Raw genomic sequence first — 46106 nt, forward strand, 5'->3', positions numbered from 1 at the left:
CTTACACCTTACGAATACATCGCCAAGATCTGGACGTCAGAGCCAGACCGGTTCATCGTCGACCCGATCCACCAGATGCCGGGACTGAACACCTAAGCTCCTTGGGGCCGGTCCGCAGATCGGCCGTCGATGAGCGCTTGCGCCACTTCGCAACCGTCTTCTGGTTGACGCCGTAGCGCCTCGCCAGCGCCCTCAGGCTCTCCTTACTATGCTGTATCGCTCGACGGACGACCTCTGTCGTCGTGGCGCTCCCGTGTAGAACCTGGCCCAGAGCGCTTCCTTCCACTCGTTCGTGGTTGTTGCACCATCAATCGCCGGGACCAAACATCTAATGGAAGTCGCGCGACTTGATCGGCACTACCTGCACTGAATCCACGCCTTTGGCATGCGGCGGCCAATAGCTGTCGCGCGGGCCAGGTCGCCAGCCGGCGTCACCCCGGTCGGGCGACCCGGTATGGCGGGCACCGTCCCCCTGTCCTGTCGCATGGGGGAAGTCCATCTGGCCAACTTGTGCGAGTAGCCTGACATGGTCGATGATCCGGTCGCAGATGACGTGGATCACCAGCCCCTCGCGTCAGTGCGTGGTGCACCGAAGACCATCCGGGTCGACAACGGTCCGGAGTTCATTTCGAAGGCGCTCGACCGGTGGGCGTATGAGAACGGCATCACGCTTGATTCCTCGCGGCCGCGCAAGCTGACCGACAACGCCTTGGTCGAGAGCTTCAACGGCCGGCTTCGCGACGAGTGCCTGAACAGCCACTGGTTCCTGTCGCTGGCGGACGCACGGGCCAAGATCGAGGCTTGGCGACGGACTATAACGAGAGCCGTCCTCACACAGCCCTTGGCCGGCTGACGCCAGCCGAATATGCTGCATCCGCCGGGGTTAACCCCGGCGGATGCAGGCCGAAAACTCGCATCGTGCCCGGATGAGAAACCGGGGGACCGTCAGAACCCATCGGCAACATCCCGCCTGCTGAAGCCGAAGAACTGTTCTACGCTGCCGTCGACCAGATCGATATGGCAGCGTGACCCACAACCCAATGCATCCGGCGAACTCGGGACGGCTCACTACATCGCGCAACCGCAATTCGGCTTTGAACGCGAAAAAGGGCGGCCCCCAAAGGAAGCCGCCCCAGGCAGGGTTCGTAATGAACCCTAGGATTAGAAGTTCACGCCGAACTGGATACGCGCCGAACGGCCAGGATTGTACGAAGTCGGCAGCGAATAGACCGGCTGCGGCGCCCCCGCCGAAGTCGTGCCCGTTTCCTGCACACGCAGCACCGGCCTGGAGTTGAAGACGTTGAACACCGACAGACGAACAAAGCCGGTGAAGGCGTCGGTCGGTACCGCGACCGTCGCATCCAGATTAAGCAGCGCGAGCCAGTCCGACTTCATTTGCGACCCACGGTTCACGACTTGCAAAGTACTGGGCCGCGCACCGCCCGCCCGATTGAACGGATCGTTGATCACGGTGAAGCCATTGGGGTTGCGGACGACTGAACCGTTGACGACATTACAATAGGCCGCACTGGTCCGGTAATAAAGACCTGCGATACCACCCGGTGCCGTGGCGTCGTAATCGGCGCTCGCAGGCGGACGGCCATAGCAACCGAAGTGACGTGGCGCGCTGACCGAACCGTTGAAGCTCAGTGTCAGCCATTCAGCCGCCTTGTACGACCCCCAAGCCTTGAAATTGTGGCGGCGATCATTGGGCATATAGCCATAGGTGCCGTTGACTAGCACCGGCAAGTCGAACGCAGTGGTCAAACCGGAGTCGGTTTGCGCGTTATCCGAACGGACGCCGCCCTCGCTATTTCCGTAAAGCTTGGAATAGGTGTAATTGGCATTGAGAGACCACACGCCGTCCCATTCACGCTCGAATGTGAAGTTGACGCCACGATAAACGCGCTTCGCCTGCGGATATTGTAGCGAAGCCGCTGAAAGCACTACCTGACGTGCTGTCGTCTCGCCCGGCAGCGGATCGCTGAGTGTCACCGCGACGTCACGGCCCGGATTGATCAGCGCAAACTGATGCACACCGCTCCAGATCGCGCGACAATCCGCTGCAGCCTTACCCTGCGCGATGCAGTAGGGGACGATTGCCTGATCCAGGGCGGCGTCTTCGAGCGAGTTATTCAACTTCGTCTGCGTGAAGTTGAACCCGACCTTGATGCGGTTCCCCAAACGATGCTCGAGACCGAAGACAATCTCATCGACCGACTGCGGTTTCAAGTTGGAGGCCACGACCGATTCGGTGCTTGGCACCGTGCCGTCATTGCTGACCACGCAAGCGGTACCTGCCGGCGTACCACCCGGGCATGCCGTGAAGCCGGCACCGGTGGTGATCGGAGCGCCCAGGATCGGCGTATTGTTCGCCGTCAGACCAGCGAATTGATAGTAAGCGCTGGAGTCCAGTTCGCCGCCCGCCAGACGAACATTCGTATTGACCGCGACCGGCAGGAAGTAACGGCTGTACGAACCGAAGAATTTGGTACGACCATCACCCAGCGGATCGATGCTCGCCCCTAAGCGCGGTGCCCACTGATTCTTCGCCACGAAGAAAGTGCGGCCAGCGGCATTATCGTTCTGAAAGCGATCGTTGCGAATGCCGAGATTCAGGTTCAGGCGATCGTTGAGCAGATGCCAGTCGTCCTGAACATAGAACGCGGTGTTACGCGTCGCGAACTGGCCACCCGTGCGGAACGTACGGGCAGTGATGTAGGACGTACCGCCCGGCAAGCCGACGACCGGATCGATCGTCGTTGCGGCCCCCGATGCCGTCAGAAGCGTATATTGCGCGCCGCCATTGGCTTGCACGATTGAACTCAAGTCCAAATCTTCGCGGTCGTAGCCGCCACGGATATGGTGCGATCCGAACAGATCGAAGCGAACATCGGCATCCACTCGATAGAAGGTTCGCTTGTCAAAATTGAGTGTGGCATTGGAAAGCGTATTGCCAATGCTGCTGTTCGCGCCGTTCCGCTGGTCGACCACCGAAGGGAGACCGGGCAGGCTGGATTCCTGCGTGTCGCTGTTCTTGTTGACGCCATAGGCCGTCGACAGGGTCAGCCACTGCGTGAAGCTCCCCGTGTAGCGGAAAACATAATTCTCGCCGCCGGAACGATAGATGTTCGTTGCGACATAACCGCCAGGGTTATTGGTATTAAGGTTGTAGCGCTGTCCGCTGGCAAGCGAATATTGGCTGGTGCCGTAGACGTTCTCGATCAAGCGGCCCGTAGTGTTCCAGTAGGTCGCCTCAAGCCGCTGACCATCAACGACCACCGCGTCGATCTTGCCACCCCAAAACGGGCTGGTATTGCGGAATTGACTGTAGGACGTACCGACGATCTGCTGATTAAACGTATTCAGGTCCGCAAAATTTGCGCAAAGTGCAGGGTTGCTCGCGCAACCATTCGCACCGGTGCCGGTGGCCGATGCGACGCCGGTATAGCCCTGACCATAGCTAATATCACGGGAGTTATAGATGCCATAAAAGAACAGATGGTCCTTGATGATTGGACCGGAAAGCTGTGCAATGAACTCATGGCGATCGGAATAGGCCGAGTCATTGTCTGCCGCATAGGTATTGCGGGTCTTGGAATTTAGGCTGTTCGGCTGCCAGTTGAACGTAACCCCGCCGTGCCATTCGTTGGAACCGGACTTAGTAGTCGAGTTGATCATACCGCCGGTAAAGCGGCCGAATTCAGCCGGAATGCCGCCGATCTTGGTCTGCACTGTCTGATAGAATTCGAACGGCACCGCCACGGCGCCCAGACCATTGCGGAATTGCGTCGTGTTCAAGCCATTAATGTAATAGACGTTTTCCGACACCGACGCGCCGTTAATCGACGGGAAAGAGCCGAAGCGACCGTCACCGCCGACTGCACCCGGCGCCAGCAGTACGACCGAGGTCAGGTCGCGACCGACCGGGATGCGCGTGGCGACATCGGCCACGTCGATCGTCTGGCCAATCGTGTTGCTGCTGAAATCCACAACCTGCACGCGACCTGCGGTCACGACGATGTCGCCGCTGGTTTCCGCGTTCACCGGCTGAAGGTTGAACTGGTTCGCGGCGCGGCCTTGAATCAGGCGCACGGCCGGATCGCTGAAGCTGTCAAAGCCGTCCGCAGTGATCGTGAAGCTATAGGTTCCTTGGGGCAGCGCAGAAATTACATAAGAACCATCGGGCTGGGTTGTTGCGCTGCGGCTGAAGCCCTGCGCGGCGGACGTTACTGTTACCGTCGCACCGCCAATGGCCTTGCCATCCGTGCCGATGACGCGTCCAGTCGCGTTGACCTGCGTATAATCCTGCGCAGCCGCCGGGGCGGCCACCGCCATAGCACCAGCGCCCGCACCGATGATCGCCAGCGCATGAAGCGCGGCGCCGTGGCGCAGCACAGCCTTCGAGAAAAGCCAGTTTTTGGTCATAGTTTATTCCCCCTCGAACGGCACGCGGTCGGTGCCATTTCGTTACCCTGAAAGGGCGATGACCAACACATGTCAGGAAAATGACGCAACGACACAAAAGGTTTTTGAAACTTTATACGTTTTTATTTGAGAAATGTGTGCAAATTGCAACACAGCGCACTGGCGGAAGATATTTATGCGGAAGATTTGAGCAACTTTCGACAGCAATGCCAATTTCTTAAACAGATCAGTATTGCTGTATTATGAATGTATTACACTGATACGCCGATAACGTTTGGCATTGTCATTCTTCTGTGGAGAAAAGCTCATCTCAGCCAATGTCAGCGAATCACCACTGCTCGCAGCCATCGTCGCTTCTTCGAAGAAGGCGCGCATCTCGGTCTCCGCCGAGCAGGTCGAGGCGGGCGTGGCGCTGGTCAACGAGACCGGCAAGGCGCTCGGCCGGATCGTAACGCGCATCGCGGAGATCAATCAGCTGATCAACGATATCGCCGTCTCGGCGGAAAACCAGAGCACCGGGCTGCAGCAGGTCAATCTGGCGGTCGGCCAGATGGACATGGTGACGCAACAGAACGCCGCCATGGTCGAAGAGGCGACGGCGGCGGCGCGGAGCCTGGCGGGCGAGGCCGACGAGCTGTCCCGCCAGATGGCACGCTTTTCGATCGCGCGGACGATGGGGCGCAGCCCCAACCCGGTCGCCAGCCTCGACGATCATCGCTATCGGCGCGCGGCTGTCGGATAGGAGCGGATCGCCTGGGGGCGGTCCTCTACCGGGCGTCCTTCCGGCCCTTCATCGCCTCGGCGGCGGCATCCAGCTTGGCGCGGTCATTGCCGGTGCGGGCGATCAGGTCGCGGGCCTGCTCCTGTGTCAGCCCGTGCTTCGAGGCGAAATAGGCGACTTCATAGGTCTCGCCACCGGCAACGCGGCTGCGATCCTGTTGACCTTGCTTGGTTTTATCGTCGGGCATGATGCTCTCCTATGGTCAGGAGCGCAACGTATCGGCGCCGTGATCGCTCCCTCGCCCGCCTCCGGGGATCAGCCGATGGCGGGCGCGCGACCGGCCCGGCGCAGGATCGCATAGCCCAGCATCCCGGCCGCCAGCGATCCCGCCAGCACGCCGATCTTCGCCTCCGCCTGGAGCAACGGGCTGTCCGGGAAAGCGAGCAGCGTGATGAAGATGCTCATCGTGAACCCGATCCCGCACAGACAGGCCATGCCCAGCATCTGGAGCCTGCCCGCACCCGCGGGCATGGCCGCCAGCCCGAGGCGGACCGCGATGGTCGCAAAGCCGAAGACGCCCATGATCTTGCCGATCAACAGCCCGGCCGCGACGCCGAGCGTGACCGGCGCGGCCAGCGCGCCGGGCGGCAAGCCCAGGACCGGGACCGCCGCATTCGCCAGCGCGAAGATCGGCACGACGAGAAAGGCCACCGGCCGATCCAGCCGGTGTTCGAGCGTGCGGAGCGGACTGGTGCCGTCCCCATTCCCGTGCCCGTCGGATCGGCCGGGCGTGCGGTCCAGCGGAATGGTGAAGGCCAACATCACCCCGGCCAGCGTCGCATGGATGCCCGAACGCAGCATCAGCCCCCAAAGGACCAGCCCGACCAGCATATAGGGCGAAAGGTGCCGGACGCCGAGCCGGTTGAGGCCAATCAACGCGACCAGCGCGACGCCCGCTCCGGCGAGGTCGGGCAGGGACAGGTGGGTGGTATAGAACAGGGCGATGATTAGCACCGCGCCCAGATCGTCGATGATCGCCAGCGCCGCCAGGAAGATGCGCAGCGAGGCGGGCACCCGCCGACCCAGCAAAGCGGTGACGCCCAGCGCAAAGGCGATGTCGGTCGCCATGGGTATCGCCCATCCGGCCGCGGTCGGGCCGCGATTGAAGGCAAGATAGATCAGCGCGGGAACGATCATCCCGCCCGACGCCGCGATTCCGGGCAGGATGCGCCGCGGCCATGTCGAAAGCTCGCCCTCCAGCATCTCGCCCTTGATCTCCAGCCCGACGAGCAGGAAGAACAGGGTCATCAGGCCATCGTTGACCCATTGCTCCAGCGAGAGCGGGCCAAACCGGGCATGCAGCATCGTCGCATAGCCCGGTCCGATCGGCGAATTGGCGAGGACAAGCGCCCCGATGGCCGCCGCGATCAGGACGAGCCCGGCGGAGGATGGGGAGCCCAGGAAGCGCCGGATGATGTTGGGGCGGGGGCGGTCGGGGTTCGTCATGTCGTGTTCCTGACGCGGGTCGGCCTCGCTGGCGGCCCGACCAACGCGACACCCTGTCCGGGACGGCGCACCGACCGCAGACACCCACGGCCCCTATCGCATTGGCGGACGGGCGGGGCAACGCATGTGTGTACGGGCCTGTCGCCGGGAGGCTTCGGGCCGGTTGACACGGCATGCGACTGTCCGGTTCCGGTCATAATGTTCAAGGCCGGTTCGCCACGGCGTGGCTGCCGCCCCGAAAAACGCCCCATCACAGGGCATTGGCCTTTTCCGCCTTGGACAGTGACGCTCGGCCCATGACGATGAACCGCCCATCCGCGCGAAGCAGCGCACCGCCCACCGCCAGCGCGCGCATCGTCACCAGCCCGCCCTCGCCCGCGAAGGGCGACAACCTCAACATCCGGTGACAGGGACGCTATCCGTGATCCGTCTTCAGAACATCCAGCGCCGCTACGTCTCCGACGAGGTGGAGACGACCGCGCTGCACGATATCGACCTGCATGTGGCGGCGGGCGAGTTCCTGGCCATCATGGGCCCCTCGGGCTGCGGCAAGTCGACCTTGCTCAACACGCTGGGCACGGTCGACCGGCCGACGGGCGGGCGATATCTGTTCGGCGACCGCGATCTGGCGGCGATGGACGAAAAGGAGCTGGCGAAGTTCCGCGCCGAGACGCTGGGCTTCGTCTTTCAGAGCTTCAACCTGATCGACGAGCTGACCATCGAGGAGAATGTCGCGCTCGGCCTCGCCTATCGCCGCGATGCGGGGGATCGCCGCGGCCGGGTGGCGGCGGCGATGGACAAGGTCGGCATCGCCCACCGCGCGCGCCACTTCCCGCACCAATTGTCGGGCGGCCAGCAGCAGCGCACCGCCATCGCCCGCGCCATCGTCGGCGATCCCAAGCTGATCCTGGCGGACGAGCCGACCGGCAATCTCGACACCGCCAATGGCGAGCAGGTGATGAACATCCTGACCGGCCTCAATGATGCTGGCGCGACCATCGTGATGGTCACCCACTCGCCCAGCCATGCCGACCTCGCCAAGCGCCGCATCGACATGCTCGACGGCCGCATCGTCGCCAGCGCCATGCGCGCGATCTGAAAAGGAGCAGACCCGATGAACGGCCTTGCGCTCACCTCGCTCTACCGCTCGCTCACGCGCCACCCGCTCTATGCCGCGCTCAATATCGGTGGGCTGGCGGTCGGGATCGCGGTCTTTTTCGTCCTGGCGCTCTATGTGCGGTTCGAGACCAGCTTCGAGCGGTGGCTGCCGCACCATGACCAGGTCTATCTCGTCCAGACCGAGTGGAAACGCGCGGACGGTCCGTTCACCGGCACCTATCCGTACACCATGGGCGGCCTGCTCGACGCGCTGCGCCAGGATCTGCCCGGCATCGTCGGCACGCGGTTCATGGGCGGCACCGACATGGACGGCAAGGACGGCGGAAGCGTCGTGCGCAACGGTGTCGCGACCTTCGACGATATCGGCCAGGTGGATGCGAGCTTCCTGCGCGTGTTCGACCTGCCATGGGTGGCGGGTGACAAGGCGTCGGCGCTGGCCGATCCGACCAGCGTCATCCTCAGCCGATCGGCGGCCAGGAAATATTTCGGCGATGCCGATCCGATCGGGCAGACGATGACGCTCTCCCTCGACAAAGTCGCCCCTTATCGCGTGACGGGCGTGTTCGAGGATCTGCCGAGGACCAGCGACTTCAAATTCTCCATCCTCGCCCGCCTGCCCACCACCGATCTGGGCGACTGGTGGGACCATTGGGGCAGTACCTCGCTCAAGACCTATCTGCGTTTCCCCGACGAGGATGCGGCAAGGGCCTTTGAGCGGAAGATGCCGGGGTTCGTGGCCCGCCGCGGTGCCCGCGATCTGGGGAAGGATGCGGCGACGCGGATGGCGCTGCCGCTTCTTCCGCTGGTCAAGGCGCATCTGCAACCCGCCGGCCAGGCGAGCGCGACCCGGAAGATGACCATCGCCACGCTGGGGCTGGTCGGGGTGCTGACCCTCTTCATCGCGATCGTCAACTATGTGAATCTGGCGAGCGCTCGGGCGGGCCTGCGCGCCCGCGAAGTGGCGATGCGCAAGGTGCTGGGCGCGAGCCGTGGCATGCTGATCCGCCAGTTCATGGGCGAGGCGGTGCTCGCCGCCGCGCTGGCGGCGCTGTTGGGGTTGATGCTGGCGGAGATCGGCCTGCCGATGATCAATGCGGCCGGTGGACTGTCGCTGACCATGCCCTATGCCGTCATCGTCCCGGTTCTGCTGGTGCTGGCGATCGGCATCGGGGTTCTGGCCGGCTGCTACCCGGCGATGTTGCTGTCGCGCTTTCCTGCGGCGGCGGTGCTGGCCTCGGCGCGTACGCCGGGCGGCGGGCGTGCGGGGGCGAGGGTGCGCGAGGCGCTGGTGATGGCGCAGTTCGCGGTGGTGATCGCCTTTCTGATCGGCACGGCGGTCCTCGTGGCGCAGACCCGCCATGTCCGTAACGCCGACCTGGGCTTTCGGCGCGAAGGGCTGCTCGTCGCGCCCTGGCTCGGCTATGTGGACCAGGCCAAGCAGCCGGCGTTGATCGCGGCGTTCCGGACCGTGCCGGGGGTGTCGATGGTAACGACGTCGGATACCGGGGTCGGCAATGTCGGCAACAACAATGGCGACAATCTCCTGCTGCCCGGTCGCCCCGCTCCGGGACCGGCGGTCCGCCACATCCATGTCGGGTCCGACTTCTTCCGGCTGTTCGGGGTCCGGCCGGTCGCCGGGCGATTGCTGGACGATGTGCACCGGATGGACGACCGGGAGAACAGCGAAAAAGGCGTGCCCGGTAACATCGTGATCTCGCGCACGGCCGCCGCCGCGCTGGGGTTCCGCACGCCCGCCGAGGCGATCGGCAGGAGGGTGGTGGAGCCTCGGCCGATGACCATCGTCGGCGTCGTCGAGGATCTGCGCTTCTTCTCGCCGCGCCTGCCCGCAACGCCGGTCTATTACACCTATGCCCATGGTATCGTGCCCTATCCCGTCGCGACGATGCGTTTCACAGGCGACCCGCGCGCGGTGAAGGAGGCCGTCCGCGCGGCCTGGATCCGGATCGCCCCCGAAGCGCCCTTCCGCGCGGATACCGGCGACCGGCTGCTCCAGAATTTCTATGACGACGACGATCGCGCCACGCGTCTGTTCGGCATCGGCGCGGGCCTGGCGGTCCTGATCGGGTGCGTCGGCCTGTGGGGGCTCGCCTCGTTCAACACGCAGCGCCGGGTGAAGGAGATCGGCATCCGGAAGACGCTGGGCGCATCCTCGGTCGACATCATGCGGCTGCTGGTCGGTCAGTTCCTGCGGCCGGTGCTGCTGGCCAATCTGGTCGCGTGGCCGCTGGCGTTCGTGGCGATGCGGACATGGCTGGCGGGATTTGACGACCGGATCGCGCTGTCACCGCTTCATTTCCTCGGCGCGACCGCGCTGGCGCTCGGCATCGCGGTGTTGACCGTGGCGGGGCAGGCCGTTCGCGCCAGCCGAATGGAGCCGGCCTGGGCGCTTCGTCATGACTAGGCGTCCGGCCCCGGCGGCGTCGGGACCGGCCCGCGGGTCGCATGGCCCTCGCCGGGCGGAGCGACCCCCGCCGCCAGCGCGATCTGGATGAGTTCGGCCAGATTGCCCGCGTCCAGCCGGTTCATGACCTGGGCGCGGTGCAGCTCGACGGTGCGCGGGCTGATGCCCAGCTTCTTGCCGAGCAGCTTGTTGGTATTGCCCCCGACCAGCCCCAGCAGCACCTCGCGCTCGCGCGGGGTCAGCCGGGCGATGCGCGCGCTGGCGGTCTCGTCGCGGGAGACGGGGCGGACCGCCGCCAGACAGTCGGCGATCGCGTTCGACAGGCCGGGGTGCAGCGCCGCGTCGTCCTGCGCGACGATATAGTCGGTCGCCCCCGCCTTCATCGCGGCGACGGCGGACATCAGGTTCGTGCCCGGCCCGTTCAGCACGATGCTCGGCAAGGCGATCGACCGGGCCTTGAGCTCGCGGGCGACCGACAACCCTTCGGGCTTGGCATGGCGCAGGTCGACCAGCACGCAGCCGGGCGCCAGGACGGCGGCGATGTCGAGGAACGCCGCCGCGCTCTCGAACAGGCGCGCGCGATACCCCATCGCCCGCACCAGCGCGGCCAGGCGCCGGGCCTCGGTCGTCCTGGGGCTGACGATATAGACCTGGCCGCTATCCTCCTGCGTCAGATCCTCCGCGATGCCGCCGATGCGGGTGATCGCGCCCTGCGCGTCGGGAATGGGAAAGCTGGTGTCGCGCAGGCGGCGGACGGCCCCGTCGCCGGGGCGGACGATGCGATACGCATATTGGGTGACGTCCCCGGCCATGACGCTGGCCAGGGCATGTTCGACCTGGCGCCGGTCGTCGGGATGCACATCGTCCAGCCAGCACGCGATCGAAGGCGAGGCGCCGGCGCGCGAAATGCCCCAGATGCGATCGAAGGCGGCGCTTCGATAGAGTATGTCCCCGGTTCGCGGATCGGCGATCCAGAGAAGGTTGCTGCTATGCGCGGCAAAGCTGCTGAACTGCGCCTCGCTGGCGCGGATCGCGGCTTCGGCATGGCGCTGCTCGGTCATGTCGATCGCCGCGCCGATGAAGGCGATCGGATGGCCATGGGCGAATGTCGTCCGGCCCGACGTCGCGATGTGGCGGACGATGCCGTCGTCGCGGCCGATGACGCGATATTCGATCCGGTAGCGTCCATCGCCTGACGGATCGACACAGGCCGCGATCGCCGCGCGGACCCGTTCCCGGTCGTCGGGATGGATGCCCGCTTCGAACAGCTCCTCGTCGATCGCGGTGCCGGGCGGGATGCCCCACATCGCGCAGAGCCGCGCATCCCATTCGAGCGCGCCGGTGCGCGGGTCCCAGGCATAGATGCCGATGCCGACCAGCTCGGTCGCGGCGCGCAGGCGTGCTTCGCCCCTGTGCCACGCAGCCTCGGGCCCCCGGCGGAACACCGCGTTCCGGATGGACGTGTCGTGTGAAACTTCGTCCATCGGGCCGGCTCTCCTCAGGCTTTGCCGGTCCTACCGGCAAGCGTCCGCGACCGGGTAAGGTTCCCTAGGGATCGCCCGGATGGGCCTGGCGCCTTGCCGTCCATAACTGTGCCCCACGCAATCGAGGAGAGCGGCATGAAGGCCCTGGTCTGGCACGGCAAGGAGGACATCCGGTACGACACGGTGTCCGACCCTGCGATCGAACATCCGCGCGACGCCATAATCAAGGTTACGAGTTGTGCGATCTGCGGGTCGGACCTGCATCTCTTTCACAATCTGGTGCCCGCGATGCTGCCCGGCGACATCATGGGGCATGAGACGATGGGCGAAGTCGTCGAGGTCGGCAGCGCCGCCGGGGGGACGTTGAAGAAGGGCGACCGCGTCGTCATCCCCTTCACCATCCAGTGCGGCGAGTGCGACCAGTGCCGTCGCGGCAACTTCTCGGTGTGCGAGCGGACGAACCGCAAGAAGGAGCTGGGCGACAAGGCGTTCGGCCATGCGACGGCGGGTCTGTTCGGCTATACCCACCTGACCGGCGGCTATCCCGGCGGGCAGGCCGAATATCTGCGCGTGCCCTTTGCCGACACCACGCACATCAAAGTGCCGGACGGCATCGACGACGAGAAGCTGCTGTTCCTGTCCGATATCCTGCCGACCGGCTGGCAGGCGGCGGTCCAGGCGGACATCCAGCCCGGCGACACGGTCGCCATCTGGGGTTGTGGCCCGGTCGGCCAGATGGCGATCCGCGCGGCGATCCTGCTGGGCGCCGAACAGGTGGTCGCGATCGACCGGCTGCCCGAACGCCTGTCGATGGCGGCGGCGGCGGGCGCGATCACGATCGACTTCGAGCAGGAGAGCGTCGTCGAGCGGCTGAACGAACTCACCGACGGCAAGGGGCCCGAAAAGTGCATCGACGCGGTCGGCACCGAAAGCCATGTCCATTTCGCCCAGCCCGACACCGTGCTCGACCGCGCCAAGCAGATGCTGATGGCGGAGAATGACCGCCCGCATGTGCTGCGCGAGATGATCTATGTCTGTCGCCCCGGCGGCGTCATCTCGATCATCGGTGTCTATCTGGGGCTGGTCGACAAGATCCCGATGGGTCAGGCGATGAACAAGGGGCTGACCTTTCGCATGGCGCAGGCGCATGTCCCGCGCTGGACGGGCGATCTGCTCCGCCGGATCGAGGACGGGCAGATCGATCCCTCCTTCGTCATCACCCACAAGGTCGATCTGTCCAAGGGCCCCGAAATGTACGCCACCTTCCGCGACAAGGCGGACGGGTGCGTCAAGGTCATGCTCCAACCCTGAAGGAGGGCGTCATGCCACTCACCAACATCACCGGCATCGCCCGTTCGGAGGGCGACCCGCGCGTCGAGCATAAAGGGCCGAGTTCGCTGTCGGGTGCCGACCGGCTGGCGCGCGCGCTCGGCTGGTTCTCGGTCGGGCTGGGCATCGCCGAACTGGTCGCCCCCGGCCGCCTGGCCCGCACGCTGGGGCTCGAGGACAAGGAAGGGCTGATCCGTGCCTATGGTGCCCGCGAACTGGCCAGCGCCGTCCCGACGCTGTCGATCGACAAGCCGGTCGGGCTGGCCGCGCGGATCGCGGGCGACGCGCTCGATCTGGGCACGCTGGCGACCGGGCTGCACCGCGACAATCCCAAATGGCGCAACGCCGCGATCGCGACCGCGCTGGTCGCGGGGATCACGCTGCTCGACATCGCGGCGTTGAAGGGCGTGAAGGCCGCCCATCGGCGCGAACCCGGCGCCGGTCGGGACTATTCCGACCGGTCGGGACTGCCCAAGGGGAGGGAAGCCTCGCGCGGTCTGGCCCGCAAGGACTTCGACATTCCCCCCGACTATCGCGCCGAGGGCAGCGTGGCCGATGCGGTGCCGTTGCTGCCGTCCCAGGCCTGACCCCCGAAGCCGAAGCGGCACCATGGCGGTGCTGAATTGGTCAGACAAATCGTCTTTACAGCCCGCATCATCGGGGTAGACTGATCCCTCGACCATGGGGTGCGGGGGATGAAGCGGGCTGGGATCGGCGTCATGGGTGCGGGCCTTGCCTCGACAGGGGGCATGGCCTCACCGACCCGCGTCTCGACCATGCGCGATGCCTCCGCCCTCAGGCTTTTCACGATCATCAACGAAATGGCGGCGTGCCTGCGGGGCGCCGCCTTTTTTGATTCGCCCGTCCGACAGGACGCACGCCGTGCCGCCGGATGATGCCGCGCCGGGCATGGCCCGCGCCACCTTCCCGCCTAAGACCTTCCCCGCCGGAGACCGCCCGATGACCGTGACCCGTCGCACTCTCCTGGCCAGCGGACTGACAACGGGGCTTACCGCCCCGGCGCTCGGTGCGCCCGGCCTTGCGGCGGGCCTTCCGCCCGAACTCGACAGCGGCGATGCGCCCGCGCCGTTCGATGCGATGCCCGAGCCGCCCTTCATCGCCGATCCCAGCCTCCTCCGGCTCGATGACGGCTGGCTGTTCCACAAGGGCGATATCGTCGTGCCGCCGATCCTGGGGCATGAGGAAAGCTATCAGAACGCCAAGGCCGGGATCGCGCAGGGCGCGGCGGCGGTCGGCTATGACGATAGCGACTGGCGCACGGTCGAACTGCCGCATGATTGGGCGATGGAGGAGGTGGTCGACCCGAACGCCAATGTCGCGCAGGGCTATCGGCGGCGCGGCATCGGCTGGTATCGCCGCACGCTCAAGCTGCCCGTCGAATGGCGCGGCCGCTATCTGGAGGTGCAGCTCGGCGCGGCGGCGACCCATGCCAAGGTCTGGTTCAACGGCGTCCTCGTCGCGCACAGCTTCAGCGGCTACACCGCGATCCTGATCGACATCACCCCCTATGCCCGGTTCGGCGAGGAGCTGAACACGCTGGCCGTCCGCGTCGATGCCGAGACGATGGAGGGATGGTGGTATGAGGGCGCCGGGCTCTATCGCCACAACTGGCTGGCGGTGCGCGACGCGGTCAGCATCGTCACCGATGGGCTTCATGCCGATCCGCGCAAGGGGAATGGCGGCTGGACGGTGCCGGTCGCGCTGACCGTCTCCAACATCCAGAAGACGGCGGCAACCGTGCGGGCGGAGGCGGTGCTGATCGACCCGTCGGGCCGCACCATCGGCCGTGCCGAGACGGACGTAAGCGTCGATCCCCTGAAGACCGCCGAAGCGAACATAACGATCCCGGTCGCCGATCCACAGCGTTGGTCGGTGGACCATCCGACGCTCTATCGGGTGGAGACACGGCTGCTGCGCGACGGCAAGCCCATCGATGCCCGCGCCACCCGGATCGGTTTTCGCGAAATCCGCTTCGACGCCGCCACCGGCTTTTATCTCAACGGCGTGGCGACCAAGATCAAGGGCGTGTGCGTCCATCAGGATCATGCCGGGGTCGGCGTCGCCATGCCCGATGCGATGTGGGAATGGCGTATCCGGCGGCTGAAGGCGATGGGATGCAATGCGCTGCGCTGTTCGCACCATGCGCCCGCACCCGAATTGCTCGATGCGTGCGACCGGCTGGGAATGCTGGTCATGAATGAGAACCGCAACTTCAACCCGAGCCCGGACTATCTGCGCCAGTTGCAATGGCTGGTCCGCCGCGACCGCAACCGGCCGAGCGTCTTCCTGTGGTCCGTCTTCAACGAAGAGCCGATGCAGGGCACCGAACAGGGTTACGAGATGGTCCGCCGCATGGCCGAGGCGGTGAAGGAACTCGACACCGCGCGCCCCGTCACGGCGGCGATGAACGACGGGATGTTCTCCCCGCTCAACGTCTCCGACGCGGTCGACGTCATGGGCTTCAACTACCAGCATCGCCGCTACGACAAATTCCACGCCGCGCATCCGACCAAGCCGATGACCAGCTCGGAGGATACCAGCGCGTTCATGACGCGGGGCGTGTGGAAGACCGACATGGCGCGGCATGAGGTCAGTTCCTATGACACCGACGCCGCCGAATGGGGCCTGACCCATCATGAAAGCTGGCGGATGATCGACACGCGGCCGTTCGTCGCGGGGACGTTCGTGTGGACCGGCTTCGACTATCATGGCGAGCCGACGCCGTTCGAATGGCCGACGACCAGCAGCGTGTTCGGCATCATGGACCTGTGCGGTTTCGCCAAGATGGCCTTCCACCTGCGCCGGGCGCAATGGGTGGACGATGCCCCGGCCCTCGCCATCGCGCCGCACTGGACCTGGCCGGGGCGCGAGGGGGAGGCGATCCGGGTGATCGCGCTGACCAATGCCGAGACGGTGGAACTGCGCCTGAACGGCCGGAGCCTGGGGATCAGGACGGTCGACCGGCTGGCGATGCCCGAATGGCAGGTGCCCTATCGCCCCGGACGGCTGGAGGCGATCGGCTATCGCGCCGGGCGGGCGGTGTCGCGGACCTTTGTCGAGACGGCGGGCGCGCCGGTCGCGCTGCGGCTGGTGGCCGATCGCGGCGGGATGCTGGGGACGGGTGGCGACGTCCAGCCCTTCACCGTGATGGCGGTCGATGCGCAGGGACGGATCGTGCCGGATGCGGCGGCGCAGGTCGCCTTCCGCGTGACGAAGGGCGCGGTGATCGGGGTCGGCAATGGCGACCCCAACGACCATGACTCCGAGGTTCTGCCCGCGCGCCGCCTGTTCCACGGCCTCGCCCAAGCGCTGGTCCGGGCCGAGGCGGGGGCGGGCACGCTGACCCTGGAGGCGAGTGCACCGGGCCTGAAACCGGCGCGGGCATCGGTGCGGGTGATCGCGGCCCAGCCTCTGCCCGCGCTGCCCGCGACGCGGCCGGTCGCGATGCTGACCGACTGGAAGCGGAGCGACTTCGCCGCGACCCGGCCCGATCCGCTGCGCCGCTATGCGGGCAACGACATGAACAGCCTGGTCTATGCGCGACCCGGACGGCTGGAGGGACCGGGCGAGGGGGTCTGGTCGACCTATCGCACCAGCTTCACGCCGCGCCGCCGGGTGGCCGAGCAGGGCGGCGCGGTGGTCTTCGCCGAGGTGGTCGGGCGGGCCGAGGCCTGGGTCGACGGCGTGAAGCGGGCGGAGAAGACGGCGTTCGCGGGCGGTCCGCTGGTGGTGCCATTCCCGGCCGGGGCGGGGGAGCGGCAGGTGGTGCTGGTCGTCGAGGCGGAGCCGGGCAAGGCGTCCGGCCTGGGGCGGACGGTGTCGGTGCGGGAAGGGTAAGCCCTTGGCCTTCGACTTCGCTCAGGCTGAACGGGTGGGGGATATTGGTCCCGACCTCCGTTCGCGCTGAGCGAAGTCGAAGCGTATGGGTCAGACCTTCAGAATGATCCCCTTGCGATCCAGCACCCAGCCGAACGCGCAGCAGACCAGCGTATAGGCCAGCGCGCAGAGCAGCGAGCCGACCGGCCCCGGTGCGATCGGCTGGAACCCGTTGAGCCCGATCCAGGTATAGAGCCCGACGCCGTCGACATGGACCAGCTCCAGCACGACGACCAGCAGTTCGGAAAACAGATAGATGGCCAGCGGATTGCGCCCCAGCATCTGGAGGAAGGATCGCCCGAGCGTCACCCCCCGCACCTCGACCAGCCAGAGGACCGCGCCCAGCAGGATCAGGTCGAGCCCGACGGTCAGCGCGACGAACGATCCGGTCCACAGCTTCTTGCCGATCGGCAGGATGGGCGACAGCAGGAGCGCGACGACGACCAGCCCCGCCCCGATCGCCGCCAGCCGTCCGACCGTGGCGGCATGCTTGCCCCAACGCTGGATGGCCAGGCCGGTCAGATAGCCCGCGATCACATTGGCGGTCGCGGGCAGCGTGCCGAGCAGCCCTTCGGGATCGAAGCCATGGTCCTTCTTGTACAGATGCTCCGGTCCGATCAGCCACAGGTCGAACAACGTGCCCGCATTCTTGTACCGCCCGAACGCCTCGCCCGCCGGGCTCAGGCCCGTCAGGATCGCCCAGTGCGCGACGACCAGCCCGACTGCGACCATCGCCAGATGGCTGGGCCGCAGATAGCGCGCAAGGAGCGCCCCCAGCAGATAGCAGAGCGCGATGCGTTGCAGCACGCCGGTCAGCCGCGTGTCGGCGAAGGGCTTGGCGACCCAACTGCCGTCCGCCTGGTGCGTGACGAAGGGGAACCAGTACATCAGCATGCCGAGCAGGAAGATCAGCGCGGCCCGCTTGAATATGCGGCGCAGGAAGACGGGCTCGGGCATCGGCCGGGTCAGCGCGAAGCTCATCGCATTGCCGACCGCGAACAGGAAGCTGGGATAGATCAGGTCGGCCAGCGTGAAGCCGAACCACGGCGCATGCTGCAACTGGGTGAAGGCCCCGCCCGCGCCCGCCGTGTTGACCACGATCATCAGGAAGATGGTCGCGCCCCGGAACATGTCGAGCGAGGCGAAGCGCTCGGGTCTGGCGGTCAGGGTCGTCACCGGGCCGTCTCCGTCATCAGCGCGCGGGCCTCGGCCACCGGGTCGGCGGGGGCGCTGGCCTTATAGGGGCGGGGATCGGCGACCCAGGCCCTTTCCCAGTCGAGCAGCTTCGCGGTGAAGGCCGCATCGTCGACCGGCCGCCTGGCTAGCGCCGCGGCACGCGCCTCGGCCAGATAGCGCGTCCAGCGCGGCAGGTAATAATCGGCATACATGCCCGCCCAGGCCTTGGACGCATAGTCGCCCAGATGCCCGCGCCCGCCCCAGATCGTCACCTGCGCCTTGGCATTCTGCGCATAGGCGGTCTTCTCGGCGGGCGTGTCGCCATAGCTGCGCGCATCGGCGATCCAGCTGGCCAGGCTTTCCTGCTGCCCGCCGATCAGGTGATCGATGGCGAGCGCCAGCGCCTTCATCCGCGCCGTTTCCCGGTCTCCGGCGGCGACATCGCCCCGCTGATAGGCGGCGACGGCGGCCTTGACCGTGTCGTCCAGCGACAGGCTGGCGGCATGGCGGGTCAGATCGACCAGATCGTAGCGATAGAGCGGGCTCCTGCCATAAGCGGGGGCGAGCTCGAGCATCGCCGCGATCCCGGCGCGCAGCTTCGCACGGTCGCCGGGCTCGGCGGGATAGGTCGGCGCATCGGCCGCCGGTCGCTTGAAGAACAGATAGGCGCCCGCGCGCTCGTTCCACCAGCGCGGGGTCCAGTAGCGCACGTCATAGGCGCCCGCGATCACATCCTGCCACGCCGCGACCATCGCCGGGTCGCTCCGGCCGTAACGCGCGGCGGTATAGCGGCCCAGCCACGGCGCCATCGCCATGTCGCCGCCGGGCCAGGCCACGTCATAGGCATAGTCATAGACCAGGCTGTTGCTGTGCAGCCCCTCCGGGAACAGGCCGAACCCGCGGACATTCCCGCGCGCGCCATCGGCGAACAGCGCGGCCACGTCGCGGCGGTAGAAATCGGGCGCGCCATAGACCGGGTTGCTGCCGCCATAATTATGGACATAACCATAGACCCAGCTCTTGCCGTCGAACCCGTTCGTCGTCTTCCAGATACCGGGATAGCGATCGTTGCCGATGTCGAGGATCAGCATCTTCCGGTCCGGCACGTCGCGGAGGAAGGCGGCGATGGCATCGGGCGTCCAGAATTTCTTGTCCGCGCCGAACAGCCAGCCCTGCATCACCCAGGTCGCATCGGGCCGCGCCGCCGCGATCGCGGCATAGAGCCGCTGGCCATAGGCGGCCAGTCGCGCGTCGCGGACCTCGCGGGGCAGCGCCGCCGCCTTGGTCGCGGCGTCGAGCGCGGGCGTGTTGGCGGTCGCGTCGCCATAAGCGGCGTTCGCGGTGTCGCTGCCGTCCTCGGCGATCGGCGGCACCATCTCGTTGAAGGCATCGGCGAGGTAATATTGCCCCGGCCCATATTCGGCGGTGTAGAGGTCCAGGAACCGCTTGGCGAGCGGCGCGAACAGCGGGTCGGACGGGTCGAGCCAATAGGTGCCCTCGAACCCCTCCCAGGACCGCATCTTGTAGATGCGCGCCTTGGGATGCGCCTCGGCAAAGGCCTTGGGCACGTAACCGGCAAAGGCGGGCAGGATCGGCGTCATGCCCAGTTCGCGCATCCGCGCCAGGATGCGCTTTTGCAGATCGCGCTTCTTGTCGATCCACCCGGTCGGCAGCGGCGCGCGATAGCCCTCGATATTGCCCATGCGCTGCCAGGGCAGGAAGGCCGGGCCGGAGAAATGCCGCGCCAGTTGCGCCTCGCTCAGCCCCTGTTCGCGCCAGAGCTGGCGCCAGACATAATCCTGCCCCTCCATGGCGAGCGGCATGTCGACGCCGTGGACCGCCATCGCGTCGATCTCGCGCTCCCATCGCGGCCAGCCCCACCAAGGGGTGGTATAGCCATAGGTGCAGGTGTTCAGATAGGCGCGAAAGCCGAAGGGAGAGGCGACCCAGCCGCTGTCACCGGTGGTCAGGTGGGTCATCGGGCCGACGCGATTGCCCTCCCAGCTGACCGACAGCCGTCCTTGCGCGGTCAGCGCCGCCGCCGCGCCGCGTACCGCCGCGACCGGCGAGGACGCCTCGACCCGCAGCCGGTCGTGATCGATCCGGACGCGGTAGCGGGGATCGGGCGAGGGCTGGATCGCCACCGAAAGCTGACGCTCGGGCACGCCGAGCCGCCGGAGTGCGTCGCGCGCGGCCTGCCCGCCATCGCCCTGCGCATGGGCCGTCGAGGCGGTGAGCAACAGGGTGCCGATCAGGCCGAGCGTCTTGGGGAAAGTCATCACGAAGGTCTTGTTCCCGGCAAAGGGCGGAAAGGGAAGGGCGGATCGACCCGTGCGGCGGTCCGCCCTCCAGAGGGGAGATCAGAACCTCGTCGACGCCGACAGATAGAAGGTGCGCCCCGTCCGGCTGGCGAGCTGGAAGGTGTTGGCATTCGTCTGATAGGCGTCTTCATGGGTGTTGTTCAGATTGATGATGCCGCCCGTGAAGCTGAGATAGCTGGTCGGATTGAAGCCCAGCGCCAGGTCCATCTGGGTACGCGGGCGCACGACATGGGTCAGGCCGCTATTGACGAAGAAGCTCGACGCCGCATCCTGCACATAGGAGCTGCGGTGGTTGACCGACAGCCGCACGCTGAACATCTCGTTTTCCCAATAGGGCGTCAGGTTCCAGGTCAGCTTCGACAGGTCGCGCAGGTTGAATCCGGTGCCGATCGCGCTGGCATCGGTGTCGACCACCGTCACGTTGCCGACCGCGCCGAAGCCCTTCACGGGAAGGATCGCATCGAAATTCTGCGACGCGCCCAGTTCCAGGCCCTTGATATGGATGACCCGGTCGTCGTTCAGCACCCGGCTGAAGCTATAGTCGGTCTTGAGGTCGGCCGACTGGCAATCGCTGACCACGCCGTTCAGCGCCACGCCGTCATAGGAGGACGGGCAGTAGAATTGGGTGAAGGTGCCGTTCTTCACCGCCTTGTAGAAGCCGGCCAGGGTGATCGAATTGCCCTTGCCGTGATAATATTCCAGGCTGAGGTCGAACTGGTTGGCGGTCAGCGGCTTCAGGCGGCTCTCGCCCTGCGCCACCGAGACGCTGGGGCGCAGGCTGGTGGTCACGCGGGTGATGGTGTCGGCCATCTGCGTCTGGCTGTTGAGCAGCGGGCGGACCAGCACCTTGGCCGCCGCGATGCGCGCGACCAGATGCGGCGTCACGTCCAGCGCGAAGCTGGCGCTGGGCAGGACATTGCCATAATCCTGCACGACATGCTGCTGGCCGAGCAGGGTCGCGTCGCTGCCGGTGCCGTTGGTCAGGCTGCTGGTGACGTTCTGGTGGGTATGTTCGTAGCGAACGCCGACATTGCCGCGCACCGGCAGGTCGAACAGCGTGCCGTCGATATTGGCCATGGCATAGAGTGCCGGGATATAGCGGTCGACCTTGTAGGTGTTGGGCCAGTCGGGCGTGTCGGGCACGGTGATGCCCTTGTCGCGCAGGATCTGCTGCCACAGCGGCGCATTGACCGACAGGAAGCTGTGCGGGATCGCCATCGACCCGCCCAGGAAGTCGTTCACCAGCACGCCCGTCTTCGACAGGTCGGGAATCCAGGCATATTCGGGATAGGTCACCGGATCGCTGACATCGGCGTCGCGGTCGTGGCGATAGGCCTTGGTGTCGAAGCTCTCGTGATGATATTTCGCGCCGAAGACCAGCGCCTTGATCCCGTGCCAGTCGAGATCCTGGGTCAGGTCGGTCTGCACCGCGCGGTCGCGCGCCGACTGGATATGCGTCGCGCCGTCGACAAAGGCGTACCAGGTGCGGTTGCCCATGTTGTAGATCGAGCCGTCGGTCAGGCTGGCGGTGTTCCACTTGACGTTGAACGGATCGGAGATGTCGAGCGTGCCGCCATTCGCGAAGCGCACCTCGTCGATCGTCGCCCATTCGTACAGCTTGGCATCGCCCTGGGTATAATGGCCGATCGCGCGGATATGGGTGGTGTCGGTCGGGCTCCAGCTGACCGTGCCGGTATAGGCCTGGGTCTGGAGCTTGCGCAGTTCGGGCTGGTCGTTGTTGTCGACGTTGAAACTGCCGATCGAGATGTTGTTCGCCACGCCGTTGGCCGAGCTGTTGACCTTCACCGCCGAGGCGGCCCAGCGGCCGAAGACCATCTGGCGGGTGTCGTACCGGGTATGGTCGCGCGAATATTCGCCCTGGAGCAGCACCTCGAAATTGTCCTGCGGCTTCCACTGGATCGCGCCGCTGCCCATCAGCTGCTCGGTGTCGCGCTCGATCCGGCGATAGCGCAGATTGCCCGGCACCTGCACGTCCGACGCGCCCGCCACGGCGCCGGGCTGATACCAGTTCTTGATGAACAGATAGTCGCCGCGATCCTTCAGCTTTTGATAGCCGACGTCCAGCATGACGCCGATCGTGTCGTTGGCGAACCGTTTGATATAGGCGGCGTTGACCTTGGGCGTGACGTCGCCGCGATAGTCGGAATAATAGCCCTTCACCCCCGCGATGAAGCTGGGGCCCTTATAGGCGAGCGGCTTGACCGTATCGATGTTGACCGTGCCCGCCAGGCCGCCCGTGTCCATGTCGGCGGTCGGCGACTTGATGACCTGGATCGCGCTCGCCAGGTCGGTCTGGATGATGTCGTAGCGGAAGCCGTCCTTGAAGTCGGCGCTGGCGAAGGTCTGGCCGTTGATCGTGGTGCGCGCATATTGCGGACCCAGGCCACGGATGCTGATCGTCGAGCCGCGTCCGTTGATGTTGGACATCTGGACGCCGGCGATACGCTGGATCGCTTCGGTGATGTTCTGGGCGGGGAACTTGCCGATATCCTCCGACGAGATGCCGTCGGTGATGCGAATGTCGTTGCGCTTGGCGGCCAGCGCGGAGGCGATGCTCTGGCGATAGCCGGTGACGGTGATCTCGTCCTGCCCGCCATTCCCGGCAGTATCGGCCTGGGCGGCGGTCTGGCCTGACCCGGCGGCGGCGGCGGTCGAGATGCTGGCATTGGCGGCGGCGGGGCCGCTCGTCTGCGCCAGGGCGGGCGCGGCGATCATCGCCGAGGCCAGCCCGGCGGCGGTGAACGCCGTCGTCTGGAGCAGGCGCTTGCGGCCCGGACGCGACACGCCGTTACGCGGTGACGTAATCATGCATTTTCCCTCCTCTGATCCCGACGCGCGCTCGTCGTGCCGGGCTTCCCCGAGACTGTGCCGAAAAGGGCATCGGCAATCGGCGGGAGGCAGGAGGCGTCATCGACCGGAACGCGAGAAGCGTTCACGAACCGGGATCGACGGTCTCATCTGCTGCGCTGGGACGCGAAGCCTGTCCGGTGTCCATCGTCGCGTCCGTCGTCCGGCCTATGGGCCGTGTACGGCGAATCGCGGCATCGGACCGAAAATGTCTTCCTGCATCACGTTCTTGTAATCTTATGGTCTTATCGGTGACATGGAATGGTCATGCCTGTCAACATGGTGACAACAGGTTTCGCCCCAAAATCGGCATGGGGCATGGCCGACCGGGGATTGTGTCTATATTACAGAGGGATGGGGTCATGAATTTTTCGTCATGATCCCTGGGCGGACGGCATCGCCGTTGTTCGTCGCCCGTCCCGAAAGGCGCGCCGGATGTCAGAGCGAACCGGGCGGCCCATCGAGTCTAAATTGGTACTGCCATCGCTGGCTTGGCCAATTGGCCTGTCCGGCCATGGGGAAGGGAGGGCGACCGGATCAGTCGCCCCCCTCGCGCCATCGCTTCGCGCCCCAGCGCATCAGGTCGCGCCCCGTCGAGACGAGGCAGAGGTCGGCGACCGCGAAGCCGAGGCCCAGGCGCGGCCAGCCATGCGCCAGCAGGACCAGCGGCCATGCGATCGCCGCGAGGATCAGCAGGATGCCGAGCGGCCGCGTCACCCGGTTCCACCATCGGCGCGGTTCGATCTCCTGCTCCCAGATGATGACGCTGCCATCGGGCTGGCGCCAGATGCCGCGTACGTCCCGCCCGGGATCGCTGCTGACGAAATTACCGGGCGGGTCCCAGGTCACTTCAGGCTGGCTCCGACCAGGACGAGGAGGATGCCGGGATCGATCTTTGCGGGATCGATATAGAAGCTGTTCGACATGGGGTCGTTCGCGAGGACCGCGACGTCTTCGAAGCCCAGCGTCCGGCATTTTTCGGGATCGACGCGGGTATAGCAGCGCAGACGCTCACCTGCGGTCGTCAGGCGGACCGCGATCGTCCGTTGCCCCGCGATGCGCATGCGCAGATCCGGAATCTCGGTGAAATAGAGTTCCAGGCCGGCCGGGGAGGCATCGATCAATGTATTGATGAATTGGCTCCCCGCCGGGCTCAACCCGTTGCGGAATGTAAGCTCGCTCAAACTCAGTCCTTCCTCTTCTGCGATTTCAAGCGTTTCGGCATCGGACGTATCGAGATAGGCCTCGACGACGCCGGCGGGGGCAGGGGCATGCTGTGCGTTGCGCTGTTCGGATTCGGCGCGCTGGAAGGCGGCAAGCTCCTGCGGCAACGCCGCCGCCATCGCCGCTTCCACCTCGGCCTCGCCGATAGGGTCGCGCTGTGTGCCGAGCCCGACGGCCGCATTGCAGATCGGCTGGAACCTGTTCACCAACAACGTCTCGGCGGGGCGCAGCCATTGTTCGCGCGCCCATGCGCCGCGCTCGCGCCCCTCCGCGCCAGCCAGCCGCTCGGGCCACGCTGCCGCGACGGGCTGGAACAGACAGGTGATGCGGTCGAGCATGTCATCCTCATGGCCCGGCCCGAACACGTCCCAGTGGCGCGCGGCGAAGACGGCCTTTTGCGCGGTGCAATGCGCTCCGCTGAGCAGCGGATGCGCGGGCAGCGCGGCAAGGTCGGTCGCGCGCCCGGCTGGCAGGCAGGCGGCCAGCGCCTCGCTGACCGGATCGCCCGCCTGCGCGTCGAGCAGGCGGCGCAGCGATGCGCGGCTGAAGCTGATGCGCGGCGATCGCATCGTCTGCCCGACGACGTGCAGCACCCAGCGATGAAGGACGGAATAGTCCGCGCCCGCCTGTTCGCCGACGTGCAGCCCGATGTAGAAGAGCGCCCCGTCGAGGAACAGGGCATAGAGCCCCGGCCCGCACAGCTCGTCCGGGATGCGATCGACCGCCACGTCGGCGATCTGGTTCGCCCAGTCCGGCTTGCCGTCCGGCGGCGTGACGGTTCGCAATTGCATGAGCTGTGATGCGCGATAGATGGGCATTGCGGTTCCTTGCCAGTGACCGCGCGGTCATCGGCGCAAGTGGCGGGCAAGACCTATCCGGGAAATACCCCGATAGCCGCTGGCGAACCGATCCGGCTAAGGAGTCGGTGATGATCCCGGTCCGCGCTTTCCTGTCGTCCCTGCTCCGTTCGGTACGCCCCCGCCGCGCCGACCTGCCCTGGATTGCGGGCTATGCGGTCGCGTTCCTGGTGTCGCACCATGTCGCGGCGATGTGGGGTGGGCAGGGCTTTTACTCGCTGCTCTATCCGGCCGCGGGTCTTCGGATCGCGTTGCTGTGGAGCCGGGGGCCGCGCCTGACCCCCGCGATCGCCATCGCCGAGCTGGTCGTTCAGACGGTCAACGGCGTGATCGTGCCGGGCGCGCCGGGCTGGATCATGGCGATGATCGGCGTCGCGCGACCGCCGCTGACCTATGGCGCGGTGGTGTGGGCGGTGCGGCGACTGGCGCCGCATCTGCGATCGACCCTCGGCGTCGCGCCGATGCCGCTCGCCATCGGATCGGTCGCGGCCCCGGTCGCGGCGTCGCTCGCGTCGCTGCCCTGGGCTTTGTGGCATCCCGAACTGACCGGGGCGGACGGCGCGTCGCGCCTCGTCGCGTCGCTGACCAATTTCATGGTCGGCGACCTGCTGGGCGTCATGCTGGTGGCGCCGCCGCTGCTCTGGGCGGTGCAGGGCGCGCCCGGATGGCGACGGGTGGCGCGAATCGATCGGGGGCGGATGCTGGCGCTGGGCGAGGCGGCGCTGGTGCTCGGCACGGCGATGGCGCTGGCGGTGCTGCTGGCGGCGGTCGGGCTGGGCACGCCGGTGACGCCGGGGCTGCTGGCGGTGGCCTGGATCGGGCTGCGCTTCGGCCGGACGGCGGGCTGGTGCGCGGTGCTCGTCGTCGCGGCGATCACCCTGCCGTTCACCACCGGCCCGCTGCCGCTGGCCGAGCGGCTCGCGCTGCACATGAGTCTCGCATCCGTGGTCGTGGTCGGCTATCTCGCGGGCAGCTTTTCGGACGCACAGGCCAAGGCGCAGGTCGATCTGGCCCGGCGCGACCGGATGCTGTTCCAGGCCGAGCGGCTGAAGACGCTGCGCGCCATGTCGGTCGCGGTCATCCACGAGATCAGCCAGCCCCTGTCCACGATCGCCATCGAGGCGAGCCATTTGCGGGTGATCGCGGCCGATGCCGATCCCGAAATCGCCGAGGCCGCCGCGCTGATCGACCGCAAGGCCGCGACCCTGTCGCAGTTGGTGCGCCGCCTGCGCCGCTTTGGCGGGCGCGCGGTCGACGAACCCAGCGCGCTGCCGGTCGCGGCGCTGATCGATATGGTCGCCGCGCTGGTCGGGCCGGAGGCGAAGGCGGCGCGGACCGTGCTGACCATCGATCCGATCGATCCGAACCTGTTCGTGCTGGGGCAGGAGATCGAATTGTCGCAGGCCATGGTGAACCTCGTCCGCAACGCCTTGCAGGCCTGCGATGGTTCGGTGGGGATCGCGGCGGCCCGAGAGGGGGACATGGTCCGGATCGGCATCCGCAACCGCTGCGCACCGGACCAGGCGATGCGGCCGGGCATGGGGGTCGGCGGGCTGGTGGCGCGCGCCATCGTCGAGGCGCATGGCGGGACGCTGACCCGGCAAGCCAATGCGGCGGGGGATGTCTGCGCCACGCTCACCCTGCCGCTCGCGGGGGCGGGGCAATGAGCGAGGGGGGCCCGGACACCGCGCGCTCGATCGTCTATATCGTCGATGACGACCGCGATCTGGGGGCGGCGGTCGCGCGGCTGCTGGTCCGCCATGGTCATGCCGCCGAACCGTTTCTCGACCCCGCCATCCTGTTGTCGGCCTATGCCGACGCGCCCGCGCACTGTGTCGTGACCGACATCATGATGGGCGATCTCGACGGTTTCGGTTTCGCCGACCGGGTGCGCGAGATCGACCCGGCGGTCGCGATCGTGTTCATGACGGCATGGCCGACCACCGCCAATGCGGTCGACTCGGTGCGGCGCTATGGCGGGCTCGACTATCTCGAAAAGCCGTTCGATGAGCGCCGCCTGATCGCGGCGGTGGCCGAGGGTGTGGCCTGGTCGCGGCATCAGCGCGCCATTCGCGCGCGCACCGCCGCGCTGACCGCGCGCGAACGGCAGGTCTTCGACCTGGTGGTGCTGGGCCATAGCAGCAAGGTGGTCGCGCACCTCCTGGGGCTCAGCATCAAGACGGTCGAGGATCACCGCGCCGCGATCATGGCCAAGACGGGGGCCAACGGCCTGGCCCAGCTGATCGCGCTCGCCCGCTAATGCCTGTCCCGCAAGATCCAGGAGGAACGATGCCGACCCTGCCCAGTCCCGAGGAGGCGCGGCTGGATGCCGTGATCCTGCCGATGCTCGACCGCGAGCGCGAACTCTATCCCTCGCAGATGTTCGCCGTCCTGCGGCGCGACCATGGCGACCTTCCGCTGCTGCGGACCCGCGCGGTGCTGGCGCGTCTGTTCGCCGAGCGGCGCGTGGCCCGGTTGTGGCAACGTTATCTGCTGCCCCGCGACATAGAGGCCGTCCGCGCCGACTGGCTGGCCAGGATCGATCGCCATGCCGCGCTGCTCGATGCCATGGAGGATGACGAGGCGTCGGATGATGCGCGCGACATGGTCCGCCGCTGGACGGGATGGGGTGTGGAGGGCTGCGACTTTGCCTCGTGAGCGCATGGCGATGACGCCCGCCCGGCTGGCCGCCTTCGAACGCTGCCCGCGCCTGTTGTGGCTGATGCGGTTCCGCCCCGATGCGGCGTCGGTCGAGGAGAATGCCGAGGCCGATGCCCGCCGCGCCGCCGCGCAGGCGGTCAAGGCCGAGGCGCAGCGGCAATGTCCCGGAGCGACGGCGATCGACCCTGGTCGGGGCTGGCCCGCCGCGGTCGCCGCGACACGCGCCGCACTGGCCGAGCGGCGCCCGGTCCTGAACGCCGCGTTCGAGCGCGACGGGCTCTGCGCGACGATCGCTATCGCCATGCCCGCGAGCGACGACCGCTGGCGCCTGATCGACGTGCGCAGCGCGACCAAAGCCAAGCCCGAGCATCTGGGCACCGTCGCGACCCAGTGCTGGGCGGCCGAGGGGAACGGGCTGACGATCGCCTCGGCGGCGGTCCGTCACCTCGACCGGGAATTCGACCTGCCGCCCGGCGGCGACCTTTCGGGCGTCTTTGCGGAAGCCGATGTGACCGATCGGATCGCCGGGGTCGTCGCCGAGCGATCCGCGACCCTAAGCGGCGCGCGGGACGTGCTGGCGGGCGACGAACCGCAGACGTTGCCGGGCGATCAATGTCGGGCGCCGCATCCGTGTGGCTTCCACGCGCATTGCGGTGCCAGCCTGCCGCCCGGCCCCGAATGGCCCGTGTCGATCCTGCCGCGTGGGGCGGGAAAGCGGTTCGCGGCACGCGGCCTTGAGGATCTGACCCGCGTGCCCGTGGACGAACTCCGGTCCGATACCGACCGCCGGATCCAGCGGGCGACGATGACGGGCGCCGTCGAGCATGATCCGGCGGGCGCGGCGGCGGCGACCCGCGACTGGGCCTATCCCCGCATCTGGCTCGATTTCGAAACCGTCTCGCGCGCGCTGCCGGTCTGGCCGGGCAGCCGTCCCTATGAACAGGTGCCGTTCCAGTTCGTCGCCGATATCGAGGAGGCCGATGGCCGCATCGCCCGCCGCGAATTCCTGTCGCTCGACGGCCTTGATCCGCGTCGTGCCTGTGCCGAGGCGCTGGCCGCGCTGCCCGCCACCGGCGCGGTGATCGCCTGGCATGCCAGTTTCGAGCGCGGGGTGATCGAACGGCTCGCGCTGGGCTTCCCCGATCTGGCGGCACCGCTGACCAGCCTGGCGGACCGGATCGTCGACCTGCTGCCCGTCGCGCGCGATCACTGGTATCACCGCGACCAGCGTGGCAGCTGGTCGATCAAGGCGGTGCTGCCGACGATCGCGCCGCATCTCGACTATGCCGGGCTGGCGGTGAAGCAGGGCGGCGATGCAGTCGAAGCCTATCTGGAGGCCAGCGCGCCCGACTGCGCGCCGGGTCGCCGCATGACGCTCGACCGGGCCTTGCGGCTCTATTGCGGGCGGGATGTGGAGGCGATGCGGGTGATCCATCGTCGCCTGATCGAATCCGCGACCCCGACCGGCGGGGCGGCGGTCTGGGCGAAGCCCGGGTCGGCATGCTAGGGCGCGCGCCATGTCGAAATCCCGAAACAATGCCGGTACGGTCGAAGTCGATGGCGCCCGATATGACTGGCACCTGCACAGCGAACCCCATCAGTCGGATGACGAGGGCTGGAAGGGCATGACGATCGGGCTGCTCCAGCACGATGCCAAGCGCGAAGCCCTGGTCGAATTCCCGCCGCCCAAGCGGCTGTTGAAGGGGTTGCCGCGCGGCCGCCTTCAACTCGACGATGCGACGATTACGCGCTGCGTGCGCGCGGCCCTGTCCGCGGGCTGGGAACCGACGTCGCGGGGGCGGCCGGTCGTGGTCGTGGTCGACTCCGACGGCAATTGATCCGGCGGCGGCGCGCGCCCGTCACGGGCTGGGCGGGGCGCTCTGCATCTCGAAGGTGAACCACGCCCCGTCGGCGTGATCGTATAGCTGCACCATCTGGTCGGCCACCTTGGCGGTGAAGTGGCTGGCGCTGCTCCTGTCATAGCCCCGCGCCGCGTCGTCCTCGATCTCCATATGGATCGCGGCGTCGGCGCCGGTGTCGCGCAGTTCGGGCAGGGTGCCGCCGAACTTGGCGTTGCGCTCTCCGTCATAGCCCTGGAGATGCGGCCCCCGCGCCTCCGCCGCGATCCGAAGATGCCGGGCCGTGGACTGGTCGTAGAGCCCGGCCACCTTGCGGCCGGTGACGAAGGCATGGACCGAGGCGGCGACGATCGCGCGGATATGGGGTTGCATGGCTTTGCCTGACACAAGCCATGGGCGGGATCAACACGGCATCGGCCGCCGGGCGGCCCGCCGATGGGCGGACGGAGCGAAACTATACTGCGTTAAGTCTTTGTCGGCGCGGCATTTTGCCAAGGGTAGAGGCTGGCCCGCCGGGCTTATCTCCGTCGTGCAGCAATGGGCTGCACGACAGAGAGTATGATCCATGACCGCTTACGACATCAAACTGGCCGCCGACCGTCGCGATCGGCCAACCGCCACGGCCGCGGTGCCGACGGCCAGCGCCATGCTTCGCTTCGAGCAACTCGACACTGACTATGATCCGGACACACAGACCCTGTGGACCGATATGCGGGCGCGGACCCGGCCCAGCTTCAACCCCGATCTGCTGCAGGATTTCGTCCGGTGGCAGGACGACATCACCCAACTCGTCGATACGGGGGCGATGCCGATCCGCTATCTGGTGCTCGGTTCGCGCTTCCCCGGCGTCTTCTCGCTGGGCGGCGACCTGCACCTGTTCGCGCACGCCATCCGTACCCGCGACCATGCCGCGCTGGTCCGCTACGGCCATCGCTGTGTGCAGATCCTCTACCGCAACATGCGCGGGCTGGACCGCCCGATCGTCACCATCGCGCTGGCCGAGGGCGATGCGCTGGGCGGCGGGTTCGAGGCGCTCCTGTCCTTCCATGTCGTCATCGCCGAGCGCGGGACGAGTTTCGGATTGCCCGAGACCATGTTCGGCCTGTTCCCCGGCATGGGGGCGCATTGCTTCCTGTCGCGGCGGCTGGGCGCGGCACGGGCGGAGCAGATGATCCTCAGCGGCCGGACCTATAGCGCCGAGGAGCTGTACGAGATGGGGCTGGTCCATGGCCTGGCCGCGCCGGGCGAGGGGCGGCGGATGGTCGCCGACTATATCCGCCAGAACCAGAGGCGGCACAGCGCGCATTGCGCCATCTATGAGGCGTCGCGCGCGGTCAATCCGTTGCCGCTCGAAGAGCTGGAGGCGGTCGTCGACCTGTGGGCGGATGCCGCGCTCCGGCTGACCGAGGGCGATCTGAAACGGATGGAGCGGCTGGTCGCCGCGCAGACCCGCTTGCGGGACAAGGCGGCGCGCTGATCAACCGGCCCCGGGCAGGGGATGCTCCTGCCCGGGGTCATGCGCGCCGACCGCGCGGTCGGTGAACAGCCCGGCCATCTGCTCGGCGGTCATCGGCCGGGCCAGCAAGAAGCCCTGCACCGCATCGCACCGCGTCCGGCGCAGCTGGTCGAGCTGGGCGGGCGTCTCCACCCCCTCGACCACGGTCCGCATCCCCAGCTTGGCGGCGAGATCGACGATCGTCTGGATGATCGCGATCGAGGCGGGATTATGCTCCAGGTCGACGACGAAGGACCGGTCGATCTTGAGCGTCTGGAACGGAAACTGGGTGAGGTAGCTGAGCGAGGAATAGCCCGTCCCGAAATCGTCCAGCGTGGTGCACACGTCGATCCGGTTGAGTTCGGTCAGCGCCGCCAGCGAGCGTTCGACATCGTCGAGCAGGACCGTCTCGGTCACCTCCAGCGTCAATCGCTTCGGGGGCAGGCCGCTGGTGCGGAGCGCGCTCACGACCGTGGCGGTCAGGTCGGGTGTGCGCAGCTGGACGGGCGACAGGTTGACCGCAACCGTGACCTCGGGCGGCCATGCGCTGGCGGTGCGACAGGCCTGGTGCAGAACCCAGTCGCCGATCGCGACTATCAGGCCGTTCTCCTCGGCGATCGGGATGAACTCGCCCGGCGAGATTGGGCCGAATTCCGGGCTGTTCCACCGCAACAGCGCCTCGCAGGAGGTGATGCCGCCCTGCGCCAGCCCGTAGATCGGTTGGAAGAGCAGGTGGAACTCGCCCCGCTCCAGCGCCCCCTCCATCGCCGCGTCGAGCTGGCGACGGCGTTCGATCTTCTCGTCCATCAGCGGCTCATAGAGGTGGAAACGCCCGCGCCCGCTCTCCTTGGCGCGGTACAGCGCCAGATCGGCATTCTTCAACAGGGTGTCCGCGTCGCAGCCATCGTCGGGCGCGACGGCCGCGCCGATCGAGGCGGAGCTGCGCAGCCTGTGCCCGCCGAACGGCACCGGCTGTCGCACCAGATCGAGGATCGTCGTGCCGATGCTCTCGGCCGTCTCGGTCTGGGCGATATGGCACAGCACCGCGAATTCGTCGCCGCCCAGCCGTGCGACGATGCCGCTGTCGCCGAACCGCGCATCCAGCCGCCGCGCGACCGCGACCAGCAACTCGTTGCCCGCCAGATGGCCGAAGGAATCATTCACCTCCTTGAACCGGTCGAGGTCGAGCCAGAGCAGCGCCAGCTTGCCGCCCGATGCGGACAGGCCGCCGAGCCGTTCCTCGAAATGCTCGCGAAAGGCGGTGCGGTTGGCCACGCCGGTCAGGTCGTCGCGCCGCGCCATGCGCGCATGATGTTCGGCCAGCGCGGCCTTTTCCTCGGAGGCGACCGTGGCGCGCAGGATGACGGCATAGGTCTGCTGGGTGATGTCCAGCATCGCGATGACGAAGAGCAGGATGACCGCCGCCATCAGCGCCTTGAGCGGATGCAGCGGGATCAGCAGCCCCAGCGCCAGCGGCAGCGAGGCGCAGCAAAGTTGGGATAGCGCGATCAGCGGCCGCCCGGCATTGCGCCCCGCAATCCCCGCCGCATAGCCGATCGCGGTCGTGACGGACAGGAGATGGAGGACGCCGTCCTCGGTCCGGGTCAGCGTCAGCAACCCGAACAGACCCAGCAGCGCGGAATAGCTCAGGGCGCCCAGGCGATAGCCGCGTTCCTGCTCGCGCACCGTGATCGATCCGCGCGTCGACAGCGTGTCGATGGTACGGCCCAGCCCGACCAGCCCGATGCCGATCGCACAGGCGATCAGCCAATGGTCGTCGCTATACCAGGCGACCACCGCCGCGATCGCGCTGCTGGTCAGCGCCCCGATGACCAAGGAGCGGGGAGACGCATAGAGCGAGTCCACCAACACGGCGCGAACCTGCGACGAGATTTGGTGATCGGCCTGCCGCAATCGCTTCATCCGGAGGATTATGCGTTTCATATCAATCTCCTGACCGGTGACTAACGCATCTTTTCCGGGTGTCGATAGGGCTTCGCTCCTCCCCTGTATCTGCGGATGCGGGCGACGGGGCGCCCGGTTCGCCGGAACGCCGTGATCCCTATCGCGTCAGCCGGGCGGCCAGGGCGAGACCCGCCGTGATCTGGAGCAGGCCATAGGCGCGCCGCCGCATCGGGTGCCCGGCGAAGGGGCGGACCATCCCGTCCACCGCGCCGACCCGCGACCGCCACAGCGCGACATGCCGTGTCGGCTGCAACAGGCCCAGCATTCCGTCGCCGATCATGAAGACCGCCGCCATCTCGCCTGTGCGGCGGATGCCGGTCCGGGTTGTGCTGGGGTCGATCATGCTGGCTCTCCGAAAAGGCCTCAACGCAAAAGATTGGGATCGGTACCATGATCGGTCGGCCATCCGACATTTCGTGACGCGTGTCGCATCGGCGCCGCCGCGCCTTTGATGAAAATCAATTTATCTTGGGACTTCAAGACCCTTTGCGCGTTGAGGCGCTTGCAGAAACAAGGGGCAAGATAATGGCGCGGATATACCGGCTGGTCCTCGCATGGTGCGTGGCGATCCTGGGCGGCTTCTTTGCGGTGGCCGGGGGCGTGCTCGCATCGCTGGGCGGATCGCCTTATTATCTGGTCGTCGGTGTCGCGATGGTCGCGAGCGGGGCGCTGCTCGGACGGGGGAGCCCGCTCGGGCGCTGGCTGTTCGTCGCCATCTGGGTCGGGACGCTGATCTGGTCGCTCTGGGAGGTGGGGCTGGACGGGCTCCAGCTCGTCCCGCGGCTGGTCGCGCCGACCGTGCTGCTCGGCCTCGTGTTGCTGACGGGGCTGCATGGCCGATCCTGGCGGTCGCGTGCGCGTGCGGTGCCCGCGCTGGCGGCGGGGCTGGTCGCGCTGGGGATCTGTGCCTGGGGGCTGCGAGGGCAGGGCGTCGAGGCGCAGCAAGCGTCGACCGGCGTCGCGCTGCCCGCCGCGCCAACCGGGGAAGCGGATGGCGACTGGCGCGATTATGGCGGCACCCTGTCGGGGCGGCGTTACTCGGCGCTGGCGGACATCACGCCGCAGAATGTCGGGCGGCTCGAACTCGCCTGGACCCAGCGGACCGGCGACCTGCCGATGGCGGCGGAGAGCCAGGCGCACAAGCGCGAATATCATTCGGAAGCGACGCCGATCCATATCGGCGACACGCTCTATACCTGCACGCCGCATTCCTTCGTCCAGGCGATCGACGCGACGACCGGCAAGACGAAATGGAGCTGGCACGAGCACGCGCCGATCCAGGGCAACAACTATCTGGTGTGCCGTGGCGTCACCTATTTCGAGGCGCCTGCGGGGACGCCTTGCCCGCATCGCATCTTCGCGCCGACCTTCAACGCGCGGCTCGTCGCGCTCGATGCGGATACGGGGCGGCCCTGCACCAGCTTTGCCAACAACGGCGCGATCGACCTGCGGACCAATATGGGCACGTCGCGGCCGTCCGACCAGATCGGCACGACGCCGCCGGTCGTGGTCAATGGCCGGCTGATCATCGGCGAGCGGATCATCGACAACGTCAATCGCGACATCCCCTCGGGCGTGGTGCGCGCCTATGATCCGGTATCGGGCGTGCCGGTCTGGGCCTGGGACGTGGGCCGGTCGCAGGATGCGATCGCGCCGCTGCCCGAAGGCCAGACCTATACGCGCGGCACCCCCAATGTGTGGGGGGCGATCACCGCGGATGCGGCGAACGGCATCGTCTATCTGGGGACGGGCAATGCCTCGCCCGATTACTGGATCGGCTATCGCCGTCCGTTCGACGACCGGTTCGGCTCGTCGATCGTCGCGCTCGACATCGCCACCGGCAAGCTGCGCTGGATGCGGCAGCTGGTCCACCGCGACATGTGGGACATGGACCTGCCGATCGGTCCCTCGCTGTTCGACTATCGCGCGCCCGACGGCCGGGTGATCCCGGCGCTGATCCAGACGACCAAGATGGGGCAGGTCTATTTCCTCAACCGGCTGACCGGCGCCCCGATCGCGGCGATCACCGAAAAGCCGGTGCGCACCGACGGCGCGACGCCGGGCGTGCGCGTGTCGCCGACCCAGCCCTTCTCGACCGGGATGCCCAGCTTCACCCCGCCCGCGCCGACCGAGGTCGCGACCTGGGGCGCGACGCCGATCGACCAGCTCTTCTGCCGCATCGACATCCGCCGCGCGCAGGGGACGGGTATCTATCAGCCGATGGGCCTGCGGCCGATCATCGGCCACCCCGCCTTTGACGGCGTCACCGACTGGGGCGGGGCCGCCGTCGATCCGGTGCGGGGCATCATGACGGTCAACACGATGGAGATGCCGTTCAAGCTGTGGCTGATGCGCCGCGACGACCCGCGCGTCGCATCGCTGATGAAGCAGAAGCAGGGCGGCGAGAATGCCAGGCAGGCGCAGCTCCAGACCCAGTACAACACCCCCTATGTCGCGGTGGTGAAGGCGTGGGTGGGAATCTTCGGCGCGCCCTGCGTCGCGCCGCCCTGGGGCCATCTGACCGCGGTCGATCTCGGCACCCGGCGCATCCTGTGGAAGAAGGTGCTGGGCACCGCACAGGATACCGGGCTGTTCGGATCGCATCTGGGCGTGCCGTTGAAGACCGGGGTGCCCAATCTGGGCGGCTCGATCATCACCGCGGGCGGGCTGGCGTTCATCGGCGCGACGACCGACCAGTATCTGCGCGCCTATGACCTGAATACCGGCAAGGTGGTGTGGCGGGCGCGGCTGCCCGCCGGGGCGCAGGCGACGCCGATGACCTATCGCGGGCGCGACGGCCGCCAATATGTCGTCATCACCGCCGGTGGCCATGGCGCGCTGGGCACGCGCTATGGCGACTATACGCTGGCCTATGCGCTGCCCAAGACGGGTTGAGGGGGCCGGGCGGGCCGGTCTATCCGAACGCGCCCGTCAGCCTTTCCCAATTGCCATGCGCCAGTCCCCGCCGTGCCGCCTCGTCGAGCGGGACGGTATCGAGGAACCGGCGCGGGGCTCCGCCGGGCCGGTATTGATAGGGAAAGTCGGTCGAGAAGAGCAGCCGCTCCGGCCCGACGATCTCGAGGCAGCGTTGCAGATAGGCCTCGCTCCACATGCCGCTGCCGGTGACGTAGAGATTGCGCCGGGCATAGTCCGCCAACGGGCGTTGCAGGGTCAGCGCGCGTTCGAAGACGGCGGCGGTCCGCTCCAGATAGAACAGCACCACCTCGCCCCAATGGCCCAGGATGATCTGGAGGTCGGGCAGCGCATCGAAGACGCCGGCCGCCGCCAGCCGGATCCATTGCAGCCCGGCCTCGTAATGCCAGCCCAGCCCGAAGGCGGCGAGCGCGAGGTCCGCCGTCTCGCCGATCCCGGAATAATTGGCCCGGCGCACCTCGGCCAGCGGCGTCTGCGGATGGATGAACAGCGGCACGCCAAGCGCCGCCGCGCTGGCCAGCAGCGGGCGGAAGTCGGGATGATCCAGATGGCGCTCGCGCGTCCGCCCGCATAACAGCGCGCCCTTCAGCCCCAGCTCGCGCACCGCGCGCTCCAGCTCGCGTGGCGCGGCGTCCGCGTCGGGCGTCGGCAGCGCGGCCAACCCCTGGAAGCGGTCGGGATGCCGCGCGCAGGCCTCGGCGATCCGGTCGTTGACCCGCCGCGCCATGTCGACCGCGACGCCGGGCGCCAGATTGTGGAGCCCCGGCGTGGTGAGCGACAGGACCTGCACGTCGACGCCCTGCTCGTCCATCAGCGCGATCCGCGCTTCGCCCAGATCGGCCAGCCGCCGCCCATTCTCGCCGCCATCGGCAAAGGCCGAGACGGGGTCGTGCGGCGGCGGGGCCGCCTGCCACGCGTCGCGCACCTCCTGGGGAAGGATATGTTCCTCGATCGCGATCAGACGCATCGGCAGGTCCTTACGAAGAAGGCATTTATAGCCCTGCGCCCGGCGTGCGGGAAGCGCGGCGGCGCGGGTCAGGCATCGCCCGCCTTGCGTTGGGCGGCGGCGCGTTCGGTCAGCGTCTTGAGCGTTTCGTCGAACCGCCCCTCGCGTTCCGCCTGACGCAGGAACTGCACCTCGTCGACCAGGATCTCGGATGGAGTCGGGTCTTGCGCGAACTGCGCGGCGACGGCATCGGCAAAGGCCTCCAGCGGCATATAGCCCGGACGCCTGGCCTGACCCGGCGTCAGGTCGGTCTGGACGCCCGGCGGCGCCAGCTCGATGACCTCGACCTTGCCCGCCAGCTGGGTGCGCAGCGAGACGGTGTAGGAATGGATCGCCGCCTTGGTCGCCGAATAGGTCGGCGTGGCCACCAGCGGCACGAACGCCAGACCCGAGGTAACGTTGACGATCGCCGCATCGGGCTGGGCGACCAGATGATCGATCAGCGCGTTGGCCAGCCGGATCGGGCCGAGCAGGTTGGTCGTCACCGTCGCCTCGGCATCGGACAGGTCGCGTCGGCCGGTCAGGTCCTCGAACCGCATGATCCCGGCATTGTTGAACAGGATGTTCAGCGCGGGGAAGTCGGCGACGATCTGCCGCGCAAAGGTCTGGACGGCGGCGTCATCCTCGACGTCCAGGACGGCGGTATGGATACGTTCCCGCCCCGCCGCCGCGCGGTCCAGTGCGTCCTGCCGCCGCCCGGCGATGATGACGGTATCGCCGCGATCGTGGAACCGGTGCGCCAGCGCTTCGCCGATGCCGCTGCCGCCGCCGGTCATCAGGATCGTATTGCCATTGGTCTTCATGGGGTTGCTCCTTCCCGCCGGGGCGGGATCATGGTCGGGGGAATCCTCGGCAGGGGAACTCGATACGATCCCTGCCTGTTCCGGGGCCGAAGCGGGCGGCCATGCGTGCGATCGCGGCCAAAGGCGGGGGTGACCAGCAGATGCGGCATGGCCAGTGCCGCGATCGCGGCGAACAGGCCGCGAATACCGCTCGCCTCGACATGCAGGAACAGCGACACGACCAGCCCGGCGAGCAGCACCGCCGCGATCAGGATCGGGCCCGTCCGGCACAGATAGGCGCGGTGGCTGGCACAGCCCATCCGCCGTCGCCGCTCGTCGGTCTGCGGCAGCGCGTGGAGAAGGAGGAAGCCGACCGAAAACCCGACCAGCGGCGGCAGGAGAAACAGCGCGGCGGTGGTGATCGCCAGCAGCGGATCGCGTCGCCGACCCGCGCGGAGGAACAGCAACCCGCCGGCAATGCCCCCTGCGGCGATCAGGGCGGCCAGGACGGGGGAGGGGACCGGCATGCCGCCCGCCAGCGTTAGCAGCGCTTCATAGCCCCGGGGATGGAGCACCGCCGGTATCGCGATCAACCCGACCCCGAGCGCCCCGCGCTGGAGCCGCGAAATGGCGGCGTCCTCTTCCGCCGCGAAATGCAGCACGGAGGCGATCAGGAACAGCGGCAGCGCGATGGCGGGAAAGGCGCTCCACCAGGCCAGGCAGATCAGCGACACGCCGCCGTAGAGCGCGAGGAAGGATCGTCGCCTTGAGGGGGGCACGACCGCCAGGTCGCTCGCTCCATGCGCCATGCCGATGACGCCGATCGCCAGGATCGCAAAGCCGAGCTGCACGCCCAGCGAACCGAAGGAGGCGGCCAGGGCCGCCCCCGCCAGCACACCCCGGCCGAGCGCCAGGGCAGGGCGCGTCACGCGCGCGCGTCGCGGTGGTCGGTCCCGGACCGCAGCGCGTCGTCCAGATTGCGTGCCGCATAGAAGGCGTAGACGACCTTCGCGACGACATCCATGATCAGGATCGCCCAGACCGAGGTCGGGTCGGAAATGATCTTCAGCCCCTCCGGCCCGATCAGGAAGACGATCGGATAGAGGAACCAGATCACCGTCAGGAACGCGACATTCTTGCGATAGGCGGCCCCCATCGCCGCGCCGCGTTCGACCGCCATGGCGCGCAGCGGCCCCCAGAGCAGATAGAGGACACCGGCAAAGGCGGCGCAGGACCAGAGATACCAGACCCATTTCAGCACCGGCACCATCGCCAGCGACGAGATCAGCCCGGTCGCGATCATCAGCACGTCGAGGACGATGATCGCGGTCAGATAGCCGCCGACTTCCCCCGTCCGCCCGCGATCATGAAAGGCCAGCAGCACCAACCCCGCCAGCAGGATCGGCGTCGTCACCGACCAGTCGGCATAGCGCGCCAGATAGACCACCGATCCGTCGATATGGACCAGCGTACCGATGCCGAACGTCATGGCGAGATAGGCGGTGGCGGCGATGAAGGGCACCGTCGCGTGCAGCATGGTGTGGTGCAGGGCGGGGGGCGTCTTGCTACCCTTGGCATAGATGGCCAGCGAGCCCAGCGACATGATCGTAAAGCCGACCAGAAATGCGATCCAATCCATCGACCACTCTCCCGTTACGGGACGACGGCAGGCCGACCCTGTCGACTTAACCGAGGTTTGGCGCTGTCGATCCGGCATGACGAAAATGTTAATCGGCGGCGGTCCCGCACTGGCTTGCACGGGGATCGCGCCGCACGCCCGAACCGGTGGTCGCCCAGTTCAGCTCCAGTGGCGCAAGGGGCCGGTGTCGACATGGACGAAGCCGTCATGCGGATAATAGCCGACCCCGCCGCCACGCAGCGACAGCGCCGCGTCGCGCAGCCGGTTGAGCGGCACGCCCGGAATGGCGATGTCGGTCGCCTTGCCCAGCATATGCTGGCTCTTGCTGGCGACGCCGTGCGAACGGGCATGCATCGCGCCGTTGGTCTTGGGGCTGCGATAGCCCGACACCAGCCGCAACGGCTTGTTCGGCGCGATGTCGAGCCGGTCGCGCAGATGGACCAGCAGGTCGAGCAGCCGGGGGTCCATCGTCCGCGTCGCACCGGTTCGCCAGTCGCGCATGGCATGGTTCAGCTCGGCCAGCCCGTCGGCGCGGTAGCGGCCATTGGCGAAGAAGCACACGTCGCAGCGTTCGCGGGTATTGGCGTTGACCAGCGCCAGCCGACGCTCCGGCGTGCGCGCCGACACGCGTTCCGACAGGGCCGCCATCACCAGCGCGGCGGTGCCGCCGCTCATCAGGTCTCGGCGTGAAAACAAGGAGTTGGACAAGGTTCGATTCCGTCGAAGAGGGATGGCCGCTTCTACCGCAACAGGGCTTAACACCGTCGCCCGGCCGCATGCCCCTTGTCGCACCGACGCCACCATTCGCCCGATCCGCAGCCTCGGGAGCCGCTTCGTTCCCCGTGCGTTTCAGAAGCGGAATGAGGGAGTTGCACGTGCATAAACGGATGGGGACGTCATTGGCATTGGGCCTGATACTGTCGGCATGCGGTGGCCAGGTCGCTTCGGATCAGAATGCCTCCGCGCAGGCGGACCAACCGGCGGGCTCCGCGACCTGGAGCGACCGGACGCGGTCGCAGCTTCGTCAGGCGATCGAGGGACGCGTGGCGCATGGGCTCGACCACATGGCGTTCGATGCGACGGCCAGCGACGACGCCGCGCTCAACGAACAGGCGCTGCGCTATGCCGCGGCGCTGGCGCGCGGCGCGACCGATCCGACCAAGCTGTACGAGGTCTATACCGTGCCCCGGCCCTCGCCCGACTTGAAAGCCGGGCTGGCCGCCGCGCTGCGTGCCGGTAACCTGACCCAGTGGCTCGACGGCCTTGCGCCGCAGGACGCCAATTACAAGCGTCTGTCCGACGCCTATGGGAAGCTGGTCCGCCAGCCGCAAAATCCCGACACCCGGATCGAGGGCAATGGCGATGCGATCAAGCCCGGTGCGACCGATCCCCGCCTTCCGGCGATCGCGCGCGAGCTGGTCGTGCTCGACTATCTGGCGCCCGACGCCGCGCGGGGCGACAGCTATGCCCCCGCCATGGTCGATGCGGTGCGCCGGATGCAGGCCGATTACGGGATGAAGCCCGACGGCATCATCGGCAGCGAGGCGCTCGCCATCCTCAACATGTCTGATGCGGACCGCGCGCGCGCGGTGGCGGTCGCGATGGAGCGGCTCCGCTGGCTGGAGCGCCGCCCGCCCGCGACCCGGATCGACGTCAACATCGCCGCCGCGCGCCTGACCTATTGGCGCGACGGCAAGATCGTCGATGCTCGCAAGGTGGTGGTCGGCGAGCCGGATACCGAGACGCCGCAGCTCGGATCGCCGATCTTCCGGCTCGTCGCCAATCCGACCTGGACGGTGCCCCGCTCGATCCAAAAGAAGGAGCTGGCGAAGAAGGGGCCCGGCTATCTCCGCGCGAACAACATGGTGTGGAAGGACGGTTGGATCGTTCAGCAGCCCGGACCCAAGAACTCGCTGGGGCTGGTCAAGTTCGACATGCAGAACGACCATGCTATCTATCTGCACGACACCCCCGCAAAGGCGCTGTTCGGCATGGTCCAGCGACAGCGCAGCCATGGTTGCGTCCGGGTCGAGGACGCGCTGGGCTTTGCCGAGATGCTGGCCAGGGACGAGGGCGTGCTCGACGAATGGCACAAGGCGCGCGAGACCGGCAAGGAGACCTTCGTCAAGCTGCCGCACCAGATTCCCGTCCGGCTGCTCTATCAGACGGTCTTGTTCGACGATGACGGCGAACCGATCGTGCGCAACGATCCCTATGGCTGGGACGACCGGGTCGGTGCTGCGCTGGGCTTCAAGGCGGGCAAGGCCCTGCGGGTCCAGAGCGGCGCGGCCGATGTCGGTCCCTGATCGGGCCGACCGCGTCACCGGGAGTGTGATCCGCCGCCGCGAAATCGGGCTCGCCTGTTAGCGATAACGCGCTATGATCGCTCGACAATCACCAAACGGGTGGGAGAGGGGAGCGATGATGCGGTTCGATCGAGCATGGATGGCGCTGGCCATTATGGCCACACCGGCGCTGGCGCAGGACTCCCGGGAACAGGCCCGCGCCATCGCAGGCGAGCCGGTGACCGCGCCGCAAAGGCTGCGGCTGGTCGACCTGCCCAGGGCGACGGGCAAGCGGGTCGCGCTGTTCGACGGACGCAGCCTGACGGGCTGGGCCCCCTGGCTGGGCTATGCCGATCCGGCGATCACCTATCGCGCCGATCCCGGTGCGCGCCCGATCGGCACCGGCCGCGATACCGGCGGCGACTTCGCGGTCCGGCAGGTGGACGGCGCACCGGCCATCTGGGTGAAGGGGCAGACCTGGGGCAGCCTGGTCCACCGCGCCGATCTGCGCGACTATCATCTGCGGTTGCAGTTCAAATGGGGCGCCAGGACCTGGGCCCCGCGCGCGGACCAGCCGCGCAACAACGGCCTTCTCTATCACAGCCATGGCGTGCCCGGCGAGGTGTTCGGCACCTGGCGACCCTCGGCCGAATTCGAGATCATGACCGGATCGACCGGCATGATCGTCGCGGTCGGGGGCAAGGTGCGCGGGCATACCGATGTCGCCTTCGACCCCAGGCTGATCGCGCCGCATCTGCGCTATCGCCTGGGCGGGCGGCAGGTCGATATCGTCAACGGGACGCCGACCTGGAATGTCGAGGCGGCGACCGATGCCGAGCGCCCGGTCGGTGCCTGGAACACGCTCGACCTCTATGTCGTGGGCGATCATGCGGTGCATGTGGTCAACGGCGTGCCGGTCGCCGAGGTGCGCGACCTGGCGACGATCGCCCCGGACGGCGCCCGCCAGCCGCTGACCCATGGCTATATCCAGCTTCAGTCCGAGGGCGCTGAAACCTGGTTCCGGGCGATCACGGTCGAACCGATCAGGACGCTGCCCCGGATCGTCGCGGCAAAGCCATAGGAGTCGGAGGGGCCTAACCCCGCAAGCCAGGCAGATTGTCGAGGAAATTGGCGATTTCCCGGCGGCGCAGCCCTTCCTCGGCAAATTCCCCATCGACCCCCAGCCGCCAGCGCAGGGCGCGGCTGTCGGGGGCGTCGTGCAGCGCGTCGATCTCGGCGGCGCGGGCCCGGACCTGATCTTCCTGCTCGGCCAGCCCCGCCTCGACCAAGTCGGCCGCCTGCGCCGCGATCGCGATGGCGATCTCGCGCAGGGCGAGTTCGGGATGATATTGCACGCCCCAGAAGACGCCCCGGTCGAAGCGTATCTCGGCGGCCTGCACCCGGGTCACCGCATTGCTTGCCAGCAGCGTGGCGCCGGGCGGCAGCTCCAGCACCTCGTCGCCATGGACCGCCGGGGCGTCCCAACTGGCCGGGCGGCCCGCGAGCAGCGGATGCGCCCGCCCGGCTTCGGTGGCGCTGATCCGGCGGGCGATCCCCGCCTCCATCCGCTCGGGCATCTTGCGCACCCGCCCGCCCGCGGCGGCGACGGCGATCTGCAACCCCGCGCATGACCCGAAGGAGGGCACGCCCGCGGCAAAGACCCGCGTCATGAAGTCGAGCTGGCGGCGCACCTCGGGCCCGTCGTCATAGACGTGCATCGGCGACCCGGTCAGGAATATGGCATCGAACGCCGCCAGCCGCTCGACCGAGGGCATCGCCCCGTCGTCATCGGCGGGCGAGACGATGCTGGTCTCGACCCCCGGCTGCATCTGCTTCAGGGTCGCGGCATAGGTTTCGCCCGAACTCTTGCCGGCCCGCTTGCGCCGTGCCTGGCGTTCGTCGGGCAATTCGCTCTGGGCAATCAGATAATGGGGCACATGCGGCTTTCGATGGTGAGCAGGGGTAACGCCCGGTCCACCGGGTGGCTGCGCAAATGGCTCATCCGGCACGAAAATTCCGGTGGACCATCGAGGGGCCAGGATCGTTGAGCGGGGGATGGCCCCTGCCGCAGACTCCCAGACAGCCCGACCGGCACCATGGCGACCGCGCCGGTTGCTGATCACCCGTTCCGCAATGACCTTCCCCCATGGCCGCGCCATCGCCGAGCGCGCCGCGGCGCTGGGGGTGGCGGTCGAGGCCCTGTCGGGCGACCGCCTGTCGCTCGACCTGCCCGACGATCCGCGCCGCGCCTATGCCGCCGCCAAGACGACGCTGGCCGTCGTCGTCGCCCCGCCGTCCAAGCGCCGGCTCCAGCCGATCGCCCCCAGCGCGGACTGGCGGGTCGACCTGGCCGAAGGATGTCCGGCGCATTGCAGCTATTGCTATCTCGCCGGTTCGCTGAAGGGCCCGCCGATTACCCGCGTCTATGCCAATCTGGACGAGATCCTCGACGGCCTTCCGCCCTATCTGGGGCAGGGACAGATCACCTCGCGCAACCGCGACCGGATGGACGAGGGGACGACGTTCGAGGCGTCCTGCTATACCGACCCCCTGGCGCTGGAGCCGATCACCGGCTCGCTGTCGACGGCGATCGGCTGGTTCGGGCGCTGGGACGCGCCGGTGCAATTGCGCTTTACCAGCAAGTTTGCCGATGTGGGGCCGCTGCTGGATATCGATCACCGGCGACGCACCCGGATGCGCGCGTCGATCAATCCCCGGATGTTCGCCCGGTTCGAAGGCGGCACCTCGCCGGTCGCCGACCGGCTGGCGGCGCTGCGGCGGATGGCGATGGCGGGCTATCCGGTCGGGCTGACCATCGCGCCGATCATCGCGGCGACGGGCTGGCAACGGGCCTATGCCAAGCTGCTGGCCGATGCCGGGGAGGCGCTCCGGGATGTGCCCGATCTCGACCTGACCATCGAGTTGATCACCCACCGCTTCACCGCCGGGTCCAAGGCGGTGCTGGACAGCTGGTATCCGGGATCGTCGCTCGACATGGGGGCCGCCAACCGCGTGACCAAGCGGACGAAGTTCGGGACGGAGAAACAGGTCTATGATAGCGCGACGATGCGGGCGCTGCGGACCTTTTTCGAAGCGGAGATCGCATCGGCGCTTCCTTTGGCCCGGATACTCTACTGGACATGACGATCTTCTTCACCGCCGACACGCATTTCGGCGATCATCGCACGATCAACATCTGGAAGCGCCCCTTTGCCAGCGTCGCGGAGATGGATGCACTCCTGATCGATCGCTGGAATGCGGTCGTCGGGCCGGAGGATAGCGTCTGGCATCTGGGCGATGTCGCCAGGCGGCCCGCCGACGTGCCGGGGCTTCTTGTCCGGCTTCACGGCACCAAGCATCTGCTGCGCGGCAATAACGATCCCGACGCCACCCTCACGGCCCAGGGCTGGGCCAGCGTCGGGGATTATGCCGAGATGGAGGTCGACGGCCATCGGCTCGTCCTTTGCCACTATCCCTTTCGCAGTTGGAACGGCCAGCACAAGCGGGCGCTCAATCTCCACGGCCACAGCCATGGGCGGTTGAAGCCGCTGCTGCGCCAATATGATGTCGGCGTCGACGTGCACGACTTCACGCCAGTCACCCTCAAACGCCTGCTCGCCACGCGTGGGGAGGTGGGAAGGACCGTTCGACCTGTCCGGGCGGGATGACGCGAGTGATTCTGGGCGGTGATTCGGTGTTGTGACGTCTGGGGTGGGATAAGGTTCCGGTTGGGTCGGGGCTGGGCGTATGCGGCAACGCGTTGTTTTTGGGTATTTTTCCCGGAATTTTGCAGAAAAGTGAAAATCTGTTGTTGACGGTTCGGGGCAACCCCGCCTAGAGGGGTTTCACCGCAGCGGTGGTCGCGCAGACCGACCGATGCAGTCACGACAGATCGGCGCACTTGGGGCCCTGGGAACGGGGTTGGTGGAGTGTTGCCGGTATTTGTTGTCGGCTCTTTGACATTGTAGGTTAGATGAAGGGACATGCGGGCGGCGGCTTGGCGGTTGTCCTGGGCATTCAAGGTGCTCGGGGATCGTTAATAAGCTTTAAGCCAGTTCGTATGTCTCGTTACATATCCACTTGAATATGTGATGTGCAGGAATTGGCTCCTTGAAGTGAGCGGTTTCG

Annotated in this window: 36 protein-coding genes and 2 pseudogenes; 18 read left to right on the plus strand and 20 right to left on the minus strand. The window is 67.3% G+C overall.

The features are described 5' to 3' along the window. Positions 1-82 precede the first annotated feature (82 nt). A pseudogene (locus ABIC44_RS17375) lies at positions 83-271 on the minus strand (helix-turn-helix domain-containing protein); the annotation flags it as partial. A gap of 309 nt (positions 272-580) precedes the next feature. On the opposite strand from ABIC44_RS17375, the pseudogene ABIC44_RS17380 reads away from it, so the two are divergent. Further along, a pseudogene (locus ABIC44_RS17380) lies at positions 581-930 on the plus strand (integrase core domain-containing protein); the annotation flags it as partial. A 231-nt stretch (positions 931-1161) separates the two neighbouring features. On the opposite strand, the gene ABIC44_RS17385 reads toward ABIC44_RS17380, so the two are convergent. After that, positions 1162-4428 carry a TonB-dependent receptor gene (locus tag ABIC44_RS17385; protein WP_354296719.1) on the minus strand — a complete coding sequence of 1089 codons (3267 nt, stop codon included), beginning with the start codon at positions 4426-4428 and terminating at the stop codon, positions 1162-1164. Between the two features lie 280 nt (positions 4429-4708). Between ABIC44_RS17385 and ABIC44_RS17390 the strand changes: the two genes are divergently transcribed. After that, entirely contained in the window at positions 4709-5170 is a 462-nt protein-coding gene (locus tag ABIC44_RS17390) for a methyl-accepting chemotaxis protein (protein ID WP_502959864.1), read from the plus strand. A 25-nt stretch (positions 5171-5195) separates the two neighbouring features. Here the strand turns inward: ABIC44_RS17390 and ABIC44_RS17395 are convergent, their stop codons facing one another. The 3 genes from ABIC44_RS17395 to ABIC44_RS17405 form a co-directional block, all read right to left on the minus strand. Continuing rightward, positions 5196-5396, minus strand: coding sequence for a DUF3606 domain-containing protein (locus ABIC44_RS17395; RefSeq protein ID WP_354296720.1), 201 nt, complete (start codon positions 5394-5396; stop codon positions 5196-5198). 68 nt (positions 5397-5464) lie between these two features. Continuing rightward, a complete protein-coding gene (nhaA, locus tag ABIC44_RS17400; RefSeq protein ID WP_354296721.1) occupies positions 5465-6655 on the minus strand; it encodes a Na+/H+ antiporter NhaA in 1191 nt (396 codons plus the stop codon). 250 nt (positions 6656-6905) lie between these two features. After that, the gene (locus ABIC44_RS17405; protein WP_354296722.1) at positions 6906-7055 is read right to left on the minus strand and encodes a hypothetical protein; all 150 of its coding nucleotides are present in this window, start codon (positions 7053-7055) and stop codon (positions 6906-6908) included. 21 nt (positions 7056-7076) lie between these two features. Between ABIC44_RS17405 and ABIC44_RS17410 the strand changes: the two genes are divergently transcribed. Next, positions 7077-7754, plus strand: a complete 678-nt coding sequence (locus ABIC44_RS17410) for an ABC transporter ATP-binding protein (RefSeq protein WP_354296723.1) — start codon at positions 7077-7079, stop codon at positions 7752-7754. Between the two features lie 15 nt (positions 7755-7769). After that, on the plus strand, positions 7770-10196 hold the full coding sequence (locus ABIC44_RS17415; protein ID WP_354296724.1) for an ABC transporter permease: 2427 nt from the start codon (positions 7770-7772) through the stop codon (positions 10194-10196). Here ABIC44_RS17415 and ABIC44_RS17420 read toward each other — a convergent pair. Continuing rightward, positions 10193-11680, minus strand: a complete 1488-nt coding sequence (locus ABIC44_RS17420; RefSeq protein WP_354296725.1) for a PAS domain-containing protein — start codon at positions 11678-11680, stop codon at positions 10193-10195. The two genes, ABIC44_RS17415 and ABIC44_RS17420, sit on opposite strands and share 4 nt — an antisense overlap. A 135-nt stretch (positions 11681-11815) precedes the next feature. Between ABIC44_RS17420 and ABIC44_RS17425 the strand changes: the two genes are divergently transcribed. The 3 genes from ABIC44_RS17425 to galA all read left to right on the plus strand — a co-directional run bounded on the left by ABIC44_RS17425 (position 11816) and on the right by galA (position 16867). Next, positions 11816-12991 carry a zinc-dependent alcohol dehydrogenase gene (locus ABIC44_RS17425; protein WP_307100948.1) on the plus strand — a complete coding sequence of 392 codons (1176 nt, stop codon included), beginning with the start codon at positions 11816-11818 and terminating at the stop codon, positions 12989-12991. 11 nt (positions 12992-13002) lie between these two features. Continuing rightward, positions 13003-13596, plus strand: coding sequence for a hypothetical protein (locus ABIC44_RS17430; protein WP_307100946.1), 594 nt, complete (start codon positions 13003-13005; stop codon positions 13594-13596). 295 nt (positions 13597-13891) lie between these two features. Beyond that, entirely contained in the window at positions 13892-16867 is a 2976-nt protein-coding gene (gene galA, locus ABIC44_RS17435; RefSeq protein WP_354296726.1) for a beta-galactosidase GalA, read from the plus strand. A 90-nt stretch (positions 16868-16957) separates the two neighbouring features. Here galA and ABIC44_RS17440 read toward each other — a convergent pair whose 3' ends face one another. From ABIC44_RS17440 to ABIC44_RS17460, 5 genes are all read right to left on the minus strand, one after another. Continuing rightward, a complete protein-coding gene (locus tag ABIC44_RS17440) occupies positions 16958-18082 on the minus strand; it encodes an acyltransferase family protein (RefSeq protein ID WP_354296727.1) in 1125 nt (374 codons plus the stop codon). Next, positions 18079-20361, minus strand: a complete 2283-nt coding sequence (locus ABIC44_RS17445; RefSeq protein WP_354296749.1) for an alpha-N-acetylglucosaminidase — start codon at positions 20359-20361, stop codon at positions 18079-18081. The genes ABIC44_RS17440 and ABIC44_RS17445 overlap by 4 nt, the downstream gene beginning before the upstream one ends. A gap of 81 nt (positions 20362-20442) precedes the next feature. Then, complete coding sequence (locus tag ABIC44_RS17450; RefSeq protein ID WP_354296728.1) at positions 20443-23232, minus strand: TonB-dependent receptor; 2790 nt, start codon at positions 23230-23232, stop codon at positions 20443-20445. A gap of 576 nt (positions 23233-23808) precedes the next feature. Beyond that, complete coding sequence (locus tag ABIC44_RS17455; RefSeq protein WP_354296729.1) at positions 23809-24120, minus strand: hypothetical protein; 312 nt, start codon at positions 24118-24120, stop codon at positions 23809-23811. Next, positions 24117-25313 (minus strand): hypothetical protein, encoded by a 1197-nt coding sequence (locus tag ABIC44_RS17460; RefSeq protein WP_354296730.1) that lies wholly within the window; start codon positions 25311-25313, stop codon positions 24117-24119. The genes ABIC44_RS17455 and ABIC44_RS17460 overlap by 4 nt, the downstream gene beginning before the upstream one ends. A 110-nt stretch (positions 25314-25423) precedes the next feature. Here ABIC44_RS17460 and ABIC44_RS17465 point away from each other — a divergent pair, with 110 nt between their 5' ends. From ABIC44_RS17465 to ABIC44_RS17485, 5 genes are read left to right on the plus strand one after another with little or no spacing between them, the layout of a single operon-like run. Continuing rightward, on the plus strand, positions 25424-27019 hold the full coding sequence (locus ABIC44_RS17465) for a sensor histidine kinase (protein WP_354296731.1): 1596 nt from the start codon (positions 25424-25426) through the stop codon (positions 27017-27019). Further along, positions 27016-27612 (plus strand): response regulator transcription factor, encoded by a 597-nt coding sequence (locus ABIC44_RS17470; RefSeq protein WP_354296732.1) that lies wholly within the window; start codon positions 27016-27018, stop codon positions 27610-27612. The genes ABIC44_RS17465 and ABIC44_RS17470 overlap by 4 nt, the downstream gene beginning before the upstream one ends. A gap of 29 nt (positions 27613-27641) precedes the next feature. Further along, positions 27642-28010 (plus strand): hypothetical protein, encoded by a 369-nt coding sequence (locus ABIC44_RS17475; RefSeq protein ID WP_354296733.1) that lies wholly within the window; start codon positions 27642-27644, stop codon positions 28008-28010. A 4-nt stretch (positions 28011-28014) separates the two neighbouring features. Beyond that, on the plus strand, positions 28015-29520 hold the full coding sequence (locus tag ABIC44_RS17480; RefSeq protein ID WP_354296734.1) for a DUF2779 domain-containing protein: 1506 nt from the start codon (positions 28015-28017) through the stop codon (positions 29518-29520). Between the two features lie 10 nt (positions 29521-29530). Continuing rightward, positions 29531-29851, plus strand: coding sequence for a hypothetical protein (locus ABIC44_RS17485; RefSeq protein WP_307100931.1), 321 nt, complete (start codon positions 29531-29533; stop codon positions 29849-29851). Positions 29852-29872: 21 nt separating this feature from the next. Here the strand turns inward: ABIC44_RS17485 and ABIC44_RS17490 are convergent, their stop codons facing one another. Next, on the minus strand, positions 29873-30244 hold the full coding sequence (locus tag ABIC44_RS17490; RefSeq protein ID WP_354296735.1) for a hypothetical protein: 372 nt from the start codon (positions 30242-30244) through the stop codon (positions 29873-29875). Between the two features lie 193 nt (positions 30245-30437). Here ABIC44_RS17490 and ABIC44_RS17495 point away from each other — a divergent pair, with 193 nt between their 5' ends. After that, complete coding sequence (locus ABIC44_RS17495; RefSeq protein ID WP_354296736.1) at positions 30438-31349, plus strand: crotonase/enoyl-CoA hydratase family protein; 912 nt, start codon at positions 30438-30440, stop codon at positions 31347-31349. Here the strand turns inward: ABIC44_RS17495 and ABIC44_RS17500 are convergent, their stop codons facing one another. Together ABIC44_RS17500 and ABIC44_RS17505 are read right to left on the minus strand one after the other, a co-directional pair. Continuing rightward, entirely contained in the window at positions 31350-33311 is a 1962-nt protein-coding gene (locus ABIC44_RS17500; RefSeq protein WP_354296737.1) for a putative bifunctional diguanylate cyclase/phosphodiesterase, read from the minus strand. A 118-nt stretch (positions 33312-33429) separates the two neighbouring features. Continuing rightward, positions 33430-33675 carry a hypothetical protein gene (locus ABIC44_RS17505; RefSeq protein WP_354296738.1) on the minus strand — a complete coding sequence of 82 codons (246 nt, stop codon included), beginning with the start codon at positions 33673-33675 and terminating at the stop codon, positions 33430-33432. Positions 33676-33857: 182 nt separating this feature from the next. On the opposite strand from ABIC44_RS17505, the gene ABIC44_RS17510 reads away from it, so the two are divergent. Beyond that, the gene (locus tag ABIC44_RS17510) at positions 33858-36227 is read left to right on the plus strand and encodes a membrane-bound PQQ-dependent dehydrogenase, glucose/quinate/shikimate family (protein ID WP_354296739.1); all 2370 of its coding nucleotides are present in this window, start codon (positions 33858-33860) and stop codon (positions 36225-36227) included. Positions 36228-36246: 19 nt separating this feature from the next. On the opposite strand, the gene ABIC44_RS17515 is transcribed toward ABIC44_RS17510, so the two are convergent. The 5 genes from ABIC44_RS17515 to mepK form a co-directional block, all read right to left on the minus strand. Continuing rightward, complete coding sequence (locus ABIC44_RS17515) at positions 36247-37233, minus strand: amidohydrolase family protein (protein ID WP_354296740.1); 987 nt, start codon at positions 37231-37233, stop codon at positions 36247-36249. A 68-nt stretch (positions 37234-37301) separates the two neighbouring features. Next, positions 37302-38075, minus strand: a complete 774-nt coding sequence (locus ABIC44_RS17520) for an SDR family oxidoreductase (RefSeq protein ID WP_354296741.1) — start codon at positions 38073-38075, stop codon at positions 37302-37304. Next, positions 38072-38983, minus strand: a complete 912-nt coding sequence (locus tag ABIC44_RS17525) for a Brp/Blh family beta-carotene 15,15'-dioxygenase (RefSeq protein ID WP_354296742.1) — start codon at positions 38981-38983, stop codon at positions 38072-38074. Before ABIC44_RS17525 ends, ABIC44_RS17520 begins: the two co-directional genes overlap by 4 nt. Then, positions 38980-39693, minus strand: a complete 714-nt coding sequence (locus ABIC44_RS17530; RefSeq protein ID WP_354296743.1) for a bacteriorhodopsin — start codon at positions 39691-39693, stop codon at positions 38980-38982. Before ABIC44_RS17530 ends, ABIC44_RS17525 begins: the two co-directional genes overlap by 4 nt. Before the next feature lie 159 nt (positions 39694-39852). After that, the gene (gene mepK / locus ABIC44_RS17535; protein ID WP_373424649.1) at positions 39853-40368 is read right to left on the minus strand and encodes a peptidoglycan L,D-endopeptidase MepK; all 516 of its coding nucleotides are present in this window, start codon (positions 40366-40368) and stop codon (positions 39853-39855) included. A 200-nt stretch (positions 40369-40568) separates the two neighbouring features. On the opposite strand from mepK, the gene ABIC44_RS17540 reads away from it, so the two are divergent. Further along, a complete protein-coding gene (locus ABIC44_RS17540; RefSeq protein WP_354296744.1) occupies positions 40569-41999 on the plus strand; it encodes a L,D-transpeptidase family protein in 1431 nt (476 codons plus the stop codon). Positions 42000-42138: 139 nt separating this feature from the next. Continuing rightward, on the plus strand, positions 42139-43059 hold the full coding sequence (locus ABIC44_RS17545) for a 3-keto-disaccharide hydrolase (RefSeq protein WP_354296745.1): 921 nt from the start codon (positions 42139-42141) through the stop codon (positions 43057-43059). 13 nt (positions 43060-43072) lie between these two features. On the opposite strand, the gene ABIC44_RS17550 is transcribed toward ABIC44_RS17545, so the two are convergent. Beyond that, the gene (locus tag ABIC44_RS17550) at positions 43073-43915 is read right to left on the minus strand and encodes a type 1 glutamine amidotransferase (RefSeq protein ID WP_354296746.1); all 843 of its coding nucleotides are present in this window, start codon (positions 43913-43915) and stop codon (positions 43073-43075) included. 175 nt (positions 43916-44090) lie between these two features. On the opposite strand from ABIC44_RS17550, the gene ABIC44_RS17555 reads away from it, so the two are divergent. Together ABIC44_RS17555 and ABIC44_RS17560 are read left to right on the plus strand one after the other, a co-directional pair. After that, on the plus strand, positions 44091-45122 hold the full coding sequence (locus ABIC44_RS17555) for an SPL family radical SAM protein (RefSeq protein ID WP_354296747.1): 1032 nt from the start codon (positions 44091-44093) through the stop codon (positions 45120-45122). Beyond that, positions 45119-45646, plus strand: a complete 528-nt coding sequence (locus ABIC44_RS17560; protein ID WP_354296748.1) for a metallophosphoesterase family protein — start codon at positions 45119-45121, stop codon at positions 45644-45646. The genes ABIC44_RS17555 and ABIC44_RS17560 overlap by 4 nt, the downstream gene beginning before the upstream one ends. Positions 45647-46106 lie beyond the last annotated feature (460 nt).

This window comes from Sphingomonas sp. 1185 (assembly GCF_040544655.1).
GTDB lineage: Bacteria > Pseudomonadota > Alphaproteobacteria > Sphingomonadales > Sphingomonadaceae > Sphingomonas.

Bases quoted from the DNA above. Each gene is read 5' to 3' on its own strand.
- ABIC44_RS17385 (WP_354296719.1), bottom strand. From the start codon at position 4,428: ATGACCAAAAACTGGCTTTTCTCGAAGGCTGTGCTGCGCCACGGCGCC.
- ABIC44_RS17395 (WP_354296720.1), bottom strand. From the start codon at position 5,396: ATGCCCGACGATAAAACCAAGCAAGGTCAACAGGATCGCAGCCGCGTT.
- nhaA (WP_354296721.1), bottom strand. From the start codon at position 6,655: ATGACGAACCCCGACCGCCCCCGCCCCAACATCATCCGGCGCTTCCTG.
- ABIC44_RS17405 (WP_354296722.1), bottom strand. From the start codon at position 7,055: ATGTTGAGGTTGTCGCCCTTCGCGGGCGAGGGCGGGCTGGTGACGATG.
- ABIC44_RS17415 (WP_354296724.1), top strand. From the start codon at position 7,770: ATGAACGGCCTTGCGCTCACCTCGCTCTACCGCTCGCTCACGCGCCAC.
- ABIC44_RS17420 (WP_354296725.1), bottom strand. From the start codon at position 11,680: ATGGACGAAGTTTCACACGACACGTCCATCCGGAACGCGGTGTTCCGC.
- ABIC44_RS17425 (WP_307100948.1), top strand. From the start codon at position 11,816: ATGAAGGCCCTGGTCTGGCACGGCAAGGAGGACATCCGGTACGACACG.
- ABIC44_RS17430 (WP_307100946.1), top strand. From the start codon at position 13,003: ATGCCACTCACCAACATCACCGGCATCGCCCGTTCGGAGGGCGACCCG.
- ABIC44_RS17445 (WP_354296749.1), bottom strand. From the start codon at position 20,361: ATGACTTTCCCCAAGACGCTCGGCCTGATCGGCACCCTGTTGCTCACC.
- ABIC44_RS17450 (WP_354296728.1), bottom strand. From the start codon at position 23,232: ATGATTACGTCACCGCGTAACGGCGTGTCGCGTCCGGGCCGCAAGCGC.
- ABIC44_RS17460 (WP_354296730.1), bottom strand. From the start codon at position 25,313: ATGCCCATCTATCGCGCATCACAGCTCATGCAATTGCGAACCGTCACG.
- ABIC44_RS17465 (WP_354296731.1), top strand. From the start codon at position 25,424: ATGATCCCGGTCCGCGCTTTCCTGTCGTCCCTGCTCCGTTCGGTACGC.
- ABIC44_RS17470 (WP_354296732.1), top strand. From the start codon at position 27,016: ATGAGCGAGGGGGGCCCGGACACCGCGCGCTCGATCGTCTATATCGTC.
- ABIC44_RS17475 (WP_354296733.1), top strand. From the start codon at position 27,642: ATGCCGACCCTGCCCAGTCCCGAGGAGGCGCGGCTGGATGCCGTGATC.
- ABIC44_RS17480 (WP_354296734.1), top strand. From the start codon at position 28,015: ATGGCGATGACGCCCGCCCGGCTGGCCGCCTTCGAACGCTGCCCGCGC.
- ABIC44_RS17485 (WP_307100931.1), top strand. From the start codon at position 29,531: ATGTCGAAATCCCGAAACAATGCCGGTACGGTCGAAGTCGATGGCGCC.
- ABIC44_RS17490 (WP_354296735.1), bottom strand. From the start codon at position 30,244: ATGCAACCCCATATCCGCGCGATCGTCGCCGCCTCGGTCCATGCCTTC.
- ABIC44_RS17495 (WP_354296736.1), top strand. From the start codon at position 30,438: ATGACCGCTTACGACATCAAACTGGCCGCCGACCGTCGCGATCGGCCA.
- ABIC44_RS17500 (WP_354296737.1), bottom strand. From the start codon at position 33,311: ATGAAACGCATAATCCTCCGGATGAAGCGATTGCGGCAGGCCGATCAC.
- ABIC44_RS17505 (WP_354296738.1), bottom strand. From the start codon at position 33,675: ATGATCGACCCCAGCACAACCCGGACCGGCATCCGCCGCACAGGCGAG.
- ABIC44_RS17510 (WP_354296739.1), top strand. From the start codon at position 33,858: ATGGCGCGGATATACCGGCTGGTCCTCGCATGGTGCGTGGCGATCCTG.
- ABIC44_RS17515 (WP_354296740.1), bottom strand. From the start codon at position 37,233: ATGCGTCTGATCGCGATCGAGGAACATATCCTTCCCCAGGAGGTGCGC.
- ABIC44_RS17520 (WP_354296741.1), bottom strand. From the start codon at position 38,075: ATGAAGACCAATGGCAATACGATCCTGATGACCGGCGGCGGCAGCGGC.
- ABIC44_RS17530 (WP_354296743.1), bottom strand. From the start codon at position 39,693: ATGGATTGGATCGCATTTCTGGTCGGCTTTACGATCATGTCGCTGGGC.
- mepK (WP_373424649.1), bottom strand. From the start codon at position 40,368: ATGAGCGGCGGCACCGCCGCGCTGGTGATGGCGGCCCTGTCGGAACGC.
- ABIC44_RS17545 (WP_354296745.1), top strand. From the start codon at position 42,139: ATGGCGCTGGCCATTATGGCCACACCGGCGCTGGCGCAGGACTCCCGG.
- ABIC44_RS17560 (WP_354296748.1), top strand. From the start codon at position 45,119: ATGACGATCTTCTTCACCGCCGACACGCATTTCGGCGATCATCGCACG.